The sequence below is a fragment of the Haloarcula marismortui ATCC 43049 genome, from assembly GCF_000011085.1.
Taxonomy (GTDB): domain Archaea; phylum Halobacteriota; class Halobacteria; order Halobacteriales; family Haloarculaceae; genus Haloarcula; species Haloarcula marismortui.
Genome location: NC_006396.1, coordinates 726,966 through 781,688, shown reverse-complemented (window position 1 = coordinate 781,688; position 54,723 = coordinate 726,966). Strand labels below are relative to the sequence as shown.

The 54,723-nt window shown below is 63.4% G+C and carries 60 protein-coding genes and 2 tRNA genes (2 of these 62 running past the window's edge); 25 read left to right on the top strand and 37 right to left on the bottom strand.

All coding sequences use genetic code 11. The features are described from left to right. The 3 genes in view from RR_RS08030 to RR_RS08020 are tightly spaced (at most 55 nt apart) and all read right to left on the bottom strand, a layout consistent with a single transcriptional unit that may run on beyond the window. On the bottom strand, positions 1-118 hold the 5' end (the start) of the coding sequence (locus RR_RS08030; RefSeq protein ID WP_004961311.1) for an ABC transporter permease. It extends 1,505 nt beyond the left edge of the window; only the first 118 of its 1,623 coding nucleotides appear in the window; it begins with the start codon at positions 116-118; its stop codon lies beyond the left edge, outside the window. Between the two features lies 1 nt (position 119). Beyond that, a complete protein-coding gene (locus RR_RS08025; protein WP_049939143.1) occupies positions 120-1,307 on the bottom strand; it encodes an extracellular solute-binding protein in 1,188 nt (395 codons plus the stop codon). 55 nt (positions 1,308-1,362) lie between these two features. Further along, entirely contained in the window at positions 1,363-2,526 is a 1,164-nt protein-coding gene (locus RR_RS08020) for a hypothetical protein (protein WP_011223308.1), read from the bottom strand. A gap of 218 nt (positions 2,527-2,744) precedes the next feature. On the opposite strand from RR_RS08020, the gene RR_RS08015 reads away from it, so the two are divergent. From RR_RS08015 to RR_RS08005, 3 genes are read left to right on the top strand one after another with little or no spacing between them, the layout of a single operon-like run. Continuing rightward, positions 2,745-3,488 carry a beta-ketoacyl-ACP reductase gene (locus tag RR_RS08015; protein WP_004961317.1) on the top strand — a complete coding sequence of 248 codons (744 nt, stop codon included), beginning with the start codon at positions 2,745-2,747 and terminating at the stop codon, positions 3,486-3,488. 1 nt (position 3,489) lies between these two features. Beyond that, entirely contained in the window at positions 3,490-5,073 is a 1,584-nt protein-coding gene (locus tag RR_RS08010) for an acyl-CoA carboxylase subunit beta (RefSeq protein ID WP_011223307.1), read from the top strand. A 1-nt stretch (position 5,074) separates the two neighbouring features. Beyond that, positions 5,075-5,386, top strand: a complete 312-nt coding sequence (locus tag RR_RS08005; protein ID WP_004961320.1) for a hypothetical protein — start codon at positions 5,075-5,077, stop codon at positions 5,384-5,386. On the opposite strand, the gene RR_RS08000 is transcribed toward RR_RS08005, so the two are convergent. Continuing rightward, complete coding sequence (locus tag RR_RS08000; protein ID WP_011223306.1) at positions 5,383-5,568, bottom strand: hypothetical protein; 186 nt, start codon at positions 5,566-5,568, stop codon at positions 5,383-5,385. The two genes, RR_RS08005 and RR_RS08000, sit on opposite strands and share 4 nt — an antisense overlap. Before the next feature lie 143 nt (positions 5,569-5,711). Between RR_RS08000 and RR_RS07995 the strand changes: the two genes are divergently transcribed. The 4 genes from RR_RS07995 (at position 5,712) to RR_RS07980 (ending at position 9,517) form a co-directional block, all read left to right on the top strand. Next, entirely contained in the window at positions 5,712-6,878 is a 1,167-nt protein-coding gene (locus RR_RS07995) for an ABC transporter substrate-binding protein (protein WP_011223305.1), read from the top strand. 218 nt (positions 6,879-7,096) lie between these two features. After that, complete coding sequence (locus RR_RS07990; RefSeq protein ID WP_011223304.1) at positions 7,097-7,924, top strand: DUF7551 domain-containing protein; 828 nt, start codon at positions 7,097-7,099, stop codon at positions 7,922-7,924. A gap of 64 nt (positions 7,925-7,988) precedes the next feature. Next, positions 7,989-9,140 (top strand): thiolase C-terminal domain-containing protein, encoded by a 1,152-nt coding sequence (locus tag RR_RS07985; protein ID WP_049938834.1) that lies wholly within the window; start codon positions 7,989-7,991, stop codon positions 9,138-9,140. After that, on the top strand, positions 9,137-9,517 hold the full coding sequence (locus RR_RS07980; protein ID WP_011223302.1) for a Zn-ribbon domain-containing OB-fold protein: 381 nt from the start codon (positions 9,137-9,139) through the stop codon (positions 9,515-9,517). The genes RR_RS07985 and RR_RS07980 overlap by 4 nt, the downstream gene beginning before the upstream one ends. On the opposite strand, the gene RR_RS07975 is transcribed toward RR_RS07980, so the two are convergent. The 3 genes from RR_RS07975 to RR_RS07965 form a co-directional block, all read right to left on the bottom strand. Continuing rightward, the gene (locus RR_RS07975; RefSeq protein ID WP_004961334.1) at positions 9,518-11,089 is read right to left on the bottom strand and encodes a bifunctional metallophosphatase/5'-nucleotidase; all 1,572 of its coding nucleotides are present in this window, start codon (positions 11,087-11,089) and stop codon (positions 9,518-9,520) included. It lies immediately after the preceding gene. Positions 11,090-11,178: 89 nt separating this feature from the next. After that, complete coding sequence (locus RR_RS07970; protein ID WP_011223301.1) at positions 11,179-11,658, bottom strand: HTH domain-containing protein; 480 nt, start codon at positions 11,656-11,658, stop codon at positions 11,179-11,181. Positions 11,659-11,736: 78 nt separating this feature from the next. After that, positions 11,737-12,321, bottom strand: a complete 585-nt coding sequence (locus tag RR_RS07965; protein ID WP_007190373.1) for a DUF7547 family protein — start codon at positions 12,319-12,321, stop codon at positions 11,737-11,739. A 148-nt stretch (positions 12,322-12,469) separates the two neighbouring features. Here RR_RS07965 and RR_RS22350 point away from each other — a divergent pair, with 148 nt between their 5' ends. Continuing rightward, positions 12,470-12,619 (top strand): hypothetical protein, encoded by a 150-nt coding sequence (locus tag RR_RS22350; RefSeq protein WP_004961340.1) that lies wholly within the window; start codon positions 12,470-12,472, stop codon positions 12,617-12,619. Positions 12,620-12,759: 140 nt separating this feature from the next. Here the strand turns inward: RR_RS22350 and dpsA are convergent, their stop codons facing one another. Together dpsA and RR_RS07955 are read right to left on the bottom strand one after the other, a co-directional pair. Further along, on the bottom strand, positions 12,760-13,293 hold the full coding sequence (gene dpsA, locus RR_RS07960) for a DNA starvation/stationary phase protection protein DpsA (RefSeq protein WP_004961342.1): 534 nt from the start codon (positions 13,291-13,293) through the stop codon (positions 12,760-12,762). A gap of 181 nt (positions 13,294-13,474) precedes the next feature. After that, positions 13,475-13,861, bottom strand: a complete 387-nt coding sequence (locus RR_RS07955; protein WP_011223299.1) for a hypothetical protein — start codon at positions 13,859-13,861, stop codon at positions 13,475-13,477. 132 nt (positions 13,862-13,993) lie between these two features. Here RR_RS07955 and acs point away from each other — a divergent pair, with 132 nt between their 5' ends. Then, positions 13,994-16,099: an acetate--CoA ligase alpha subunit gene (gene acs, locus RR_RS07950; protein WP_011223298.1), complete on the top strand. Its 2,106-nt coding sequence runs from the start codon at positions 13,994-13,996 to the stop codon at positions 16,097-16,099. Further along, on the top strand, positions 16,096-17,172 hold the full coding sequence (locus RR_RS07945; protein ID WP_004961348.1) for a phosphotransacetylase family protein: 1,077 nt from the start codon (positions 16,096-16,098) through the stop codon (positions 17,170-17,172). Before acs ends, RR_RS07945 begins: the two co-directional genes overlap by 4 nt. Before the next feature lie 196 nt (positions 17,173-17,368). Here RR_RS07945 and bioD read toward each other — a convergent pair whose 3' ends face one another. From bioD to bioB, 4 genes are read right to left on the bottom strand one after another with little or no spacing between them, the layout of a single operon-like run. Next, a complete protein-coding gene (bioD, locus tag RR_RS07940) occupies positions 17,369-18,103 on the bottom strand; it encodes a dethiobiotin synthase (RefSeq protein WP_049938833.1) in 735 nt (244 codons plus the stop codon). Further along, complete coding sequence (locus tag RR_RS07935) at positions 18,100-19,302, bottom strand: aminotransferase class I/II-fold pyridoxal phosphate-dependent enzyme (protein ID WP_011223296.1); 1,203 nt, start codon at positions 19,300-19,302, stop codon at positions 18,100-18,102. Before RR_RS07935 ends, bioD begins: the two co-directional genes overlap by 4 nt. Positions 19,303-19,323: 21 nt before the next feature. Beyond that, positions 19,324-20,451 (bottom strand): hypothetical protein, encoded by a 1,128-nt coding sequence (locus tag RR_RS07930; RefSeq protein WP_011223295.1) that lies wholly within the window; start codon positions 20,449-20,451, stop codon positions 19,324-19,326. Positions 20,452-20,453: 2 nt separating this feature from the next. Further along, positions 20,454-21,569, bottom strand: a complete 1,116-nt coding sequence (bioB, locus tag RR_RS07925) for a biotin synthase BioB (protein WP_049938832.1) — start codon at positions 21,567-21,569, stop codon at positions 20,454-20,456. 105 nt (positions 21,570-21,674) lie between these two features. On the opposite strand from bioB, the gene RR_RS07920 reads away from it, so the two are divergent. Continuing rightward, positions 21,675-22,490 carry a cytochrome c oxidase subunit 3 gene (locus RR_RS07920; protein WP_011223293.1) on the top strand — a complete coding sequence of 272 codons (816 nt, stop codon included), beginning with the start codon at positions 21,675-21,677 and terminating at the stop codon, positions 22,488-22,490. Positions 22,491-22,512: 22 nt separating this feature from the next. On the opposite strand, the gene RR_RS07915 is transcribed toward RR_RS07920, so the two are convergent. Together RR_RS07915 and RR_RS07910 are read right to left on the bottom strand one after the other, a co-directional pair. Beyond that, complete coding sequence (locus RR_RS07915; RefSeq protein WP_004961361.1) at positions 22,513-23,037, bottom strand: hypothetical protein; 525 nt, start codon at positions 23,035-23,037, stop codon at positions 22,513-22,515. A gap of 3 nt (positions 23,038-23,040) precedes the next feature. Continuing rightward, positions 23,041-25,323: a DUF6789 family protein gene (locus RR_RS07910; RefSeq protein ID WP_011223292.1), complete on the bottom strand. Its 2,283-nt coding sequence runs from the start codon at positions 25,321-25,323 to the stop codon at positions 23,041-23,043. A gap of 176 nt (positions 25,324-25,499) precedes the next feature. Between RR_RS07910 and coxB the strand changes: the two genes are divergently transcribed. Continuing rightward, the gene (gene coxB / locus RR_RS07905) at positions 25,500-26,222 is read left to right on the top strand and encodes a cytochrome c oxidase subunit II (protein ID WP_011223291.1); all 723 of its coding nucleotides are present in this window, start codon (positions 25,500-25,502) and stop codon (positions 26,220-26,222) included. Positions 26,223-26,244: 22 nt separating this feature from the next. Here coxB and panB read toward each other — a convergent pair whose 3' ends face one another. Further along, positions 26,245-27,054 (bottom strand): 3-methyl-2-oxobutanoate hydroxymethyltransferase, encoded by an 810-nt coding sequence (gene panB / locus RR_RS07900; RefSeq protein WP_049938831.1) that lies wholly within the window; start codon positions 27,052-27,054, stop codon positions 26,245-26,247. 97 nt (positions 27,055-27,151) lie between these two features. Between panB and RR_RS07895 the strand changes: the two genes are divergently transcribed. Further along, the gene (locus tag RR_RS07895; protein WP_004961369.1) at positions 27,152-27,379 is read left to right on the top strand and encodes a DUF5822 domain-containing protein; all 228 of its coding nucleotides are present in this window, start codon (positions 27,152-27,154) and stop codon (positions 27,377-27,379) included. Here the strand turns inward: RR_RS07895 and RR_RS07890 are convergent. From RR_RS07890 to RR_RS07880, 3 genes are read right to left on the bottom strand one after another with little or no spacing between them, the layout of a single operon-like run. After that, positions 27,358-27,900 (bottom strand): HAD family hydrolase, encoded by a 543-nt coding sequence (locus RR_RS07890; protein ID WP_004961371.1) that lies wholly within the window; start codon positions 27,898-27,900, stop codon positions 27,358-27,360. The two genes, RR_RS07895 and RR_RS07890, sit on opposite strands and share 22 nt — an antisense overlap. A gap of 48 nt (positions 27,901-27,948) precedes the next feature. Next, positions 27,949-29,076 (bottom strand): acyl-CoA dehydrogenase family protein, encoded by a 1,128-nt coding sequence (locus tag RR_RS07885; RefSeq protein ID WP_011223287.1) that lies wholly within the window; start codon positions 29,074-29,076, stop codon positions 27,949-27,951. Between the two features lie 37 nt (positions 29,077-29,113). Then, complete coding sequence (locus RR_RS07880) at positions 29,114-29,617, bottom strand: helix-turn-helix domain-containing protein (RefSeq protein WP_004961375.1); 504 nt, start codon at positions 29,615-29,617, stop codon at positions 29,114-29,116. Between the two features lie 131 nt (positions 29,618-29,748). Here RR_RS07880 and RR_RS07875 point away from each other — a divergent pair. Then, positions 29,749-29,833: transfer RNA gene (locus RR_RS07875), tRNA-Leu, on the top strand. 136 nt (positions 29,834-29,969) lie between these two features. Here the strand turns inward: RR_RS07875 and RR_RS07870 are convergent. Both RR_RS07870 and RR_RS07865 read right to left on the bottom strand, forming a co-directional pair. After that, complete coding sequence (locus RR_RS07870) at positions 29,970-30,158, bottom strand: DUF7511 domain-containing protein (protein ID WP_007190383.1); 189 nt, start codon at positions 30,156-30,158, stop codon at positions 29,970-29,972. A gap of 448 nt (positions 30,159-30,606) precedes the next feature. Continuing rightward, positions 30,607-30,691, bottom strand: a tRNA-Leu gene (locus RR_RS07865). Positions 30,692-30,777: 86 nt separating this feature from the next. On the opposite strand from RR_RS07865, the gene RR_RS07860 reads away from it, so the two are divergent. Beyond that, a complete protein-coding gene (locus RR_RS07860; RefSeq protein WP_004961393.1) occupies positions 30,778-31,086 on the top strand; it encodes a cyclin in 309 nt (102 codons plus the stop codon). Here the strand turns inward: RR_RS07860 and RR_RS07855 are convergent, their stop codons facing one another. The 13 genes from RR_RS07855 to RR_RS07795 all read right to left on the bottom strand — a co-directional run bounded on the left by RR_RS07855 (position 31,087) and on the right by RR_RS07795 (position 40,758). After that, positions 31,087-31,575, bottom strand: a complete 489-nt coding sequence (locus RR_RS07855) for a phosphopantetheine adenylyltransferase (RefSeq protein ID WP_004961395.1) — start codon at positions 31,573-31,575, stop codon at positions 31,087-31,089. It abuts the gene before it with no gap. A gap of 70 nt (positions 31,576-31,645) precedes the next feature. Further along, positions 31,646-32,209, bottom strand: a complete 564-nt coding sequence (locus RR_RS07850; RefSeq protein WP_004961397.1) for a winged helix-turn-helix domain-containing protein — start codon at positions 32,207-32,209, stop codon at positions 31,646-31,648. A 111-nt stretch (positions 32,210-32,320) separates the two neighbouring features. Further along, positions 32,321-33,400, bottom strand: a complete 1,080-nt coding sequence (locus RR_RS07845; protein WP_011223286.1) for a glutamate--cysteine ligase — start codon at positions 33,398-33,400, stop codon at positions 32,321-32,323. 107 nt (positions 33,401-33,507) lie between these two features. Continuing rightward, entirely contained in the window at positions 33,508-34,140 is a 633-nt protein-coding gene (locus RR_RS07840) for a fibrillarin-like rRNA/tRNA 2'-O-methyltransferase (protein ID WP_011223285.1), read from the bottom strand. After that, complete coding sequence (locus RR_RS07835; protein ID WP_011223284.1) at positions 34,137-34,979, bottom strand: NOP5/NOP56 family protein; 843 nt, start codon at positions 34,977-34,979, stop codon at positions 34,137-34,139. Before RR_RS07835 ends, RR_RS07840 begins: the two co-directional genes overlap by 4 nt. An 81-nt stretch (positions 34,980-35,060) precedes the next feature. Then, the gene (locus RR_RS07830) at positions 35,061-35,843 is read right to left on the bottom strand and encodes a DUF5803 family protein (RefSeq protein WP_007190386.1); all 783 of its coding nucleotides are present in this window, start codon (positions 35,841-35,843) and stop codon (positions 35,061-35,063) included. Between the two features lie 9 nt (positions 35,844-35,852). Beyond that, a complete protein-coding gene (locus tag RR_RS07825) occupies positions 35,853-36,527 on the bottom strand; it encodes a DUF2110 family protein (RefSeq protein ID WP_011223283.1) in 675 nt (224 codons plus the stop codon). Continuing rightward, positions 36,527-37,057 carry a transcription factor E gene (gene tfe / locus RR_RS07820; RefSeq protein WP_004961418.1) on the bottom strand — a complete coding sequence of 177 codons (531 nt, stop codon included), beginning with the start codon at positions 37,055-37,057 and terminating at the stop codon, positions 36,527-36,529. The genes RR_RS07825 and tfe overlap by 1 nt, the downstream gene beginning before the upstream one ends. Positions 37,058-37,244: 187 nt before the next feature. Further along, positions 37,245-37,517 (bottom strand): hypothetical protein, encoded by a 273-nt coding sequence (locus RR_RS07815; protein ID WP_011223282.1) that lies wholly within the window; start codon positions 37,515-37,517, stop codon positions 37,245-37,247. 71 nt (positions 37,518-37,588) lie between these two features. Further along, positions 37,589-38,146: a dihydrofolate reductase gene (locus RR_RS07810; protein ID WP_011223281.1), complete on the bottom strand. Its 558-nt coding sequence runs from the start codon at positions 38,144-38,146 to the stop codon at positions 37,589-37,591. After that, positions 38,143-39,495 carry a sulfatase gene (locus RR_RS07805; protein WP_011223280.1) on the bottom strand — a complete coding sequence of 451 codons (1,353 nt, stop codon included), beginning with the start codon at positions 39,493-39,495 and terminating at the stop codon, positions 38,143-38,145. The genes RR_RS07810 and RR_RS07805 overlap by 4 nt, the downstream gene beginning before the upstream one ends. A 55-nt stretch (positions 39,496-39,550) precedes the next feature. Further along, on the bottom strand, positions 39,551-40,093 hold the full coding sequence (locus RR_RS07800) for a tRNA (cytidine(56)-2'-O)-methyltransferase (protein WP_011223279.1): 543 nt from the start codon (positions 40,091-40,093) through the stop codon (positions 39,551-39,553). Then, positions 40,090-40,758 (bottom strand): DsbA family protein, encoded by a 669-nt coding sequence (locus tag RR_RS07795; RefSeq protein ID WP_011223278.1) that lies wholly within the window; start codon positions 40,756-40,758, stop codon positions 40,090-40,092. The genes RR_RS07800 and RR_RS07795 overlap by 4 nt, the downstream gene beginning before the upstream one ends. Positions 40,759-40,875: 117 nt before the next feature. On the opposite strand from RR_RS07795, the gene RR_RS07790 reads away from it, so the two are divergent. Beyond that, positions 40,876-41,802: an NAD-dependent epimerase/dehydratase family protein gene (locus tag RR_RS07790; RefSeq protein WP_011223277.1), complete on the top strand. Its 927-nt coding sequence runs from the start codon at positions 40,876-40,878 to the stop codon at positions 41,800-41,802. A gap of 8 nt (positions 41,803-41,810) precedes the next feature. On the opposite strand, the gene RR_RS07785 is transcribed toward RR_RS07790, so the two are convergent. After that, positions 41,811-42,266, bottom strand: coding sequence for a YbhB/YbcL family Raf kinase inhibitor-like protein (locus RR_RS07785; protein WP_004961442.1), 456 nt, complete (start codon positions 42,264-42,266; stop codon positions 41,811-41,813). 48 nt (positions 42,267-42,314) lie between these two features. Between RR_RS07785 and RR_RS07780 the strand changes: the two genes are divergently transcribed. From RR_RS07780 to RR_RS07760, 5 genes are all read left to right on the top strand, one after another. Continuing rightward, entirely contained in the window at positions 42,315-43,097 is a 783-nt protein-coding gene (locus tag RR_RS07780; protein WP_004961444.1) for a DUF2797 domain-containing protein, read from the top strand. A gap of 77 nt (positions 43,098-43,174) precedes the next feature. Next, the gene (locus tag RR_RS07775; protein ID WP_049938830.1) at positions 43,175-44,191 is read left to right on the top strand and encodes a DUF7490 domain-containing protein; all 1,017 of its coding nucleotides are present in this window, start codon (positions 43,175-43,177) and stop codon (positions 44,189-44,191) included. Further along, positions 44,184-44,486, top strand: coding sequence for a hypothetical protein (locus RR_RS07770; protein WP_011223273.1), 303 nt, complete (start codon positions 44,184-44,186; stop codon positions 44,484-44,486). Before RR_RS07775 ends, RR_RS07770 begins: the two co-directional genes overlap by 8 nt. Before the next feature lie 91 nt (positions 44,487-44,577). Further along, on the top strand, positions 44,578-45,627 hold the full coding sequence (locus tag RR_RS07765) for an SMP-30/gluconolactonase/LRE family protein (RefSeq protein ID WP_011223272.1): 1,050 nt from the start codon (positions 44,578-44,580) through the stop codon (positions 45,625-45,627). Between the two features lie 66 nt (positions 45,628-45,693). Further along, positions 45,694-46,128, top strand: a complete 435-nt coding sequence (locus tag RR_RS07760; RefSeq protein ID WP_004961456.1) for a hypothetical protein — start codon at positions 45,694-45,696, stop codon at positions 46,126-46,128. A gap of 184 nt (positions 46,129-46,312) precedes the next feature. Here RR_RS07760 and RR_RS07755 read toward each other — a convergent pair whose 3' ends face one another. Both RR_RS07755 and RR_RS07750 read right to left on the bottom strand, forming a co-directional pair. Next, positions 46,313-48,559, bottom strand: a complete 2,247-nt coding sequence (locus RR_RS07755) for a hybrid sensor histidine kinase/response regulator (protein WP_011223271.1) — start codon at positions 48,557-48,559, stop codon at positions 46,313-46,315. Positions 48,560-48,718: 159 nt separating this feature from the next. Beyond that, entirely contained in the window at positions 48,719-50,338 is a 1,620-nt protein-coding gene (locus tag RR_RS07750) for a long-chain-fatty-acid--CoA ligase (RefSeq protein WP_007190398.1), read from the bottom strand. A gap of 134 nt (positions 50,339-50,472) precedes the next feature. Here RR_RS07750 and RR_RS07745 point away from each other — a divergent pair, with 134 nt between their 5' ends. The 4 genes in view from RR_RS07745 to RR_RS07730 are tightly spaced (at most 54 nt apart) and all read left to right on the top strand, a layout consistent with a single transcriptional unit that may run on beyond the window. Next, a complete protein-coding gene (locus tag RR_RS07745) occupies positions 50,473-51,432 on the top strand; it encodes a 1,4-dihydroxy-2-naphthoate polyprenyltransferase (protein WP_011223270.1) in 960 nt (319 codons plus the stop codon). After that, positions 51,429-52,475 carry a mandelate racemase/muconate lactonizing enzyme family protein gene (locus RR_RS07740; RefSeq protein ID WP_011223269.1) on the top strand — a complete coding sequence of 349 codons (1,047 nt, stop codon included), beginning with the start codon at positions 51,429-51,431 and terminating at the stop codon, positions 52,473-52,475. Before RR_RS07745 ends, RR_RS07740 begins: the two co-directional genes overlap by 4 nt. Then, on the top strand, positions 52,468-53,991 hold the full coding sequence (locus RR_RS07735) for an AMP-binding protein (RefSeq protein ID WP_049938829.1): 1,524 nt from the start codon (positions 52,468-52,470) through the stop codon (positions 53,989-53,991). The genes RR_RS07740 and RR_RS07735 overlap by 8 nt, the downstream gene beginning before the upstream one ends. Before the next feature lie 54 nt (positions 53,992-54,045). Continuing rightward, on the top strand, positions 54,046-54,723 hold the 5' portion of the coding sequence (locus RR_RS07730) for an NRDE family protein (protein WP_004961474.1). It continues 60 nt past the right edge of the window; the window shows 678 of its 738 coding nt (coding positions 1-678); its start codon is at positions 54,046-54,048; its stop codon lies off the right edge, out of view.

The window sequence follows — 54,723 nt, the reverse complement described above, 5'->3', positions numbered from 1 at the left end:
CCAGTAACAGCAGCGAGATCGCGAGTGAGACCACTGCGAGCAGCGTGTGCGGCGACGAGTCTCGTTCCGATGTCGTCGCCTGCTCCCGAAGCCGCTCGTACCGGTCTTTTGTGCCCATATTAGAGGACGCCAGCGTCCCGCAATAAGTCAACGGTTCCGGCCACGTCGGCCAGTTCGGTCAGGTTGATCTCTGGCGGGTTCAGTTCGTCGATGCGTGGGAGGTCGCCGACCGGTGCGACACCCGGAATCATCGGATACGCGAACGTCCGGGTGGCGAAGAACTCCTGTGCCTCCGCCGAGAGGACGTGCCGGACGAAGTTCGACGCCAGGTCCGCGTTGTCGGTTCCATTGATAATTTCGAGGCCCGAAACGTTGACGAGTGCGCCAGCGTCGCCTTCGGTGAACGCGAGGCCGATCGGCGAGTTTTCGCGGGCCGACTGGACCCGAAGCGTGTAGTAGTGGTTAGCGAAGCCGGCGGCCAGTTCCCCGTCAGCACAGGAATTGGAGACGCGGAACTCGTCGTCATAGGTGGTGATGCCGTGGTCCTGCATCGCCTGAAGCCACGACATCGTCTCGTCGTCGCCGCGAATGAGTCGCATTGCGGTGACGAACGACTGGAACGCGCCGTAGCTCGGTGCCCAGCCCATGCTGTTTTCGAGGGCAGCCGCCTCGGGGAACTCCTGAACCGTGGACGGGATATCGGATTCGGATATCTGGTTCGTGTTGTACGGGATCGCCCGAGCGCGACCAGCGATGCCCACCCAGCGCCCCTCGCTGTCTTGGTACGCGTCGGGGACCGTCGAAAGCGCCTCGTCGGGGAGGCTCGCGGTCGCGTCAGCGTTTGCAACAGCACCGAGCGAGCCGGCGTCGATGGACATGAACACGTCAGCAGGACTTGCGCCGGCCTCGTTTTCCTCGATGATGGTGTTTGCGAGGTCGCTGGAGGCTTCGAGCCGGTGGTTCGCCGTGAAGTCCGGATAGCGCTGTTCGAGCAGATTGATGAGGTCGAGATAGAGTCCGCCCTCCCCGCCACCTAGATACAGCGTCAGTTCGCCGCTGAGGTCTGGCAGGTCTTCGATCGAGGTGCCACCGGGAGCCTCCCGCTGTGCGACCAGTGGGCCGGAGCCACGGAAGTCCGACAGGGAAATTTGCTGCCCAGTTGTGGTTCCGGCCTCGCCGTCACTTCCGCCGTCGCCACCGTCATCCCCACTGAGGATGCCGGAACAACCGGTAAGCGCTGTCGCGGCAGTTGCGCTGCCGAGAGCAAGGAAGCGGCGTCGAGACTGCGTCGCGTTACGTCCAGTCATATCGTTAGAATCACTCATTGTTTGATTTAGGGTTGCCTAAACAACTTAGGCCTTTCTAGTCGTCGGCGGTTGCGGGGACCTGTTCCGTCGCGGCGGCGTCTAGCTCGTCGAGACATTCCAGCCAGTCGAGCATGAATTCGCCGCAGTAGTTAAGGAAGGCACCGTTTTCCCAGTCGCTGAAATCGCCGTCGGCCATCGCTGTGGCGATCGCGTCGAACACTTCGGCGTAGGAGTCGGCGTCTGCACCGGCTTCGTCGACGATCTCCCAGACGTGCTCGTTGAGTTCGAGCCCGTGAACCTCGTTGGTCAGGTCCGAAAAGGTCGACCGGGGCGCTTTGTTGTGCTCACACAGCGGGTCGCCGTTGTAGATCTGTTTGCCCAGCACGTCACAGGCCCGCTTGAGGAACACGCCCGACCAGATGTCGTCGAAGCGGCCGACATCCCATTCGTTGTCGTCCATCGGGAGCTGGTAGAACGCCGGGATGACTTCGCGGCGGAATGCGAGGTTCATCGAGCAGACGGTGAGGTACTGCCCCTCGGCGGCGACAAAGTCATCGCCGAAGTCCGCCCCGCTGGTACGGGTCTGCGCCTGCCCCTGCAGGTCGCCATCCATCAGGATGCGAACCGCGTCAAGGTCGGGCACGTTCGTCCAGAGGCCCTGCGAGGCGACTACGTCGTTGACCTGCGTTGCTTCTGTTGCAACCGTCTCATCCATCGCGGCGTAAGGGTAGCCACGCGGGTAGAGGCCGTGCTCGTCTTCGTTCTGGTAGAGAACGTTGACCCACTGTTCGTCGGAACTGACCGTCTCGATTTCGCCCTCGAAGGCCAGATTCGACATGTGGGTGCCGAAGAAGTCCGCGTCCTCGTGTGGTAGCGTGTCGTCGTCGATGAATACGCCGTACTCGTAGTCGTTGGCCCACATATAGAGGAGACCAAACGATGTCTGGGCGTGGCTCGCTTCGGGGATAAGGTGTGAATACTCGCTTGTGCCGTGGTTCTCAAACCACGCCTCGCGGGCGGTACCGTCGTAGACGGCACCGTCGACGCCCTCCTCGTCGAGCATCTGTTCCATCGCGTCGGTGTCACAGAAGTCCTCAGTGATGAGTACGACGAACAGTCGGTCCAGGTCGAACCCGTGGTCTCGGGCGTTCTGGAAGTAGGACCGCATACATTCATGATTTCGAATCGTCGGCACCATCACGCAGATGTCGGCTGTCATGTGCTGCCTCCACGTCTTTAGGCCATCCTAAAAAATATGGCGTTCTCACTTTGTTTCCCTCGTGAGTCTGTTATCCAGCCATCACTTCTCCTGTAACTGGTATATCATTATATTCCAAATCCGGCGTTTAATGTTGTATTAGGAGAACTATTATCTGGCTGTGCTTTGCCAGATTAGGTGATGAGCGTACGAAGCAACAGGGCTCCCATCAATCACAAATGAACCTGGACAATCAAACCTGTGTCGTCACTGGGTCCTCACGCGGTATCGGTCGCGGAATCGCCAAAGACCTCGGTGCTCACGGGGCCAACGTCGTCGTTAACTACCGGTCCTCGGAGGCGGAAGCCCGTGCCGTCGTTGAGGATATCCGCGAACGCGGTGGCACCGCTATCGCGGCGCAGGCCGACGTGGCGAAACTCGATGAGGTCCGGGCGATGCGTGAGAAGGTGGCCGACGAGTTCGGTCCCGCGGACGTGCTCGTCAACAATGCCGGCATCACCATCGACAAAAAGTTCGAGAACATGACCCGCGACGACTGGGAGACGGTGATCGATGTCAACCTCGGCGGCGTGTTCAACGGGACGAAGGCTTTCTATGATGATATTCGTGACGCCGACCACGGCCGACTCATAAACATCTCTAGCGTCGTCGGCCAGCAGGGCAACATCGGGCAGGCCAACTATGCGACGACGAAATCCGGGTTGTTCGGATTTACACGGACGCTTGCGCTCGAACTGGCACACACGGGCTCGACCGCGAACTGCGTCGCGCCGGGCTTTGTCAAGACCGATATGCTAGAGGAGGTGCCCGAACGCGTGCAGGAGAAGATTCTGCGGGAGATTCCGCTTGACCGGTTCGCACGCGTCGAAGACATCGCCGGCATCGTGAGGTTCGTCGCCAGCGAGGAATCGAGCTACATGACAGGACAGGTACTTGGTGTTAACGGCGGGATGGAGTGGTAGGATGAGTCAACAGGAAGAACCAGATGACGAGACTGGGGCGCCTGACGACGCGGTCGAAGAGTTGCGACAGAAACGGGCCGAAGCCGAACTCGGGGGCGGTGAAGCCCGTATCGAATCCCAGCACGAGAAGGGCAAGATGACCGCCCGCGAGCGTATCGATTTCCTCGTCGACGACGGCACGTTCAACGAGGTCGATCCGTTCGTCGAGCACCGGTCGACGAACTTCGGCATGGAGGAGAAGCGCTTCGCCGGCGACGCAGTTGTCACGGGCTACGGTGAGGTCGACGGCCGGAAGGTGTTCCTGTTCGCCCACGACTTCACCGTGCTCGGTGGCTCGGTCGGCGAAGTCGTCGCCGACAAGATCTGCAAGGTGATGGACCGCGCGATCGAAAACGGCGTCCCGGTCATCGGCCTCAACGATTCCGGCGGCGCACGCATTCAGGAAGGCGTTGACTCGCTGGTCGGCTTTGCTAAGATATTCGAGCGCAACACCAAGGCCAGCGGGCTCATCCCCCAGATATCCGCGATTATGGGGCCATGTGCGGGCGGGGCCACCTACAGTCCGGCGCTGACTGACTTCACCTTCATGGTGCAAGACACCAGCCACATGTTCATCACCGGGCCGGACGTCATCGAGACGGTGACCGGCGAACAGGTGTCGAAAGAGGAACTCGGCGGCGCGGGTTCGCACTCTACCAAATCCGGTGTTGCCCACTTCTCGTACCCGTCGGAGGAGGAGGCGCTCGAAAATATCCGGCGGCTCCTGTCGTATCTCCCGGCGAACAACATGGAGGACCCGCCGCGGGTCAAGCCCTGGGACGACCCCGACCGGGAAATTCCCGGCGTGACCGATATTGTCCCGTCAGCACCGCGCAAGCCCTACGACATGACAAAGGTCATCGACGCCATCGTTGACGAGGACTCCTTCTTCGAGGTTCACGGCAACTGGGCGCGAAACGTCGTCGTGGGCTTCTCGCGGATGGACGGCCAGTCGGTCGGCGTCGTCGCCAATCAGCCACGCGTGAGCGCGGGGACACTCGACATCGACGCGGCGGAGAAAGCGGCCCGGTTCGTCCGCTTCTGTGACTCGTTTAATATCCCCATCCTCACGCTCGTCGACGTGCCCGGATTCATGCCCGGCACGGACCAGGAGCACAACGGCATCATCCGGCGGGGCGCGAAGCTCATTTACGCCTACGCCGAGGCGACGGTCCCGCTGCTGTCGGTCGTCGTACGGAAGGCCTACGGCGGCGCGTACATCGTCATGTCCTCGAAGTTCCTGGGCAGCGACGTGAACTACGCCTGGCCCGGTTCGGAGATGGCAGTGCTCGGTCCGCGGGGAGCCGTCAACATTCTCTACCGGAACGAGATCGCGGACGCCGGCGACCCGGATGCCAAGCGTCAGGAACTGATGGACGAGTTCCGCGACGAGTTTGCCAATCCGTACGGGCCGGCGAAACGGGGCTACCTTGACGACGTTATCGAACCGAAAGAGACGCGCAAGCGCCTCATTCAGGACCTCGACCTCCTGCAGCGCAAGCGCGAGGACACGCCGCCGAAAGACCACGGCAACATCCCACTGTAACATGGCGACTCACGATACACCACAGCCGGACACGGAGGCGGCGCTGCCCACTGCCAGCGCGGACCCGGACGACCTGTCGCTGTCGATACCGGCGGACGCATCACAGGCAGAAGCAGCGGCTATCACCGCTGCGATCAGCGCTCACCTGACCGACCGCCAGCGGGCTGCTGTGGCCACAGCACAGCGGCAGACGGTCGAATACGTGGACGAGTGGAGGCTCGCCGGACGGCTGGCGAGCGTGGGCAAACGCCGCCCTCCCAGCAACGTCAAGCGAGGCGATGAGTGGAAGGCAGCGGCGCGAGCGCGGTACTAAGAGTCCGTAAACTCCTGCAGTACTTCCAGATCGCGAGTGGTCCGCATGAACTCCGACAGCGACCGCTCGGCCCCACAGTCGTCACAGACAAACTGTGTCTCCGGGGCCGGGAGGTCGGACACTTGCTCTTCCCAGGCGACTGAACACGCCGGACATTGGAGTTGAAGCCATGCCTCCTGCATATTTCGTGTGTGGATAGCACACACGGATATACTTTGTGTGGATTCTCACTGTCAGGGGCTGTGGTGCTGTTTGGTGATTCAGGGCGTTTTTGGCCTGCCTAAATATGGGAAGATTTAAATGAATTAGGCAAGCCTAAAAAGACATGAACCGACGAGAGTATATCGTTGCGGCCGGTGTTGGGCTGGCAGGTACCGTCGCTGGCTGTTCGGGTCAGTCCGAGGCCGGGAGCGGTAGTGACGGTGGGGCCGATGAGTCGACGGCGTCCGGGACGACGGCTGCGGAGTCAACTCCGACGGCGACCACCGAAGCGACGGGTTCGAGCTACGCAGTCTCGATGGAGCCGGTCGGCGAGGTCACCTTCGAGTCCGTCCCGGAGGTCTGGGTCGCGAACAACGGGAGCTGGGCAGATATGGGGATTGCGCTTGGCCTCGATGCCCCGGAGGGGGTCTGGCTGCCGTCGCGGTATCACACTCAATACTACGACGAAATCCCGGGCGTCAGCGTCGACGGGAGCTCGGTCCAGAAGCTGTGGGGGGACAGCGGTGTCGGCAAGGAGCAGTTCTACGAAATAGATGCCGACATCCACGTCATGGACCCGAACTTCCTGCAGAGCCGCGGGTCCTGGGAGCAGTCTGACATCGACGAAATCGAGTCCCAGACAGCCCCCTTCTTCGGGAACAGTATCTTCTCGACGGGGTACGAGTGGCACGATTACACCTACTACACGCTGTACGAGGCATTCGAGAAACTCTCCCAGGCGTTCCAGCGGACCGACCGGTTCGAGGCGTTCCAGTCCCTCCACGAAGAATTCCAGACGAGCCTGGAAGACCTCGTGCCGGACTCGGAGTCCGAACGGCCCGAGGTAGCTATCGTATGGGCCGGCAGCGACGAGCCCACCAGCTTCTCCCCGTACCTTATCGAGGACGGAACCAGTTTCAAACAGTGGCGGGACCTTCGCGTTCGCGACGCGTTCGCAAAAACTGAGGTCAGGGACTTCCACGCTGACCGAAGCAAGGTCGACTTCGAGACGTTGCTTGACATCGACCCCGAGTACCTCCTCTTGCGGGGGCAGGAGAACAAAACGCGCTCGGAGTTCGAGGACACGGTCGTCAGCTTCCTCAAATCGGACCAGAGCGGAAGCGAACTGACGGCGGTACAGAACGGGAACGTGTATCGCGGTGGCCCGCTGTACCAGGGGCCGATAACGAATCTGGTCCTCACAGAACGGGCCGCGTCGCAGGTGTATGAGGTTGACCGAGAGCTGTTCGACCGCCAGCGCGTCGCCGATATCGTCGCCGGAGACCTGTAAGGACCCATGGCCGGAGCAACCCGACTCACTACCGAGGCTGCAGGGGGGCTGGGAGGATGGAGAGACACGGCTCCGGTCGGGCGGCTCTGTGGCTGTGTCGCCATGGCTGGCATTGAGTACGCAGTAAGCGGAGCCGTCGACGCGTATCGGCGCTCGACTAAACACACCGTCACCGATGTACCGGGTTTCGGACCGACGCCGAGACAGACACTGTAGCAATGGTTGGACGCACACTCGCAGACATCCGTGACAGGCTCTCTGAGCTCAGCGTCGCTATCGGGCCGTATCGCGTCGTCAGCGCCAAAACGGGCACGCCGCCGTTCCCGGTGTCGGGTATGCAGTTCCCGGACCGCGAGACGGCTGCCGAAGCGGCCAGCGTAGCGACTGCCTACCGAAGTGCCCTGCGTCGATACGACCCACGTGTCACCGTTCACGGCCTCATCGTCTGTGAAGCGCCGTGGGGGACCGATGCCGTCAGGACCGCCCCGTCGTCGCTTCCGGAGTACTGTCACACGGTCGCCGGGTCGCTGTTCGAAGTGCTGTCGGGTCGCCATCGCTCCGTCGAGCAGGCAGTTATCGACAGCTATCTCGAAGCGGCCGAGGAAACCGAGAACCGCGAGCGACTCTGTCTGGCGATGCTCGAAAGCATGGCCACGGCGATCGCCGACAATCTCGACCCGGAAGTACAGGCGGACACCCTCCGGGAAGCCGCCGGGCAATTGCCGCGAAAGCCAAGCGGACCCGAGCCGGTCCGGGACGCTGTCGCCGACCTCGAAACAGCGGGGCTGGTCGACCAGACAGCAATCGAACCCGCCGCGGTCGGTCCCGGCCGCTGTGCCAGATATATCACATTACAGAACTATCGCCCGACGCTGTCGGACCTCCGCTGCCCAGTGTTACCGATTGCCGTCGAACTACTGCGCCGGACGAGTATCACGCCACAAATGGCACAAGCGGAGCGAACTGCGGATGGCTGGCGACTGCTCGTCTCACTGGCCGGTGACCAACCCGCCGAGGGGTTATCTGTCGTCACGACGACTGCTTGAACATTCCACTCGTTCTATAGGTCAGACCGTAATACATACACGAGACCCCTGTGACGGCACAGGTATGGGAGTCGCAGTAATCGGCGCGTCAATGACGAAATTCGGGCAACGCGACGTCTGGATCCGTGAGTTGCTCTCGCAGGCGGGCGAGGAGTGTCTCACGGACGCCGGCGTCGCGCCCGACGACGTAGAGCACCTGTACGTCTCGAACATGGCCAGCGGTGAGTTCGAAGGCCAGACGGGAATTATGAACCTGCTGGCCCACGACCTGGGGGTGCTTCCGGCCTACAGCGAACGGGTTGACCAGACCTCTTCCTCGGGTGGGGCCGGCATCTACGAGGCCTGGCAGTCAGTCGCCAGCGGGGCCAGTGAGATGACGCTGCTGGTCGGCGGCGAAAAGATGACCCACAAGACGACGGGCCAGGCGACAGACATCATCGCCTCGATCACCCACCCCGACGAGTACAAACACGGCGTGACGCTCCCGTCCTTTGCCGGGATGACCGCCCGGCACTATCTGGAGCGCTTCGACGCCCCCCGGGAGTCACTCGCCCGGGTCGCGGTCAAGAACCACAGAAACGGCGTGGACAACCCCAAGGCGCAGTTCCAGAAGGAAATCACGATGGAGAAAGCGCTTGAGTCGCCCATCATCGCAGACCCATTGCGGCTGTATGACTTCTGTCCGATTACGGACGGCAGCGCCGCGCTCATGTTCACGACGGAGGAGCGGGCCAAGGAGATAACCGACGAGTACGCGCTGGTTTCCGGTATCGGCGGGGCGACCGACACCCACGTCGTCCACGAGCGCGACGACCCGACAATCATGGGCGGGGTCGTCGAGTCGAGCAAACAGGCCTACGAGATGGCCGGCCTCGGCCCCAACGACCTCGACGTGGCTGAACTGCATGATATGTTCACCATTCTGGAGTTCCTCCAGTTGGAGGGTATCGGTGTCGCCGACCAGGGAACGGCCTGGGAGATGGCGATGGATGGTGTGACGGCCAAGGACGGCGAGTTGCCGATCAACACCTCCGGCGGGCTCAAATCGAAGGGGCATCCGCTGGGGGCAAGCGGCGTCGCGCAAGGCGTCGAAATCTACGAACAGCTCGTCGGCGAGGCCGGGCCGCGACAGGTCGAGGCCGACACCGCACTGGCGTGTAACGTCGGCGGGTTCGGAAACTGTGTCATCACCACCATCATGGAGGCCGCAGAATGACGCTGGAAGCAGGTATGTGTTCGAACGGTCACGTCTCGTACCCCACGCATCCGCTGTGTCCTGAGTGTGGCGAGCCACAGGAAGAGAGCTTCGACCTCTCGGACCGGACTGGCGAAGTCGTCACCTGGACTCACTCGACAGCGACGCCGCCGGGTGTCCGCGAGCCCAACACACTCGCTATCGTGGAGTTCGATGTAACGGACATCGACGACGCGAGCGACGAGTTTGTTCGCGCACTCGGGCAGGTGACCTCCGATGAGGTCGAAACCGGTGACACGGTCGAACCCGTCTACGTCGAGGAACTCCGCGACCCCGACGCGGGTATCAAAGTGCCCGAGAGTCAGGACTGGGACGGCTACCGCTGGGACCCGGTCTGATCAGCTCTCCTCGCTCTGCCTGGTGATGCGGCCCTCCGTGGTCGGCGAAATAGTCCCCTGTTCTTCGATGGTGTTGATGATGAGGTCCGAGAGGAGCGCCCCCTCGTTCGAGGAGACGAGGACGGTCGCATCACTGAGCATATCGTAGCCGTCGCCGCCGCCGGAGACGAAATCGTTCGTCGCAAGCGTGTACGTCGCGTCCGGGTCGATTGGGTCGCCACCGGCGGTCGCGTCGACGATTCGGTCGCCGCTCTCCGCGGTGGGGTCGTACGTGTACGTGATACCGCTCACCTGCGGGAACCGGCCAGCCCCCGCCTCGACGCGGCTCACCCCGTTTTCCAGCGCCGCAAGCAGCGTCTCGCCGGTGACTTCCAGCTCGACTACGTTGTTCGGGAACGGCAGGATGTCGACGACGACACGCCGCGTGATCGCTACCGGATCATCCTCACTTGCGTCTTCGAAATAGAGCCTGTCTGTCCGAATCCCGCCGCCGTTCATTAGCGCTGTGTCCGCTTCGACGTCAGTGCGGATGGTGTCGGCGACGAAGTTCCCCATGTTCGACTCGCGCGCTCGGACGACAGACTGCCGGGTGTCAAGCGGCTGGGTGGTCTCGCCGATGACCACGTCCAGTTGCCGTTCCAGTTGCGTCTCGTAGTGGTCCTGAACGAGACTGACAAACGGGTCCGTTCCGGCCGAAGATTCGCCGACGTTGTGGAGGACGAACTCGTGGTCTGTGACGCCGGACCCGTCGATACCGAGCGCCAACTCCCCGAGGTACTCGTACTCGTCGCCGACGAACGAGAGGACGGTGTCGTTGATGACTTCCGGTTCTTCGAGTAGCGACGCGGCATGGTCCCCGATGATAGCGTCGACGCCATCGACCTCCTCGGCGACAGTTCGAGCGGTTTCACTCGCGAGATGGGAGAGCACGATAACTGCGTCAGCGCCGTCGGCCCGCATCCGTTCTGTTACGTTCTGCAGCGCCGATGCCGGCGCAAGTACGTCGGTGTTCTCTCCGATAGAGGTGACTTCGGGGGCCTCCGGCGTAATGAGGCCAGTAACTCCGAGTGTCACGTCCCCAACATCTGTGAGGACGTACTGCTGGGCGCCTTGCTCGGCGGCGAAAACCGACCCATCTTCGCGGACATTCGCGCTGACCCAGGTGAAGAGACTGTCAGACACGCGCTCGCGGAGGACCTCTGGCCCCATGTCGAAATCGTGGTTGCCGAACGTATCGAAGTCCAGCCCGCCGGCGTTGAACGTCGAGACGACGTGGCGTCCGTCGAACACTGCCGACAGGACTGACGATGCAAGGTCGTCACCGTTGCCGACCCTGAGTGTGGTGTCGGCGTCTTCGGTGATTTCGTTCATCAGCCCGAAGTAGCGGGCGACGCTCAATTCCCCTGCAGAGGCGTTGGCAAACCGTCCGTGGACGTGGGTGTCATGCAGGAACGTGACAGTGGTTCCGTCCGTCTGGAGCGCGCCGCTGGCGGTCGTCGAGCCGATTGCGAGGCTGCCGAGGACAGACGCACCCGTCCCGAGTACATCACGACGTGTCACCTGTTCTGTCATACGAATGTGTAGTACTACGAACAGAACTTTATAATTCGTGTCGCGGCAATGGTGGTAGCCGGCCAGAACAGCAACGGAACGGACGAGAGCTACACGGTCGAGACAGTCGTCGAACCGGTGTCCGGGAGGGTTCCCGTCTCACCGAGTTCCGCGATACATTCCTCGACTGATTCCGTCCGGCCCGCGTCGGCAAAGGGGGCCACCTGCACGAGAGTGTCGTCCTCGTAGACCGCGAGACAGACGGCCGGCATGACGAGCTCTCGGCGTTTCTCGCCTGTCGTCGAACTGTAACAGAGCCGGGTGTCGAAAAACGGCGCGAGACAGACACCGGACTCGCGGGCCCAGTCCGCGAACTCGTTGTACAGGTCCCGTTCGATCCCGTTACCGGGGCCCTGCAGCGGAACACGTTTCTCCCATTCCACCGTTTCGATGTCGTCGAGGACGCCGCGGCACACCAGCTCTTGTAGCTCACATTTGATAGCGGTACAACGTTTCTGTGATGGCGCAGGGAGGTCAGACCGGACGAACAGGGTCGCCCGACGACCGCACGGAGCGGTAGAGCTGGACATCGGTACTCATACCTGTACCTGTGCAATAATAAATCATTATGTTTGTAGAAGTATATTTTTACACCACACTAGAACTCGTTACTCCTCGCCGTTTCCGTCTCCGTTTTCGGTACCGGTGTCGTCCCTGTCTGGGCCCTCGATATCGTCCTTTATCGACCGCAGTTCGGCATCTACGTCAACAGGAACGTCAGTAACTTCATCAGGGTCGACCGCCTCACTCACTTCAGATTCAGCGGCTAACCTTTCCCGGATCTGACCGCGTAATTGTTGGGCTTCCTGAATAAGTTCGCGGGCTTCCTCATCTTCCGGCGTCCCCTCCACAGCCTGCTGAAGGTCTGTCAACGCACCGTCGAGGCGGGAGAGCGTGGCCCGGCTCAGGTCACTCGCACGCTGTCGCACCTCTCCCGAGGCGGAGCCCGTCGATGTCGGCCGCCCCTCGGCCATCCGGAGGGCTCGCCGGAGTAGCTTCAGTGCCTCGATGTTGCTCTTCAACACGAGAATGACCGCGGGGATAGTTACATCGCTGGTGAACCGGAGGAGTTCGCCCGGTGTCGGCGGCCGCGGAAGACCACTGTCGGTCGTGGGCTCGACCTCCGTCTCCAGGTCCTGTAGCGTCGTAACGAGATCCGTAATCAGGGCGGTAAGGTCGTCGTCCGAGCTCATACCTCTCTCTTGTCGCCTCAGGTACTAAAGGCCGCGCTGTGTCGGCGATCGGTTCCGGACCATTTCTGCCCTCGATGCAGGGGCTGGCGTCCGCAGATGATTAGGCCAACCAAAATCCTTTTAGCTTTAGGGGTGCCTAACTCTGATAATGCCATCACAGACGGACGATGTCGAGACCTCCGAGGACCGCCCGGACGTTGCAGCACTGGACAGCGGTGCTGACAGAACCGTGTTTACTGAAGACGGGAACCGAGACGGCTGGATTTCGACTGACGTAACCGTTGACCTCAGACGGTAGTTCGTCCGCCCCCGCATTGCGTTTCTCTTTCCTCCGAGTCTGCACTGTTTTCTGCTGGAACGGTTCACACCACGCTATACACCTGAGCTAGGTAGTGACTAGCCGGCGAAAGAAGCTGAGAGAGAAAGCCTTGTGCCGAGTTAGTCCAGCACGAGCGTGTCGTCTTCGAGGTAGTGCTCGATGTGGTGGGCGTCTTCCTCGGTCTGGACGATGATTTCTCGGAGGATCTGGGCCGTGGCGTGGTCACCGAGGTTTTCAGCGAGGTCGATGTGGTCACGGAGCGACTCGATGATGTCGCCGTACATCTCGAGGTCGTTTTCGAGCGACGTTCGGATGTCGTACACGTCCTGTCCTTCCGGCTCTACCGACGCGTGCTCTTCCTGTGCCTTGCCGCTAGAGATGGGCGTGCCACCGAGGGCCTGCGCGCGCTCTGCAAGCTCGTCGGCTGCCTCTTCGGCGTTTTCGGCCGCTTCACCGAGGAACAGGTGGAGGTCGCGGAACTCGGCACCCTCGACGTTCCAGTGGTGCTTCTTGACCTGATGATACAGCGTGTATGTGTCCGCCAGGTCCTGATTCAGCGCGTTGATTACCTGCTCGGACTTCTCCTTGTCGAGGCGGAGTTCGTTCTCTTCGACATTCCCGAACTCGCGTCGGACGTGCTCTTGTGTTGCCATAGTCATCTTATTGTACAGGTGGAAGCCACTTAAAGATTGTTTTGTGAAAATATGTTTTCGGGAACCCAAAAATTATATTCTCAGATGGAAGGGCTGGTTACCTGAACTGAAATATTATCCGCTGATCACAACTGTCGCTTTATCCCGGGCGCTGCACTTGAGATAACCGGGAATATATCTACTATGACGACGGCCGGGAAACAACGAGCGCAACGGCGTTTTCGTCGATAGTGCTGCTGTCAACCGCTGTTTCGCGGAGGACTTGCTCCTGATGGACTGCGACGACCGCGGCAAGCAGGTAGTCATCGAGTCCGAGATGCGCGCCGTACTCCTCCCAGACGGTCTCCCTGACAGCCATGAAGAACGTCTCGGGCGTGCGGTGTAGCACCGCATCGTCGAATCGCTTTCGCCACTCGTAAACGAGGTCCTCGACGCCCGGATTCTCACGCATCGTTCGCTGGTGGTCGGCGAGCGCGGATCGCAACTGTTCTTCGTCGACGCTGTTCGTCCCCGCAACGCCACGGACCACTTCGTCGTCAAACGGTGCTAGGAGTGCAGTGTCATTCATCGGACGCCGGTACGGGGGTGACAAACAAAAACACCGTCACACCGAAATCGCGGTAATGAATCGTCTAGATTCCCGCTCGCCGGGAGTTCCCCACACATATATTCGGGCCCACCGTAACCACCGAGTAGAGGCATGGGACGATTATCGACGTTGTTTGCGCCGGAACGTGTCGCAGTGGTCGGGGCGACCGATTCGGAGGGATCCGTCGGTCACGCGGTCACCACGAACCTGCTCGATTCGTTTACAGGGGAGGTCGTGGCCGTGAACCCGAACAAAGAGACAGTACTTGGATTGCCGTGTTACGACAACCTCGCCCGCCTGGACGACCCCGGGTCGGTCGACGTTGCCGTCGTCGTCGTGCCGCCGACGGTGGCGGTCGAGGTCATCGAGAACGCTGGGGAAGCGGGTATCGAAAACGTCGTCGTCATCACCGCTGGCTTCGGTGAGACTGGCAGTGATGGGGCCGAACGTGAAAAGCGGCTCCGGGAAGCGGCCAGTGAATACGACCTGAATCTGGTCGGCCCGAACAGCCTCGGCGTGATGTCGACCCCCGTCGGGCTCAACGCCACTTTCGGCAATGAGATGGCCAGCGACGGCGACATCTCCTTTATGAGCCAGTCGGGCGCGTTCATCACCGCCGTGCTGGACTGGGCCGCCGAGCGCGATGTCGGCTTCAAGGACATCGTCTCGCTCGGGAACAAAGCAGTACTCGACGAGAGTGATTTCGTCGCTGAGTGGGGTGACGACCCTGATACTGATGTCATTCTGGGCTATCTTGAGGACATCAATGATGGGTCCTCGTTCGTACAGACGGCTCGTGAGGTGACACAGGAGACGCCGATTGTGCTTGTCAAGTCCGGCCGCACGGACGCGGGTGCGAGCGCGGCCGCCTCCCACACCGGTGCGATGGCCGGGTCGGAGCGGGCCTACGAGGCAGGCCTCGATAAGGCCGGAACGCTCCGCGTTGAATCTGTGCAGGAACTGTTCGATTACGCGCAGATTCTCGCCGGCCAGCCGCTCCCGGATGGAGACGAAATCGCCATCGTCACAAACGCCGGCGGTCCCGGCGTGATGACGACCGACGCCGTCGGCGACTCGGACCTGCAACTCGCGCAGTTCGGTGACAAGACGTTCTCCCGACTCCGCGAAGAGATGCCTGATGAGGCCAACATCTACAACCCGGTCGACATTATCGGCGATGCTCCCGCCGAGCGCTTCGAGACAGCCCTCGAAACAGTCCTTGCGGACGACAACGTTTCGATGGCCGTCGTCGTCGCCTGTCCGACCGCAGTGCTTTCCTTCGAGGAACTCTCGGAACGCATCGTCGAACAGCAAGAGCAGTTCGGGAAACCGGTCGCGGCGACGCTGATGGGCGGGAAGTCGGTTGACGCTGGTGCGAACGTCCTGAGCGAAGCGGGCGTGCCGAACTACTTCGACCCGGCCCGCGCGGTCGGCAGTCTGGGCGCGCTCAAGCGCTACCGAGAAATCAAAGCGACGGAGTACGAGGAACCGACGACGTTCGACGTGGACCGCGAGCGGGCCCGCGAGATACTCGAATCCGGCGCCCGGCGCGGGTCGAACCGGCTCGGCGTGGAAGCGATGGAACTGCTTGACGCGTACGGGATTCCGACACCACAGGGTGATGTCGTCTCCTCGCCCGTCGAAGCGGAGGCTGTCGCCGAGGAAATCGGCGACGACGTGGTGATGAAAATCGTCAGTCCGGATATCCTGCATAAGTCCGACATCGGCGGCGTCGAGGTCGCTGTCCCCGTCGAGGAAGTTCGCGACACCTACGAGGACCTCGTCGTCAGGGCACGCAACTATCAGGAAGACGCGACGATTCTTGGCGTTCAGGTACAGGAGATGGTCGACCTCGACAACGGCGTCGAGACGATTCTCGGGATGAACCGCGACCCGCAGTTCGGACCGTTGCTGTTGTTCGGTCTCGGCGGAATTTTCGTCGAGGTGCTCGAAGACAACACTGTCAGTGTCGCTCCTGTCAGCGAGACCGAGGCGAAAGGGATGCTCGATGACATCGACTCTGCGCCGCTGTTACGCGGTGCTCGGGGCCGCGACCCCGTCGACGAGGCCACGCTCGTCGAGACAATCCAGCGGCTCTCGCAACTCGTCACTGACTTCCCCGCGATCGTGGAACTGGACATCAACCCCCTCGTCGCGACGCCCGACGGGGTGCAGGCGGTCGACCTGCGACTCACCCTCGACCAGGAGAAACTATGACCGACACGAACACGCTACTCGTCACATCACTGGAGGAAGGTATCGGCAAGACGGCAATCACGCTCGCGCTAGCGACACGAGCCCACGACGCGGGCTACGATGTCGGCTACATGAAGCCCAAGGGGACGCGTCTGCGGAGTGCGGTCGGCAAGACGCGGGACGAGGACCCGATGCTCGCCCGCGAGCTACTCGATCTGGAGACCGACCTCCACGACATGGAGCCCATCGTCTACTCGCCGACGTTCATTCAGGAAGCCATCCGCGGGCGTGAGGACCCGGATGACCTCCGTGAGCGACTGCAAGAGGGCATCGAGACGTGTTCGGACGGAACCGATATGCTCCTCGTCGAGGGGAGCAGTGACCTGGCGACTGGCAGTATCGTCGACCTCACAGACATCGATATCGCGGAGTTGCTCGACGCCCGTGTGCTGTTAGTCACCGGCTACGACACGCCCAGTGACACGGACGAAATTCTGTCGGCGGCCGAAGCGATCGGTGATCGACTGGACGGGGTCCTGTTCAACGGCGTCACCGACGCGACGGTCGACGAACTCGCCGACGACGTGGTCCCGTTCCTCGAAGGCGAGGGCATCCCGGTCCACGGCATTCTGCCGCGTGACCGTTCGCTCGCAGGTGTCACGGTTGCTGACCTCGCCCGGAACCTCGGCGCGGACATCCTCACTGGTGATGCCAACACCGACGTCCACGTCGAGCGGTTCAGCGTCGGCGCAATGAGCGGGAGCAGCGCGCTCGAACGCTTCCGGCGGACACGCGATGCCGTCGTCGTCACCGGCGGCGACCGCTCGGAGGTCCAGACGGCGGCCCTCGAAGCGTCTGGTATCAACGCATTACTCCTCACTGGTGGGTTCCAGCCTGCCAGTGCGGTCATCGGACAGGCGGCTGAGAAAAACGTCCCAGTGCTGTCAGTCCAGTCAGACACGCGGACGACGATAGACAGAGTCGAGGAAGTGCTCCGAACCGGGCAGACTCGGAACGAGGCAACAGTCGACCGTATGCGGACGCTACTGGACGACGGCGTCGACGTCGAGTCGCTGCTGTCAGTTGACCTCTAGCACCGTCGTTTCGGCTGGGCGTTAGCCCGTTCCTAACGGAACATGGCCCGGTGCTGAGGGGAAATCTCCAGATGAAACGTGCCTTACTATTTTAGTGATCGGTAGTCAATCAACAGATGGAGCCTTACTGGCTCCGTAGTGTCACACGACGGGGGTTTGCCCCCGTTCTATCCCCTTTGTGCTGACACACCGACAGCTACTGCTCGATAGCTGGCCGCAGAACCGATTGTTGGAGATGCGCTCTGAGTCCGTCAATTACGCTCTCAGGTGACTCGATGTCAAGGGGTGGCACCGGCCAGACAGTGCAGTCGGTCATCCGTTCGATACCGTCCGGATTCGTACGCTCAGCGGTCGTTTCGCCTTCGTACTCGTTGAGAACGACACCGACGACCGGCACGCCTCGTTGCCGGAGCGCCTGAACCGTCAGCGCCGTGTGATTGAGCGTTCCGAGGCCCGAACGGGCGACGACCAGCGCAGGAAGCCCGATATCCGCAACGAGGTCGATGACCTCTCGGTCGTCCGCGAGCGGGACGCGCAGGCCGCCGATACCCTCGACAATAGCTGTCTCGCTTCCCGCCACGACATCGGCGACCCCGTCGCGGATCGACTCGTAGGAAAGCGTGACATCGTCGTCTGCTTCCCGTGCGGCCACTTCTGGAGCCAACGGTGGCGATAACCGCTGCAGACAGACTGCGGCGTCCGCCGTGCCACAGACGGACTCGACAAACGCCGCGTCGTCGTCCGGCGGGTATCCGGTCTGGCAGGGCTTAACGGCGACAGCCTCGGTTCCTGTCTCCCGCAGCCAGCCCGTCAGCCCGGCGGTCACGACCGTCTTGCCGACGCCGGTGTCGGTCCCGACAACGAAGACGCCGTCCTCGGCGATGCGACCGGTCCCACGCCCAGGTCTCGAATCATTGCTCGTCTCGCTCACAGCACGCCCACCTCTGTGCCGGCAGTTCGGAAGGCGTCGAGACACTGCGCGATGTCGTCGGCGGTGTGTGTCGCCATCGGTGCAACCCGGATGCGGGACGTTCCTTCTGGCACTGTTGGCGGTCGAATCGCAGGCGCGACGATACCGTGGTCGCGCAGGCGGTCGGCCAGTTCGAGGGCGTCACCACGGTCACCGACGATGACCGGGAGAATATGTGTCTCGCCAAGCACCTCGTAGCCCATTGTCTCCAGCCCGTCCCGAAGCGTTGCCACGGTATCCCAGAGTTCCGCCGCGCGGTCGGTCTTGCGAGCGATTCGCAATGCCTCGCAGGCTGCGGCGGCGTTCGGTGGGGATAGCCCGGTCGAGAAGACGAACGACCGCGCGGCGTTCAGCAGATACTCGATGAGCACCTCGTCACCGGCGATGTAGCCGCCCTGGCTCGCCAGCGCTTTCGAGAGCGTCCCCAGTTGGATGTCGACACGGTGACTCAGCCCCTCACGTTGCACGACGCCACCGCCGCTATCACCGAACAACCCTGTCGCGTGCGCCTCGTCGACCATCAGCCACGCGCCGTACTCGTCGACGGCGTCACAGATGGCCGATAGCGGCGCGATGTCTCCGTCCATCGAGAACACGGAGTCGGTGACCACGAGCCACTGTTCGTCCTCATCGACATCGGCTGCTCGCGTGGCCAGTTTCGCTCGCAAGTCGTCCGGGTCACAGTGGTCGTAGACGACTGTCTCGCTGGCCCCGACGCGACAGCCGTCGATAATTGAGGCGTGGTTCAGCTCGTCCGAAAAGACGACATCCGGGGCCAGCGCGTCGATAGTCCCGATGTTGGCCGCGTAGCCCGACGAGAACACCAGAGCCCGCTCGGTCCCTTTCGAGGCCGCGAGGTCGCGCTCCAGCGCTCGGTGGACCTTCGTGTCACCTGTGACCAGCCGCGAGGCCCCCGCGCCGCTCCCAACGGTTCGTGCGCCCAGTTCGGCCGCTCGTTGGACTCGGCTGTCATCGGCGAGTCCGAGGTAGTTGTTCGCGGCGAAAACGACTTCCTCGTCGCCGAACTCCGGTGGGTCTCCTTTAGGGTCATCGGCAAAGCGGGTCCGCGCCGAAACGGATTCGGCGACTTCCAGATGGCGCCGGAGGTTCTGTGCGTCGCGCTGTTCGAGTCGCTCGTTCAAATCGAAGCCGTGAGTCATGAAGCGTAGAGTCAGGCAGTCTCAGAAACCAGGCATCAGGTCGGCGGGGCCGAACACGCCGTAGTGCCCGGCGCGGTTGTTCCGGACACCGGCTTTCAGATAGCCCAGTGCTGGCCCGTTGACGTTGGCCTCCATACTCGTCGCGTCATCGAGTTCGAAGGTGTTCGTTCCCGTCTCGCCGTCGAATGTCGTGCCCGTTACGCTGACCGTCGTCGTGGTCGGTTTCTCGTCCGAGCGCACGTCGAGGACGCCGCCGACGTGGACGTCCTCGGCATCGCAGATGCCCGCACGCTCCAGCAACACGTCGTCGGCGTGTTCCATGTCGTGGAACTCCAGCACGCCGTCGTGCTCGTCGATGAGCGCCTCGATTTCGGCTTCGCTCATCTCGCGGGCTGTCTCAATGTCGTAGCCGTCGAGGTGCGCGATGTCTTCCCGGACCGTCCCGCGGTTGTCTTCGTAACCGGACTTGAGGCCGACGCCCCACCAGATTTCGACTTCCTCGACCTCAACGAATGACTGGGCGGCCAGCGCCGCCGCCCCCGTCAGGAAGCCGGGGGTCGCGCCAGCCCCACAGACGAACGTGATGCCGGACTCTTTCAGCAGGTCTTCGCGGTCATCGAGCATGCCGATGACACGGGAGCGTTTGAGCACGTCAATCATGACGCCCTCGTAGTCAGCCTCGGCGAAGCGCTCGGCCACACGCGGGATGAAGTCGTGTTCTAGGTTCGGCAGCGCCAGCAGAACGGCGTTGATGGCGTCGCTCTCGGCGATAATGTCGTCGATGGGCGTTTCCGTCGGCTCGCCCTGCGAACTGGCGACGATGCCGGCCTGCTCGCCGTGCTGTTTGACGCCGTCGGCTGTTTCCGCCGTGGCTGTGCCGCCGTCGGCGGCCATATCCGGGTCGTCCTCCGGCCCGCTGTCTCGCGGTTCATCACCGCTCGACTGTTCCGGGCCGCTTTGCGGCCCGCTCGCGATGTTGCCTTCCGTCGCCTCCAGCAGTTCGTCTACGTCGAGGCCATCGTGGTCGAGAGCCACGCCGTTGCGGTCACAGGCCGCGACGGCGGTGAGGCCGTCCTTGTGCTGTGAGACTTCGAGCGTCCGCCGTCCGATTCCACCGGTTCCAAGCACTGCAAAGCGTATGTCGTCCATTGTCAGTCGTCGGATTTGAGTTCTGATTTCGTCTGTGCTGTCCCTGCCGCCGTCTCGGTTTCTGTCTCGTCAGCCGCGCGTTCTTTGACCGCCTCGGGGTCGAACTCGTTGGCCTCGGTGTTCGGCTCGAGTCCGGCCTCCTCCATGATTTCGAGGTCGTCGGCTGCCGTCTGTCCCTCTGTTGTGAGGTAATCGCCAGTGAGGATGCCGTCCGCACCGGCCTCCAGCGCGGCCACCTGTCCGTCCGTGTCGAGATTGACCTCGCGCCCGCCGGTCAGGCGCACGCGGGACTCTGGATGGAGCAGGCGGTACACCGCGATGGTCTTGACGACTTCCTCGGTCGTGATGTCGGGCAGCCCCTGTTCGGCCATGGGGGTGCCAGCGACCGGATTCAGGATGTTCACCGGAAGCGAGGAGATGCCGATGTCCTGCAGGGCCATTGCCGCGTCGACCCTGTCGGTCGGTGATTCGCCCATCCCAAGGATGACGCCGGCACAGAGGTCCATGCCGGCGTCCTTGGCGACCCGGAGCGTCTCGACCCGCTTCTGGAAGGTATGGGTCTGGACGACCTCCGGGAAGTACCGGGGAGAGGTCTCGATATTGTGATTGTAGTGGTTGAGTCCCTCGTCGGCCAGAATCGCGGCCTCCTCCTCCGTGAGGATGCCGAGACTGGCGTCGACCTCCACGTCCGTCTCGTCGCGGACGAGACGGATGGCTTCGAGGACCTCCGCCCACTCCTCAGGTCGATTCTCCTTCGAGACGCCTTTCTCGGCGACGACGATACCGAACCGCTGTGCGCCGTCGCGTTCGGCGCGCTTTGCGGCTTCGAGTATCTTCTCCGGGCCGAGAAAGCCGTAGTTGTCGATGCCGGTGTCGAAGTGGACTGACTGGGCACAGAAGCCACAGTCCTCCGCGCAGTTCCCGGCTTTGGCGTTTACGATCGAACACGCGTCGACGGTGTCGTCACCCAGTTGCGTGCGCACGTAGTCGGCCCCGGCCGCCAGGTCGTCGACCGGCTGTGCGATGAGAGCCAGTCCGTCCCGTCGGTCGAGGCGTTCGCCGTCCAGCACGCGTGCGACAGCGTCGTCTACCGTTTGGTTGCCCGTCTCGTAAACCACATTCTCGCTGTCGGTTGACGGTTTGATAAAGATTCGGGTGGGTCCCGCAACCGACACACAGATCGCGGGGGTACCGTTTTACCGGACCCACTGCTACGCATTCACATGGCTGGATCGACGGAGGCGGGAACCGAACGCGTCGCCGAAGACGGCCACGAACACCGAAGTCGGTGGCCGCTGCTAGCTGCAGTCGGCGCTGCGTCGCTGTACCTGAGTATCGGGCTGGTCTTTGTCGGGCTCGATCTGGTCCCGTCTGTGGTCCCGATTGTCCTCGGTGGTGCTGGTGCGATTGGCTTGCTGACCGGACTCGCCGGGTGGGCTAACGAGGCCTTCATCGCCGATTACCTACGGAACCGCAGCGGTGGCGATTCCGATCTGTACGCCACAACGATGATTCTGTTTCTCGTCTCCGACGTGGCGACCTTCTCCGCCGGTTTCGTCTACTATGCCTTCATTCGGGCCGGGTCGTGGCCGCCAGCCCACCTCCCGCCGCTGCTCGGCTCGCTCGTGGTCATCAACACGGCGCTGCTGCTTGCTAGCAGCGTGACGCTCCATTACGGGCACGAGGCGCTCGAAGACGGGAACCGGGACCGGTTCCTCGGCCTGCTCGGGGTGACGCTCGCGCTCGGCGTCGTCTTCCTCGCCGGACAGGTGTACGAGTACTACGAGTTCGTTGCCGTGGAGGGGTTCGGCATCGGTTCGGGCGCGTTCGGGAGCGCGTTCTACGGCCTGACCGGTCTCCACGGTCTGCACGTCGCGCTCGGCGTCCTGCTGCTCGCTATCGCCTTCGGGCGCGCGCTCCGTGGCCATTACGCGCCCGAACGGGACACGGCTATCCGGACCACGTCGCTGTACTGGCACTTCGTCGACCTCGTGTGGGTGTTCCTCGTCGTCGTGCTGTACGTCGGCGCTGCGCTCTGACCATGCTCTGAGTGCGAGACCGCTACTCTGACCGGCCGGCCCGCTGTTCCAGTCGCACCAGCCGCCGGTACAGTGGCGGGGCCAGAACGCCGAGGAATCCGAGTGCAATGGCGAACACTCCAAGCGGGAACTGTAGTGGTGCGGCCGCGAAGCAGGTGTTCTCCGCGACGAGGGTCACGTAGTACTGTTCACCCTCGTAGGTAACGATGGCCCCGCGCCGGAAGGCGTCGGCGTTGGGCACGCTACCGACGACCTGCTGCTCACCAACTGGGTCGTCCACAGCCGTCAGAAACGCCGTCTGCTCGGCCGAAGAGAGGTCCTCGAAGGCTACCTGTGGGAGCCGCGGTCCCGGTTCGGCTCCGCTGAACCGCTCGGCCGTCCGCTCCGGCCCTTCGACGCCGATAGTCGGGTTTCCGCAGTTCTCCAGGTCCGGCTCAATGAGCGCGTAGCCGCCGGGCACGGCTCCGGCGATACCGACCGCGACGAGCAGGACGCCAACGAAGGGCGCGAGATACTGGAAGACGAACGAGTCAGCACCATCGCTCATCCGTTAGCTTCCTCCTCCGCCGCGGCTGCGGAGCGTCTCGTCCGATTTGAGGTACTGGAAGGTCACGGTTAGCCCAATGCCGTACGCCCAGTGAGAGACAAGCACGAACGTGAGGTACCCGATGAACGTAAGCCCGCTCTGGCCGGTGTAAAACGCGATGGCGAACCCGCTAGATATCAGTGTCGCAAACACCAGCCCGGTCTCGAACAGGAGGCGACCGGGGAGATAGTCCGAAAAGGCAAGGAACAGGAGCGGCCAGGTGACGGTCCCGCCAACGAGGAACAGGACCGCGCCGATTGCCGGATTCGCGGGCAGCCCGACCAGTTCGGCGATTTCACCGAACGAAACCGGGACGAGGACGCCAATGAGTATCGCCGTGATGAGTCCGCCGCTCATCAGGACCGTGCCGACGAACCCGCCGACTGCGGCCATCCAGGCGTTCCGAGAGACCGTCTGGGCGACGGTGCCGACGCCGCCGGCCAGCCCGGTCGGTTCGGCTTCGGGGGCGTAGGAGCGCCGTGTCGTCTCGGGCTCCGTCGGCTCCATGTCGTATTTGTCCATCATATGCTGTTCGAACCACTGCCACTCGCGGGTGAACTGGCTCGTCGCCTTCAGGCCCCACGGGTCTGTCGTCGTCACGGGCGTCCCCCGCCAGTACGAGACAAGCATGTTATACAGCCATAACAAGGCGCTCAGGCCGATGATGTAGCCGCCCACAGTCGCAATCTGTTGGGCAAGCTGATACTCCGGCGGGTAGATCGTCTGCCGTCGCGGGAGCCCCAGCCCACCGATGACCAGCAACGTCATGAACGTCACGAACGAGCCAAAGACGATCAACAGCGCCTGAAACCGTGCCATCCGCGTGTCGTACCACCGGCCAGTGATGAGCGGATACCAGTAGTAGCTCGCGGCGATCATCAGGAACGGGATGATGCCGACGACGATGAGATGGAAGTGGCCGACGACGTAGTACGTCCCGTGATAGAGGATATCAACCGGGATGACGGCGAGGAACACGCCGGTGACGCCACCGATTATGAACGTCCCGATGCCGCCGGCACAGAGCATAAATGGCGCAGTCAGGCGGATATTCCCCTCCCACATCGTCGTGATCCAGTTGAACACCTTGATCGCGCTCGGAACGGCGATGGCGATGGAAACCGCCATGAACGACAGTTTGACCCGCGGGTCCGCACTCGTCGTGAACATATGATGCGCCCAGACGCCAAAGGAGAGCACGCCAAGCCCCAGTGTCGAGTAGACGATGAACTGGTAGCCAAAGAGCTTTCGCCCGACGAACTTCGGTAAAATAAGACTCATCAGCCCCGTCGCCGGAAGGAAGAGGATGTACACCTCCGGGTGGCCCCAGAACCAGAACAGGTGTTGCCAGAGGATGGCACCGCCACCCTCCGTGGCGAAAAAGGCCGTTCCGAGGTTCCGGTCTAGCAGGAGCATCACGAGCGCGCTCCCCAGCAGCGGAAAGGCGAACAGTGCAATCCCGCTCGTGACGAGCATATTCCACGAGAAGATGTCGAGGTTCGCCCAACTGACACCCTCACCGCGCTCGTAGACGATTGTGGTGATGAAGTTGATGGCCCCGACTGTCGTGGCGATGCCGCTCAGGTGTAACCCGAGCAACAGCAGGTCTATCTGTGGATTGGGCTGTTGCACAGACAGTGGCGCATACAGCGTCCAGCCGACGCTCACCTCGCGCATCGTGAGAAAAAACCGGATAGCGTCCGCCGGGAGCACCAGATTCAGCACCTGTCCGAGCACCTGCATCATCAGTCCCATTCGGACCAGAATCAGCGCCGGCAGCAGGAGCCAGAAGCCAATAGCGTTGACGCGGGGGAACGCCATGTCGTCGGCCCCGATGAGCAACGGCAAGACGTAGTTCCCGATGCCGAAAAACACGGGCAGGACAAAGAATATCAGCATCGTCAGCCCGTGCGTGGTAAATAGCGCGTTGTACGTCTCCGGCGTCCAGATGTCCGCCGGCGGCGTCAGCAGTTCCGTCCGGAGCATCATCGCGTCGACACCGCCCCATAGGCCGGCGGCGGTGCCGAAAAAGATGTACAGCAAGCCGATGTCCCGGTGATCCGTCGTCGTCAGCCAGCGGGACAGTTCAGACTGGATTCGACCGATTTCGAATTCGACCTCCTCCCGCGTCGTGTAGCCGCCATCGCTCTCCGGTCGCGCCTGCCGTTGCTCCCGGACCCACAGGAAAAGCACTGCCAGGGCCAGCACAGCGAGAGCGGTTCCCTCAACGATAGCCCTGTTTAGCATCTGTGTGTGACGTGCCGTGCCGGAACGGTTGCTCGTGTCGCCATGCTATACGTTACCAATTTCTGACACGCCCACGCTCATAAAACCACACGGAGACCCGGATCTTGCGGCGATCGCCCCTCAGTTAACGCAACGTTGGGCAAGTTATTTGACATGGCGATTGGTACAGTGTGACAATGCGTCTCCGAAGGCGCGTGCTTCAGGCGGGCCTTGTCGTGGTCGGGCTCTCGCTACTTGCTGCTCCGGTCACAGCGCAGTCGGTCAACAGGGCTGCTATCGACGACCTCAACGAACAACTCCTGTACGTCGCCCTGCCACTGACGCTATTCGTGGAACTCACGCTTGTGTACGTGATCTACCGGTTCCGAAACAACGACGACCCGAAGCCGACTGTTGACGACCCGGCGCTAGAGGTGACCTGGACGGCCGCGACGGGCGCGATACTCGTCTTCGTCGGTGTTTCGGCGTTCGTGGTGATGGCCAACCCCTACATCACGCCCGCAGCAGCCGAGGCATCCGCCGGCGGGGGCGACGCCTTCGCGGAGGATACGCAGATAGATGTCCTTGCCTACCAGTGGGGGTGGGAGTTCTCCTACGGCGAGGCCAGCGTTACGACAGAGGAACGGCTCGTTCTTCCGGCCGACAAGAACGTCACGTTCAGGCTGCGGACAACAGATGTGATTCACGCCATCTACATTCCACAACTGGGCGTCAAACAGGACATCTTCCCCGGCCGGACGATGACAGCCCGGACCCACGCCACCGAACCCGGCGAGTACCGACTGTACTGCGCCGAGATGTGCGGGGCCGGACACAGTAAGATGGACGCCACCGTCGTCGTCAAGAACCAGTCCGGGTACGACGCCTGGATGGAAAATCAGACGACCGCAGCCGGGTAGGTCGACATACCGATGTGACCGCTCAGTACAGGTCGTCGAGTTCGTCTTCGGTGTGGCTGTGTGACTCGCGCGGGAACTCGCCGGACTCAACGGCGTCGATGTACTCGTCGACAGCGTCGGCCACCTCACCGCGAACGTCGCCGAACTGCTCGGCGAACGGCGGGCTGGACTCCGAGAGGCCGACCACGTCGGTGAAAACGAGCACCTGACCGTCGCAGTCACCGCCGGCCCCAATACCGATTGTTGGGATATCAACGGCCTCGGTGACCTTGGCCGCGAGGTTGGCCGGGATGTGTTCGAGCACCAGCGCGAACGCGCCGGCGGCCTCGTGCTCTCGCGCGAGGTCGAGGATTTCCTCGGCCTCCTCACGGCCCGTCGCCTGTCTCGTGTAGCCGGTCTGGTTCACGCTCTGTGGCGTGAGCCCGAGGTGGGCCATTGTTGGGATTCCGAGCTCGGTCAGCCGCTCGGTCAGTTCGACTGTATGTGGTCCAGATTCGAGCTTGATCGCGTTTGCGCCCTCTTCTTTCAGCATTCGCCCACAGTTCTGGATGCTCTCGCTTTCGTGCGCGCCGAAGGAGAGAAACGGCATATCGGCGACGACCAGCGCGTCGTCCGCGCCGCGTGCGACCGCGCCGACCCGGGAGGCCATCTCATCGAGCGTGACCGGGAGCGTGTCGTCGTGGCCGAGCACGGCGTTCCCCATGCTGTCGCCGACAAGAATGACGTCCACGCCGGTGTCGTCAACGATGCTCGCGGTAACGGCGTCGTACGCTGTCAGCATCGTGATCGGCTCCTCACCAGCCATCGCCTGCAGGTCCCGGACAGTTGGCATATCCGAGCGGGGGCGCGCCTGGGCCTTACCTGTTCGGGTTGCGCACTTCGCCCGGGAAACCGCAAGGCGCTTGCCGCACCTGGCTGTACCATCAGACGTGCCAACAGTCGAGAAAACGGACCCCGACGGCGTGGACTTCGGGTGGGTGATGCAGGTCACGTTCGTGACGACGATTCTGGTCGGCTCGCCGCTCGTCGTGCTCGCGTCGACCGCGGTCACGCTCCAGACTTGGACCGCGCGAGCGCTGTTCGCGGTCCGCGTCGGCGCGCTCATCTGGTTCCTGACGGCCGTCTGCGTCTATCTTTACGCGCGGTACCGGGCCTGATCGAACTCGCTTGCCCACTCGAACGTCATCCCGGCCCGCTGTGCAGCCGTCGCATCGCTCTCCGAATCGCCGACGAACACCGTCGCTTCGGGATCAACGCCGATTTCATCGGTAATCGCTAGTAGTCCCTCCGGGTCTGGTTTCGGTGACTCGACGGTGTCACGGCCGACAACCGGACCGACGTAGCTGTCGAGGTCATGCACATCCAGCGCCGCCCGACACGCCTCCTCTGCGTTGAGCGAGCACACGCCGACGGGGACGCTGTGTGGGAGCCCCTCGGCGAGGGCCAGTCGGTCTGACTCATGCGCACCGGTCCGCTCGTGGTCGGTGATCGCCGCTTCGACGGCGTCACGGTGGCCAGTCTCCGAAGACAGCGTCAGCATCTCCCAGAGGTCACGGCTCTCGGGCTCGACGTTTCGTTCGCGCAGGACCGTCGCCACGTCGCTGGTCACTGTGTCCCAGTCGACAGCCAGCCTGACGAGCGTCCCGTCAAGGTCGTAAATCACAGCGTCGTGTGTCACACCAAGCGGTAGGGCCGACACCCGCAAAACCGCTTCGCCCCGGCCCACTCACTCCAGCAAGTCCTGCGCGATAATGTTCTGCTGGATTTCGCTGGTCCCCTCGTAGATAGTCGTCACCTTCGCGTCGCGGTAGAACCGCTCGACGGGGTAGTCAGTCGTGTAGCCGTAGCCGCCGTGGATCTGGATCGCCTCGTTAGCCACCTCGACCGCCGTCTCGCTCGCGAAGTACTTCGCCATGCTCGCTGCCGCTCTCGCATCCTCGCCGCGTTCCAGTTGCTGTGCGGCGTTCCACGTCAGCAGCCGCGCCGCCTGTACGTTCGTCGCCATGTCCGCGAGTTTGTGCTGAATCGTCTGGAACTCGCTGATCGGCTGGTCGAACTGCTCGCGTTCCTTGGCGTAGTCGAGGGCCTCGTCGAGGGCTGACTGTGCGAGTCCGACAGCCTGTGCAGCGATAGCGACCCGACCGGTGGTCAGAATCGACAGGGCTGCGGCCAGCCCTTTACCTTCCTCTGTCAGCTGGTACCGCTCGGGAACCCGGACGCCGTCGAACTGGAGCGGTGTCGTGTCGCTCGCGCGGAGCCCGAGTTTGTCCTCTTTCTCACCGACGGTGAGTCCCTCTGTGTCTTTCGGCACCAGGAACTGCGTTATCGAATCCGGGTCGTCGGGGTCGGCCTTCGCGAAGACGATGACGACGCCAGACCGTTTGCCGTTGGTGATCCACTGCTTCTCGCCGTTGATGACGTACTCATCGCCATCGCGCCGGGCAGTGGTCGACATCTCCCGCGGGTTCGACCCGGCCTGTGGCTCCGAGAGCGCGAACGCGCCGACTGGGCGGCCGTCGACCATCTCCGGGAGCCAGTCGTCCTGCACTGCTTTGGAGCCGAACTGTGCGATACACGAGGTCGCGAGACAGTGGACCGACAGCGCCGTCGCGACCGCGAGCGACCCGTACGCGAGTTCCTCGTTGACCAGTGCGTACGTCGGTTTGTCGGCGTCGAAGCCGCCGTATTCCGCCGGTGTTGTCAGTCCGGTGATGTCGATATCCGCGAGCCCGTCCCAGCATTCCTCGGGAAACGATTGTTCTCGGTCGGCATCAGCGGCTTTCGGGCGGATGTCCTCGACGGCAAACTCTCGAACGGTGTCACGGATGGCTCGCTGCGCAGCGGAGAGATCCATACCGGCCGTTACACCGGAGTCGGCAAAATATCCGGGGTCAGTTGGACTCGACGAGGTCGATGTCGAGGTACTGCTCAAGCGCCTTGATTGTCGAGCCGCCGACGTTCGCTTGCGTCGCGCGCCCCTGCTCGACAGCGAGGATGTCTGCGTCGTCAAGATCGAGTTCCTCGGCCAGCTCACTCGTCTGGAGTCCCTCGTCCTGTCGCGCCTCCGTTACGCGCTCGCCGTACTTACTGACCAGATACGGGAGCTGGTCATCGTCGTAGTCAGCGCCGTCCTCCCAGTGCGACGTATCGGCTCGTTGCGCGTCCTGCAGCTTCGCCGCGTTCTGTGCGGCTTTGCGTTTCCGGTTCTGTTCGTCGCGCGAGCTGTCATTGCCTGTCGTTCGCTCGTTTTCCCCGTGGTCACGCGCACAGCTGTCACACACTTGGAGGGTCGCACCAGCGACGTTCGCGGTCTGGAGGTCGCCGCCGTCGCTACCGCAGAGCTCACAGCTCCCGCCGGCGCTATCGCCACCACTGCCGGTCGAGTATTTGGCCATGCCCCCCGTAGCGGTTTCGTGATATTTCAAACGTCCGGTTCGACCGAGTGTCACACCCTCCCGGGGCGGGTCCAAACGAAAGCGCTTTTATTTACCCACCGGGAACAGTTGAATGCACTCAGACAGAGCGCGCGTGGGTAGCCAAGCCAGGCCAACGGCGCAGCGTTGAGGGCGCTGTCCCGTAGGGGTCCGCCGGTTCGAATCCGGTCCCACGCACTCTCGGAGTGCAGGTGCATTCCCTTGGGACTGCACCCACGCAAACTTACTTCGGACACAACGCTTCCAGAGCGTTCGCTGTCCATTCTGTCGTCAAGAAATCGACAGACGCGACCTGAGCGAGCCCACCCCTCGCTCACCGCATCTCATCGAGCGCGACGGCGTGTTCGATGTCGACCGAAATCCAGTGGGTTGGGAGCTCATCGTCCTGTTCGCTGAAGACGGTGAGCTCGGTCGGATTGTCCGCGTCGTCAACCGCATAGTCGAACCGAGTCGATCCTGCGGGGCGAGCAGACGAGTCACGGAGTGGGTCGTACACTGACATCGTCAGTCCCTCATTTTGAGACAACGCCAACACTCATTATAAGCGGCAGCTGTGATTCCTGCGGTGTGAGAATCTGGCCGGCGTCTCTCGCCCGCGTTTGTAACAAGACCGTGTGGGACCGCATTCGAACCAGAGCAAGAAATGCTCGCTCACAGCAGTTCGCTGTGCGTTCCTTGCAGGGCTCGAATTCGCTCCAGCCGCTATTCGTCCTCACTATTATTCGGACAGAATATGCGCGGGACCGGATTCGAACCGGAGGAAGACTCGTTTCACTCGTCTTCCAGGGTTCGGAATCCGCTGACGATTCTGCTGCTCGCGTGTTGCTCGCAGCAAGAATGCGCGGGACCGGATTCGAACCGCCTGAACGTCGCTCACTCCGTTCGCTCGTTCCGTGCTTCGAATCCTCATTCCGCATTCACGACTCTCACGCGTTGTTCGAGTCGAGAAGTGCGCGGGACCGGATTCGAACCGGCGGACCCCTACGGGATAGCGTCCTAAGCGCTACGCCTTTGGCCTGGCTCGGCAACCCGCGCGCATCAGTCGCTATCCGTGTTGGAATAAAGAACCCTTCGCTTGCGGGCGACGAAGGTTTAGATAGGATGGGGACCAACGACTTGGTATGTACCGCGCCAGCGACCGAATCGAGCACGATGAGTGGCTCTCCGACATCGAAGCGGCGTCGGACAGGCTCGACCTCGGGACGGCGGCGCGGTCCCACGCAGTTGACCTGTTCCTCTCGACAGTTCCGGAGGAGGACCGGTCCAAACAGGCGACAATGGCGGCCAGTGTGTACGTTGGTGCGCTGGTCGCCGGTGAGGAGCGGTCACAGTCGGCCGTCGCGGAGGCGACAGACGTCTCTCGGTTAACGATTCAACAGCGCTGGAAGGACCTGCTGGAGACAGCCGGGCTGGAAGCGCCGGGCTGGTAACTACGAAATGTTCTGGCGGCCGGTGCGGTTCGGCGTGAGATTACCGTGTTCGTCGATTTCGCCCTCAACGATCCGGGTCGAAGAGATGATGTCGCCGTCCGCGGCGCGGACGTGCGGAACGACTTCGATTTCGAGCGGGTCGTGGCCTCGCTCCTCGCGGATTTCGTTGATGCGGCGGCCGCCGGTCTCCGTCTCTGGCGAGACGACGAGCGTGTCGAACTGCGGCTCCGTGGCGATACCGGTCGGCTCGGTGAGCTCCCGGACCTCCCATTCGCGCTCCAGATCGGTGGCGAGCGCCGCGAGTTCGTCGGCGAGTGCGGATTGCCGTTCGCTGAACGGGCGAACGTGGCGCTGGTCGTGGCGTGTCTTCGGCGCGAGGTCGTCGCTGGTGAGGCCAACTGTCACGTCCCCGAGTTCGAATGCGCGTTCGAACAGCGCGCGGTGTCCGTCGTGAATCGGGTCGAACGTTCCCCCCAGCGCGACATTCATATCCCGGGCAACGGCACGGGTAGGTTTAGTAATATCGACTTGTGAAACAGCCTGTTGGAGCCGAGTTTGATTACACGTCGGCGTCGTCGTTGCCGTCTTCGGACTCGTCTCCGTCGTCACCAGTGGCCTCGCTCGCGTCGGCGTCGGTCGCGTCATCGTTCGCATCTTCGACGGAAATCGTCACTGGCTCGTTGTCGGGTTCCAGTGTCGTCTCGCCGCCGATGTGGTCGTCAAGGTTGAACACCGTGTTCAGTTCCGACTGGATGTCACCGACGATAGTGTTGACGAGGTCGCTCGGCGAAATGGCGCTGTACTCGTAGGGATTGTTGCCTGCGCCGTCGCTCTCACGCTTCTGGCGGGTCACGATCTCCTCCTCGGTGAGCGCGGCCAGGGCCTCGCGGACAGTGCTCGGATACAGGCCGGTCCCTTCGGCTATCTCCTCGCTGGTGCTTTCGGGCTGCTGTCGCAGGTGGACGTAGATCCGCGCCCGCGTCTCCGTGTCGAGGACCCACGCCAGCAAGTCGACAATTCCTTCGTCGAACTGCTCGACCGCGCGGTCTGCCTCCTGCTCGATTCGGTCCCGGACATCGTCTGTGTCCTCAAGCTCGTCGTGGTCGTTGTCGTCTGCAGACATGCGTTGTCTCTGTGAGGACAAAAGCTACAGCTGGATAAAAACCCTTGCCCCGGCTCTCCAGTCCCTGTCTAGAAACGACCAATCCGTTCCGGCCCCAGGCGACACCCTTCGTCAGGACAGTCGCAGTGAGTCTGCAAGCGCCATGACCCCCTCTTCCGACCGAAGCCGGCGCTGTCGCTCGGCGCCGCTTTCGCGGTGGTACAGCTCCCACAGCCCATCGACCCCCAGACGGTCGCTCTCGATTTCGACCAGTTCCTCCACCGAGCGCGTCGTTGAGAGGTCACGCGACAGCAGCTCCGCGGACTGGCCGTGGCGAATCGCGCGCCACTTGTTCTCGTCGAGGAACTCCCGGCGGAGCCGTCGACCGGACTCACCATCCTCGTAGCGCTCAGCGAGGTCGACAACGAGTTCGTGGACGTACTCAACGAAGGCCAGTACCCGGTCCGGGTCGGCCTGCCCGTCCGGGGCCCGTACCTCGACAGTGCCGTGGCCGGAGTGGGGCCGCACGTCGAACCAGAGCTCGCCGCGGTCGTCGATGCTCCCGGTTTCGAGCATCCGCTGTTCGTAGGTCTCGAAGGCGTCGTAATCGTCGAAGGTTGTCGGCATTCCGGTGTTGGGCAGGGCCTCGAATATCTTCCCGCGGGCGGACTGCAGCCCGGTGTCGAAGCCGTTCCAGTACGGGGAGTTGGCCGACAACGCGAGCATCAGTGGGAGATGCCAGCGAAGCTCGTTTGCCACCCAGACGGCCTTGTCGGCGTCGTCAACGCCGACGTGGACGTGCAGCCCCGCGGTCGTGTTGCGGTGCTGTGGGTACTGAATACGGTCCAGCTGTGACTTGTAGCGCGGTTTCTCGGCGTGTTCGAGTTCGCGCCACTTCGCCAGCGGGTGCAGGCCCGCTGCGGCGATACCGAACCCGTTCGCTTCGGCGTGGTCGACCAGCGCGTCCCGGACTGACCGGAGGTGGTCACCGGCGTTCGCCGGGTCGTCGATACGCGGCGTCTGCGTCTCGATAACGCACTTGAACAGTTCGTGGTCGAGCCGCCCGTCAAGAACCGCTGGTGGCTCCGTCTCGTAGACGAGTTCGTCCGTGCCAGACGTTGGGCGACCGAACTCGTCGACGACGTAGAACTCTTCTTCGATGCCGAGCGTCCCCATCCGGGTAAAATGCTCGGCAGAACCCGTCGCGTCCATTAATCAGCACATCGGAATCGACCCGCTAAAGCCTTCCGTCCCCGCCCGCTCAGCCCGCACAACTGGATTCCATCCTGACGTGACTCGCGTGAACAAGAGGTCCCGCGTCAGTCCTTGCGGGGCCGAGCGACGATACCGAGATGGTCCTCGTGATACGGGTCCAGTCGCGCCGTCTCCAGCAGTTCGTACTCGGCGCTGAGTTCCGCACGCACGCTGTCGAACACGGCGTCGGGGTCGGCAGTCACGTCCTCGCTCCGGGCTTTGATAGCCGCGAGCAGCCGACCGTCGTCGGTCAGGAACTGTTTGTTGAGTGTCGCCACCCGGGCCTGCCCTCTGGTTGCCACATCCTGTACAACCACGTCGACCGGTTCGACGACGTGGGCGTAGCTCTCAGGCTTGCGTGCGTCCTTGAGCAGCGGAAAGAGGTTTCGCCGGCTCTCCGCGGCGTCCAGCAGTTCCCGCACCGGTCGGGGCGCGAACTCGACGGCGTAAGTCGGCCCGCCGAAATCAGCGACGTGGCTCACGGTCGTCCCGGCTGCCGCACCGAGGTACAGCACTGTCTCGCCGCCGCCGAGGCCGGTGTCCATTCCGTGCGCAAGCATCGCACCGAGCTTCGAGCGGTGGGGGTCCCACCGCCGCCAGTCACCGTCCGTCCGCTCGCCGTACACCGGCTGTCCCTGTGTGGCGAGACTCGTCTCACCGCCGAAGTCGTGGCGCTCAACGCCGGATGGAAGGGTCATTCGTCGTCCCCCTCCTCGGCTCGTGCCTGAATCCGTTCGATGCGCTCGTCAAGTTCCACCTGCAGGTCTGGCCGGCGGTCGCCGCTGTAGTGGTCGATGCGGGCGGCAATCGAGAGCTTCCCCGCAAATGCCCGCGCAGCCGACCCGCGGTCCTCCCGGCGGGTCCCGCGCACGTACTCGTGGGTGAAGATGACGCCGTGTTTCGGTGACGGGGCCGACCCTTTGAGGTGGGCAAAGAGCGCGTCTTCCGCACCGAGAACCTGCACTGTCCCGCTCGGTTTCTTCGCCAGCGCTTCGAGCCCGCCGGCCAGTGAAATAAGTCGGGCTGCAAGCACGGGTCCGGCCAGCATCGAGAGATTCGGCGCGACGGCGGGCGCGGTCCGCTCGATGTACGCCCGGATTGAGTCCGCCTCGTCGGCCAGCGCGGCCGTCTGCTCGGCGAGCGACCGGAGCGCGCGGTCCCCTTCGTCCTCATCTTCTCGGTCGGCCAGCGAGCGGGCATACTCGACGCCGCTCCCGCTGTCACCGTGTCGGCTCCCGCCCCATTCAGCGACCCGTTCGGCGAGTTCGTTCGCCGTCCGCTCGCAGTCAGCCATCGCCCGCACTGCGTGGACGAGTTGCTGGTCGTCAGCGCCCTCCTGTTCGGCGACCGCCGCGCTGGTGGCCGCCATCGTCACCTCGTGCAGACGGTCGTAGTAGGCCGCCTCGTCGTCGGCGAACCCTGCCTCGACGGCCTGCTGTGGCCAGTCCTCCGGCGTGTCGGCTCGCCCGGCCTCTATCTGTTCGACAGCGGCCGCGTCGTCGTCCGGGTCCAGCCCGGCGAACCACCCGTTGCTCATAGCCGTTTGTGCACGCCCGATGCGAAAAAGTGACCCGGTTAGCGTCTGCGAAAGGCGTCCAATTGCGCTTTCGGTCCGACCTCAGCGCATCCCCGGCGGTGGCCCGCGGTCCCGCGGGTCGTCGTCACCGTCGTCCTCTTCGAGGTCGATGCCCGCTTCCTGGCGTCGGCGAATCACCGCCTGTAGCTGTCGGTAGTAGTACAGCGTCCCCACAACGCCGATAGCGATGGCGATGGCCGACAGGCCGCCGAACAGCCACAGGTCGCGGTCAAGGTAGTACCGGACGACAATCTGGTCGGAGGTCACCTCGTCCCAGCGGATGACCTGCTGGCCGTCGACGGTCTCCGACTCGTAGCCTCCCGGGCTGATTCGCGAGAGGAACGGAATCCCGGCTCCGGTGTTGGGCGGGAGTACGACCGTGTACGAGCCGTCTTCGACGAGTGTCGGGGAGGCGAAGCGCTTGCCGGTCCGCGCGACCGAGTAGCCCACCTTTCCGGAGACGTTCCCGGAGAGATTGACAGTCGTTCGCTGGCGGCTCTCTGAAGCGCTCAGCGAGGAGTTGGCAGCGCTAACGACAGTCCCGTTCTCGTACCGGAACCGAAGCGCACTGATAGGGACACTCCGCTCGCGCCCGAGGCCGTCGACGGTGTACACATCGAACGTCGTCTCGTTTTCGACGGCGTAGACGGCGGTGTATTTGGACTCCTCAATGACGATGGTCCCGTCAGCTGAGGTGTTCCAGTCGTAGCTCGCGTTCTCGTTCAGCCGCTCCGGGTCGACCTCTTCGGAGCCGAAGAAGCCGGTACAGCCCGAAAGGGCGACCAGTGCGAGAACGGCAACCAACAGGAGGTGGCGGCGTTTCATAGCTCGAAATCAGGGCACGATTGCCAGCAGCTCCGACGGCATATACTGCCCGATGTCGGCGAGCAGCCCCGGCGGGTCGGTGTCCGGGTTGCAGATGATGCTCTGTTCTAACAGGCCGATACGTTCGACAGTGACGATATCCTGTGCGTGGCCGGCGCGGTTGACCGTCGCACGCGCTTCCGAGCGTGTCACGCTGTTCGCGTTGATGCGACCGTTGTTGCCACGGCTCCACTCGTACAGGCGGTCCTGCTCAACCTCTGCAAGGCTTGCAGGGTCGCCGGGGACGAACCGGAGCGGAAGGTGCTGGACCAGTCCGAACCGTTTCCGGATCTGTGACGGCGTCCCCTGCCCGAGACCGAGCTCATCGGCCGGAATCCGGACCGTCTGGCCGAAGCCGACATCGAGGACGAAGCCGTCCTCGTCCCAGCTATCGAGCGTTCCGACGTACGTCTCGCCGTCCTCGTGGTCGGCGACCAGCTCGCCGAACTCCTCGCGCAGCAGGTTCTTCGCGACCGTCTCGTCGGGGCCGTCGAGGGTCACCGTCGGGAAGTCGTCGTCACGGAGGCCGATGTCGTACGCCACGTCGAGGTCGCCGAGTTCGTTGCCGACCATCGAGCGCAGGCCGTCGAGCGTACGGTCCCGGGCGTCGCCGGCGACGTACACTTTTGTACCGAGAACGACCATCAGGCTTCCACGTCCACGTCAGCGTTCAGTTCGTCTCTAAGCTCCTCGAGGCGATTCTCCATCGCGGTGACGAGACGGGTGTTCTCCATCGTCTCGACTTGATTGCCACATTCGGGGCACTCGAAGCCGAACTCCATTGCCTCGCCGAACTCGAAGCGGATACCGCAGTGCTCACAGAGGTAGAACTCGTTTTCCCGCTCGTACTCGCGGCGCTCTTCGAGGCCGTCGAGCAGGCGGTGCATCTCCTCTTGCAGTTGTTCGGGGATCTTCTCGTACTGGAACGTCCAGAGGTACGTGAGCCACCCGGAGTCCTCGTCGCGGAGCCGACGATAGGTCGCGAGGTCGTTCTCGTAGAGAATAAATAGCGCTCGGCGAACGTCGTTCAGTTCGAGTCCGAGCTCCTCGGCCAGTTCTTCGTCGGTCACTTCGCCGTCCGGCGGCGCGGCGGCGACCGGCATCCCTTTCGGTCCGACCAGCTCGTGGAGGTATTTCTGTATGACGGGGTCCTCCAAGAGTTCCTCAAAAGCCATTACCCGCACATCCGGGAGTCATGTGGTTAAAACCATCGGGTCGTCCTCTCTTGAACGCTGACACAGAGGCCGGGACCATGCTACTGGTGGGAAGCACTCGTTGTGCCCGCAGGCAGCCAGCAACAGCGACGGACAGCAGTCCTTTTTCGGGCACCACCGTCACCGTAATCCGTCGCCACGACCCCCGCTATTCGATTTGCTCGACTGGAGTCCGACAGGAGGAGCAGGTCTCTTTGTCGATAGCGACGAAGACGGAGTCACAGGACGAACACTCGTAGAGATTCGACTCAGGTTCGTCGGCCGCGCCGTCACCGCCGGCGGAGCTAGCCTGAACACGGTTGTTCGTCACTGCACCGGCCTCTGGTCCGTTGTCTGACTGCCCCTTCCCACCCGAGAGTACATCCGAGACGGATTTTTTGATTTTGTCTAGCATCACGAGTTGCTGCAGGATAGTAGTCATTTGAATTACTTTAACAGCTGTGGTTTTCAGGCCACCGACAGTTTCAGGCGGCTTTGTTGACTGGCGAACAGTCAGAGGTCGTCGAGCGGTCGCGGCGATGCCTGTTCGTATTCGATGACATCGAACCCGTCGTGGGGCTCCCGGGACAGTTCTGTCCACTCCGCGCCCAGATCTGGGAAATACCGGTCGCCCTCGTTGTGCTCGTGGATACGGCTGAGGAAAACCCGGCCGGCGAACGGGAGGAACAGGTCGTACACCGCCTCGCCGCCGATGACGTAGGTGACTGGTGGTGAGCTGTCTGCGCCAGCGCTGTCGCCAGCGAACGCCCCGCTCGCGCCGGCGCGAGCGGCTGCTTCGACAGCGATCTGCGGCGTTGTGGCGTACTCAACTGTCTCCGAATCGGCGCTCCGCCTGTCGTCGCTCGTCAGGACGACGGTGTAGCAGTCCGGGATGGGCTTCATCGATTCGAACGTTCGCCGCCCGAGGATGATCGGGTGGCCGGCGATGCGGTTCTTGTACTGGCGCACGTCCTCTGGGTAGTGCCAGGGAACGCCGCCATCTAGGCCGATGACGTTGTTTTCGTCGGCTGCGACCACGAGTACCAGTTCGGTGTCGGGTATCATCGTCATTTGTATCCAAGCGCCTCCAGTCGGTCGTCAAGGTCTCCGGCAAACTGCGTGTCAGACGCATCCTCGAACTCGGTGTAGCCGTCGAGCGGCGTCGCGATAGCCACGTCGGCGTACCGGTCGCTGTCGAAGTGGTTCCGGACGACGGCGGCATCAATATCGCGGTCCTCGACCGTGCCGCCACAGCCTTTGATGACGGATTCGTGGGCACTGTCGCCCCACGCCGCCCGTTTTCGGACCTCGTCGCCGGGCCGGTCGTGGTAGACCAGGCGAGCATGTTTTGCGAACGGGACAGCGTCGCCACAGACCCGTTCGGCCTCCTCGCGCATTGCCGGGCCGATGGGGGCCTGTGACGCGACGACAGTCCCGTTCGGCGAGGCAAACGCCGGGCCGTCCGCGTTGCCGTCGCCGAGCGCCATCGCGCGGACGGCGTCGGGGAACCGGCTGAGTGTCGCCAGGTCGGTGATGCGGTGTCCCTCCCGCTGGCCGGGAGCACGGACGACGAGCGGGACGTGATACATACTGTCGTGGGTTCCGATACGGTGGCTGACGGCTGGTGGTTCCTCGGGAATCGCTGTCGGTTCGCCGAAGCCCTCGCCGTGGTCGCCGACGAAGACGACCAGCGTGTCCTCAAGCACGCCCTGCTCGTCCAACCCCCGGATCAGCGTCTCGAAGATAGCGTCGGCCTGCCGGACCGCGCCGTCGTATATCTGTTCGAGAATGCTGGCAAAGCCAAGCGAGAGGTTCCCCGAGAGGAACTCCCAGTGCCACTTGAACCCCATCGACTCCTGGAGTTCGCGGGAGCGCTCGTCGCTCCATTCGTCGTACTCGGCGAGCGGTTCGTACGGGCGGTGGGTATCCATCAGGTTGATGCAGGCGGCCCACTCGCTCTCCCGGTCGTCGACCCACTCCAGCGTTCGGTCGGCGTACCAGAAGCCGTTGGGCCAATCGCCCAGCGAGCCGTTCGTCTCGTAGGCCGAGTCATACTGCTCGGGCGAGCCGACCGCCGTCTGGAACACGTCGTCGAGCCCCGATTCGTGGTCGGTCAGGAACGGATTGTCGGAGAACAACCCCGTGTCATAGCCCGCTTCAGCCAGTTCTTCGAAGATTGTGTGGCCGGCGTCGAGTCTAGCGGTGTGGTCGACACCGTGTTCGTGGGTCTCGTGGCCCGTGAACATGCTGACGTGGCTGGGGACGGTCCAGTTGCTCGGGCTGCGAGCCTGCGTGTACACCGTCGCCTCCTCGGCAAAGGCGTCAAGAAAGGGCGTCGTCTCCCGGCGATAGCCCAGTACGGAGGTGCTCCGGGCGCGGAGACTGTCAGCGACGACGAGCAACACGTTGTGACGCGACATCTGAGCGTGAGTTAGCGTCGAGCGATAAAAGGCCCGCGGCACAACTGCGTGGGTATCACTCCTCGTCGGGGTCGACGACTCGCTTGCCGGTTTCCTGCGGGACGACCACCCGGTCGGGGTTCTCCCACTCGCGGTCCAGTTCCCGGCCCTCGAACAGGCGGTCGAGGAAGACGGCCAGTGAAGCAACCTCGGAGTGTGGCTGGTTGGTGACGCCGACGTTCCAGTCGGCGTGTTCGTACACCTCGAAGGGGACTTTCTCCGCGCCGACGACGACCAGCAGCGGTTCCGCTGTGTTGGCCTCTCGAACGTCGGCCTCGACCTCCTGGACTGGCTCGCCGTACATCGTCAGGTGGACGACGCGCCCCTCGAAATCGCGGATGAGCCGCTTTGGCTCCTCCGTCGAAGCCACGTCGAAGGGGCCACCGAACCGGTCGGTGATATCGATGACGGTGTCGGCCTGGTTGCGCGCGGCGTTGGCCAGCACGACCTTGTCGGCCCCGAGCGCGCGTGCGGTCAGCCCAACGTGGGTCGTCATCCGCTCGTCCCGGCCGGGCCGGTGGCCCAGTCGGAGCACCGTCACCTGTGGGGAATCCTTCATCCGTCGCTCCGTGCGGCTTCAATGGCGGCCCGGACCGGTTCGTAGGAGACCTCGCTCCATTCGACCCGCTCGTTGTTGACGTACACGGCTGGCGTTCCCTGAACGCCACGGTCAATGCCGGCTTCGCGGTCACCGGAAACTGTCGGGCGGTACAGTTCTCCCGTCGCGGCCGCTCGAACAGTCTCGCCGTCGATGTCGATACCCTCCGTCAGGTCGGCGTAGGTGTCCGGCCCCAGCTGGTTCTGGTTCGCGAACAGGCGCTCGGAGTAGGTGAAGAAGGCCCCGTCGCCAACGTTGTCCTGTACGGCACGCGCAGCGCTTGCGGCCTGCCACGAGGCGTCCTCATCGACCGGAATCGGGAAGTCGTGGAACTCATAGCGGATGGCTCCATCAGTGAGGTAGTCCTCCCGAACCTGCGGGTAGACGGATTCCGAGTAGGTTGCACAGTGTGGACAGGCGTAGTCTTCGTACACCGCAACCGTAACGTCGGCCTCTGGGTCGCCCGCGACGGGCGTCGAGAGCGGCTGGCCCGGTGCGGGCGTCGGCGTCGCCGTCTCCGTTTCCCCGGCTGATTCCGACTCCGAGCTACCGCCGGCACAGCCGGCCATCGCGCCGACAGCGCCGACGGTGGCCGCCAGCAGCCCGCGGCGAGTGAATCGAGTCATAGCCGACTCTCACAGGGGAAGCTATAAAACGACGTTGTCATCCGTTACTTGCCTACCGACTCCGCCGGAATCGGCCGCGACCACAACGTTTTTTCTCGCCTAGGAAGCATCGCACCTATGGACGTATCAGAGAAGCGAATAGTCGTTACCGGCGGGGCAGGCTTTATCGGGTCGCATCTGGTCGAGCGCCTCGTTCCGGACAACGACGTCGTCGTCGTCGACAACGAAGCGAACGGACAATCCGAGTGGGTCCATGAGGACGCGACCTATCTGGATGGTGACCTCACCGACCCCGGCGCCGTCGCCGAGGCTATCACCAGCGATGTCGACCTCGTCGTCCATCTAGCGGCGTCGAAACTGGTCGACACGGACACGCCCCGCCGGCAGTTCGAGGACAACAGCGACATCACGTACAACATTCTCGAACAGATGCAGGAAGCCGGCGTCGAAAACCTCGTGTTTACGTCGTCATCTACAGTATACGGCGAAGCGCCGCGACCGACTCCAGAGGATTACGCGCCGCTTGAGCCAATCAGTGTCTACGGCGCGACGAAACTCGCAGAGGAGTCGCTCGTCTCGACGTACGCCCACAGCCACGACATCCAGTCCTGGGTGTTCCGGTTTGCGAACATCGTCGGCCCGCGCCTTCGCGGGGCGGTCATCCCCGACTTCATCGAGAAGCTCACCGAAGACTCGTCGACGCTGACGATTCTCGGTGACGGCCGTCAAGAGAAGTCCTATATGCACATCTCCGAGTGCATCGACGCGATGCTGTTCGCCGTCGAACACGCCGACAAGGACCACAACGTGTTCAATCTCGGGACGCGGACGACCACATCGGTCGACCGCATCGCCACTATCGTCGCTGACGAGATGGATATCGACCCCGAGTACGAGTACACCGGCGGTGACCGCGGCTGGACGGGTGACGTGCCGCGAATGCGCCTCTCCGTCGACAAGCTCTCAGCACTGGGCTGGGAGCCCGAACAGTCGAGCGACGACGCGGTGCGACAGTCGACCCGCGAACTGCTCGAAGAACTCTGAGCGCGGATTCAGGCCGGGTACGTACCGTTCAGTTGTGCTTTTTCCACGACGTGGCCGCTGGCCGCGTCGTACACGTCGTCTTTATCGGCTGCCGGGGAGCGGTCAAGCGTCGTATCTAGCGCGTACAGGAGGAACCGATACGTGTGCTCCCGGTCCGGCGGATTCGGACCGCCCCAGCCAACCTCACCGAAGTCGTTCTGTCCTTCTGTGGCCTCATCGGGCTCCCACCCCGCCGGTATCCGACCAATATCCGGCGGGATGTTCCAGACGAGCCAGTGGTCCCACACCTTTCCGGCCGGCTCCTCGGCGTCCGGGTCGTCGACGATGAGGAGGAGCGACGACGCGTCCGACGGAACGTTTTCGATTTCTAGCGGTGGGTTCGTGTTTGCCGCCGAGTAGCCGTGTTCCTCGGGGATACGGTCCCCGTCGTCGAAAGCCGGACTTCGGAGCTGTAGGTCTGCCATGTCAGGAGATATGACAGACAAACACAAAAACGTCGTCCCGGCAGCCATTTGCGGCTCCGCGCCGAACCGCCGGACGTGCAGGTCGTGGGCTACCGCACGCGGGTCGACGAACACGCCGCGCTCCTGTTGGCCGAGGACGGGAGCGTGACTACTGAGCGACTGGACCCGAACACGGACCTTTCCTACACGCTCGGTGAGCGCCACTGCGCCGGCGCGGTCGACGGCGACCGACATTTTCACTGCGACAATGACTCTGCGCCGTACTGCCCGGAACACACCGACATCTGGCCGTGTGCCCGCTGTACCGGTGACTGCAACAAGCCCCTCGACACCTGCGACGAGGAACACGCGGTGTATCTGGCGGCGTTCGCGCCGGATGTCATCAAGGTCGGCGTCACCCGCTCCTGGCGGCTGGAAACACGGCTCCGTGAGCAGGGGGCTGACAGGGCCGCCCACCTCCGGACCGTCGCCGACGGCCGTATCGCCCGACAGGTCGAGGCCGACATCGCCGTTGAGTTGGGCGACCGGGTCAGAGTTCCCACGAAGATATCGGGATTCGACCAGTCCGTCGACACGGACTGGTGGGCGTCGCTCTGTGAGCGCTATGACCCGCTGGCGACCTACGACTTCGAGTACGACCTGCCCCTCTCGGACCGTCCGATGGCCGAAACCCTGGCGACGGGGACCGTCCGGGGGACGAAGGGACGAGTCGCCGTGCTTGAGAACAACGGCAGTGTCTATGCTGTCGACCTCCGACAGCTCGTCGGCTACGAACTTACCGACGGCGGGACCGACCGCGACCTCCAGTCGAGCCTCGGTGCGTTCGGGTAACACTGGAGACTGGCGTCGCTGTAATCCACACTTGACAGTGCAGAAGACATTTAAACGCGGCTGTTGCCCTTCCTCGTGTGCGACGTGAAACCCTCCTGACCGGTGGCGTGGTCGTGGTCGTCCTGACCATGCTCATCGGTGCAACAGCGGTCCCCGGCGCGCTCTCCGAACCCGAGGACAACGTTCGTGAGAGCTATCTCGACCTCCGCGAGACGACCATCGAACCGGCCGCCGTCGACGGCCAGACAGTGACGCTCGCCATCGACGCCCGACTCTCTCACCGCGGTGGTCCCGCCGAGAACGTCACCGTCGAGACGCGAGCTATCGACGCGGACACCGGCCTCGTCGCAACGACGACGCGACAGTCGGTCGGCACAGTCGAAGGGGAACGAGAGGTATCGGTGCGGTCAAACATCACAGTCGAGCGGGCGGGCGGCTATCGGATAGACACGATCGTCTACGAGGACGGGAACCGGGTCGAAACCGGCCAGCAGTCGGTCCAGAACGTCGACGCGCTCACACCGGCGTACGCCCGCAGTACCGTGACGTTCCAGCGCTTCGAGAACGCTGGCGTGCCGCTCGATTCCATCACCTACCGGATCGACGGCGTCTCGGACAATCAGACGACGCTGAACGTGTCGGTGTACGTCACAAATGCTGGCAACACCCCGTCCGATGACCTCTCGCTTCGCCTCCGGGCGCGGCAGGCTGACTCGAACGTCATCGCCGACGAGTCGACCGTGCGGGTCGGCCAGATTCGCCCCGGCCGAACGGAGATCGTCAGAACCCAGCTAACGGTGCCTGACGACTACAACTACTGGCTCGACGGGATGTTGCTCTCCGACGGCGTCATCGTCGGGACCGAAAGTTCCCCGGCGAACCTCCATCCGACGGAGCGCCTGCAGGAGAACGAAACCCGGCAGGAAGTCGGCTTCCAGTCCAGTGACTTCGAGCAGGACCGCCCCGAAGAACGAGGGATGGACGAACCACAGCAGACTGCGGCCGGAGAAGGTCCCGGCTTCACGGCGCTGGTCGGCCTGATTGCCGTCCTCGCAAGCGCGCTCCTCATCGCACGGAGACAGACCAATGAGTGATACCTCCAACACCGACACAGTGGCACAGGATATTGACGCGGATACCGACGACGCTGTCGGCGAGACCGATGAGGACTCGGGGCCGGCGATCGCCCTCTACGCGCAGTGGGCAGTGTTTGCTATCCTCACGCTCGTCGCGCTCATCGCGACACTCCAGTTCTACTTTTCCGCGTCGTCGGCGATTGATACGTTCGTCACCGACAGATATCGACCGCTGTTCAACGCGGCGTTCAACCTCGCCGTGGTGCTCGGCTGCGGACTGGGGCTCTCGGTGCTGGTCCGACGACTCGCCTGAGCCCGTCCCCAGCCATATCAGGTACCCACAGTCGGCGTTTCAGTAATCCGAGGTTTCAGGCACCTGTCAGCCATACGTCGAGAGGGATATCATGACCCAACGACGCGCGACGCGGCGACGATTCCTGATGGGCTGCAGCGCCATCGCCAGTGTGGGGCTGGCCGGCTGTACCGGCGGCGATGAGTCGACTGCCACTGACTCGACGCCGTCACCCACTGACGATGGTGATGCCGAACCCACGACGACAACCGACGAGCCGCCGGCAACCGACACCGCGACAGCGACGCCGGACCAGGAAGCCGTCGAGACGCTCGTCTCGGTCGGCGGCGACCGCGTACCGGAGAACATGGCCCTCGGTCCTGACGGCGGCCTGTACTTCGGTATCACGGCCGGCGAGGTTCGGCGCGTCCCTGCGGCAGAGACCGGCGCGACCGGCCTTTCCCTCGAAGATACCGAACAGATTGCGACGCTGCCCGGCGCGATTGGCGTCGAAGCAGCGCCCGATGGAACGGTATACGTCGCCGTCGCCACACAGGACGATCAGGCTGGCGTCTGGGAAATCCCGCTCGACGGCGACGCGGCGCAACTCGTGGAGATGGGCGGGTTCCCGAACGACATCCACTACGATGCTGACCAGGAGCGCCTGCTGGTGACCGAATCGCAAAACGGCGTGGTCTACGCGGTCACGACCGACGGCGAGCGGTCGACCTGGCTGGATGACGACCGGCTGGAAACGGAGAGTTTCGGCGCGAACGGAATCACCCGCGACGCCGACGGCGACATCTTCGTCGCAGTGACGCGAGCCCCCGAAGAAACTGGCCGCTTGCTCCGCGTTCCGGTTGAGTCGGACGGCGCTGCCGGCGAGCCCTCGATGTTCTTCGAGGGTGGGGCGATATTTGGAGCCGACGGGATTACCAGCCGGGACGGCGACATCTACGTCGCGGCCAACAGCCAGAACCGCGTCGTCAGAGTGACTGCGGACGGGACCACGGACGTCGTCGCAACGGCGGACAACGGGCTGGTGTTCCCTTCCGATGTGCTCTTCCGGACCGGCGACCAGCAGGAGTCGCTGTTCATCTGTAACTTTGCGAACCAGTCACCCGAAGACGGCGCAATTCTCCGGACCAGCGTCCCTCGCTGACCGACCGTTTATGAAGTCTGTCTTCGGACGGCAACCCTTTTCAGCGGCCCAACCAAATCCGAGCGTATGGCAGACGATGAACCTGAAGACGCTGGCGAATCGGCGGATGCGACCGAGGAAGGCGGCGAGGAGAAGTCCTTCCGCGAGCGAGTCGAGGAGATCCGACAGCAGCGCGCCGAGGAGCGCGAAGAAGGCGAGGGCGACGGCGAAGAGATGAGCCGCGAAGAGCGCATGGAAGAGATGATGGGCGGTGGCGGCGGCCCCGGCGGCATGGGCGGCGGCAACCCCTTCGCACAGATGATGGGCGGCATGATGGGCGGCGGTCCCGGCGGTCCCGGTCCGGGCGGCCCCGGCGGCATGGGCGGCGGCCCGCCAGGGCAGCGCGAGGAATCGGGCGGGAGCGACAACGAGGAACTTACGCGAGAGATGCGAAAGCTCCGGGACGAAGTCCACGATATGCGACGCTCGCTCGACCGCATCGCTGACGCGCTCGAAGACTAACGGAACTCGGTTCGCCGACGTTTTTGCAGATAAACGAGGCAGCGATATCTCACTCCGACAGATAGCGTCTGCTCGTTATCGAACAGCGGTCGGGCAACGACCATTTCTCAACAGAACAGCGGTGGAGTGACGAGGGTCACTGAACGAGTGCCAGCAAGCCCCCAGACGGACGCCGTGCCAGTCGCTACGAATCACAAAACGAGACGCCGGTAATCTCGAAGCGTGTGCCACCATCAGCACTATCCCGAACGCTGATCTCCCAATCGTGTGCCGCTGCAACTTTCCGGGCGATACTGAGCCCGAACCCGGTCCCCTCCGTACTCGTTGAGTAGCCGGCTTCGAACACTGTCTCTCGCTCGTCTTCGGGGATGCCGGGGCCGTCGTCCGCGACGTAGAACCCGTCGTCTAACGCTCCGACCGTTACGGTCACGTCTGCCCCGGCATGCTCGACCGCGTTCCGGACGAGGTTTTCGAATAACTGCTTCAGGCGGCTCTCGTTTGCCAGGACAGTCCGGTCGATATCGGTGACGAGTGTCGCATCGGCCGTCTCGACGGTCGTCCAGCAATTTTCTGCGAGCGACGCGAGCGCGACCGATTCGCGGTCGGTGACGGTCTCACCGTCCTGTGCCAGCGTGAGCAGGTCGGTTATCAGCGTGTCCATTCGCTCATGTGCCTGTTCGACAGCGGCCAGATGCTCACTCTCGTACTGTTCGCGTGCCAGTTGCAGTCGTCCCTGTGCAACGTTCAGCGGATTCCGTAGATCGTGTGAGACGACGCTCGTGAACGCTTCGAGCCGGTCGTTGTGCTGTTCGAGGTCCCGTTCGCGGTCGCGTAACTGTTCGGTCCCTTCGACCTGCTTGAGCGCGCTGATGATGTGTCCGGCCAGAATCTCTCCGAGAATGACGTCTCGCTGGTCGAACGCCGCGTTTGTCCCCGAACCGGCCAGCAGGATTCCATGCCTGCCGAGCGGGAGATATAGTTCGCTTTTGATTGGCGTGTCCGGGTTGTAGATGTCCGGGTCAGCGTGGACATCATCGACTGCGAGTGCGTCGCCGGACTCGTAGACGCGCCACGCGATGCTATCTCCGGGCGTGAAGGTCGGCAAATCCTCTAGCAGGTCATATATCCCGTCAGAGGCGGCGACCGGTTCGAGCGTCCGTTCGGCCTCGTTGTAGAGGTGGATCGTGTTGGCTTCGAGTCCCAGTACCGTGCGGGCCGTCTCGACACCGATTTCGGCCACTTCCTCGCGCGTGTCTGCCTGGAGCAGGTCCTGCACCGACTCGCTGAGAGCTTTGAGGCGGCGTTCGTGTTCTTTCCGTTCGGTAATGTCCCGTTGGAACCCAACGTAGTTGACGACCGTTCCGTCGTTGTCGCGGACTGGGGCGATAGACACCTGATTCCAGAACATGGTTCCGTCTTTCCGGTAGTTCCGGAGTTCGACCGATACGGGTTCGTCCGCGTCGATGGCCGCCCGCATCGCGTCGACCGGCTCTGCCTCGGTCTCCTCGCCCTGGAGGAACCGGCAGTTCCGGCCGCGGACCTCAGACTCCGTGTAGCCGGTCAGTTCCAGAAACTGCCTGTTCGCGTAGCTGATCGGAGTGTCCTCCTGTTTGGGGCCGGTGATCGTGATTCCGACCGGGGCCTCGTCCATGGCACGTTTGATCCGGGAGAGCTCCTGTTCGCCGTCTCGCTGGTCGGAGATATCCCGGACAGTGCAGACCAACTCACCGCGGTCGGTCCGCGCGAGTACGTGGTCTTCGGTGAACGTACTCCCGTCGGCACGGAGCCCCGTCGTCGTCCCGGTCCAGTAGCCGCTTGCCTCGACAGTCGGGAGGATGTCGTCGTAGATACGCGGGATGTCCTCGTCCCGGTACAGCAGCTCCCAGTGTCGCCCCCGCATCTCCTCCGGTTCGTAGCCGTAGAGGTCCGCGTAGGCTTCGTTGACGAAGATGAACTCCCCATCTTCGTCAAGGATACTGATGCCCTCCTGTGCGGTCTCGATGGCATCGAGTTGGCGGTTCCGCTCTCGCTTGACACGCTGAGACTCCACTGCGTTGGTGATTCGGTTCGCGAGCACCGCGTACTGGTCGGTGCCGCTCTCTTTCTGCAGATAATCGGTGACTCCGGCCGAGATAGCGTCGCTTGCGATCTCCTCGGAGCCTTTGCCAGTGTACAGAATAAATGGAAGCGACCCGTATTCCTCGCGGACGGCTTCGAGGAACTGGATGCCGTTCCGCTCGGGCATATCGTAGTCGGAGACGACACAGTCGATGTCGTTGTCAGCTAGGATTTCTAGCCCCGCTGTGGCGGACGTCGCAGTCTGCACGTCTACCCGGTCGTCCTCGCGTTCCAGAAACGTCGCTGCCATGTCGGCAAATCCCGGTTCATCATCGACGTGGAGAATGCAAATTGTCTCAGCGATAGCAGTCATATCTTTGGGTAGTAGTCACACATTATAGGAAGCTGAATTAAAAGACCATCTCTGAAACCGGAAGCTAACATATGCCCGTCATTGACGGGCTACGTGTTCCATCTTTCGGCCCCGCTTAATTATAAATAATTTACACTTCTGTGAGGTTCTTGCGGGTCGCTATCCCTGGCCGACCATCTCGTCTTCGTCTTCCCACTCCTGTTCGCGGAGCTCGTACTTCTGGACCTTCCCAGTTGCTGTCGTGGGCAGTTCCTCGACGAACTCCACGCGGCGAACGACTTTGTAGGTCGCCAGCTGTTCGCGGGTGAACGTCCGGAGGTCCTCGGCTGTCACGCCCGGGTTGTCGGGATCGCCCGAATTCGGGACGACGAAGGCCTTCGGCGTCTCGCCCCACTCGTCGCTCGGGGCGGGGATAACTGCGACATCGCTGACGGCGTCGTGTTCGTAGAGCGTGTCCTCTAGTTCGATGCTGGAGATGTTCTCGCCGCCGGAGATGATGATGTCCTTCTTGCGGTCGCGGATGGCAACCATGCCGTCCTCGTCGACCGTCGCCAAGTCGCCCATGTGGTAGTAGCCCTCGACGCGGTCGGAGAAGGCCTCTTCCGTCTGTTCGGGTTTGTTCCAGTAGCGGTCCATCACCTGATTGCCGCGGACGACGACCTCCCCAAGCGTCTCGTCGTCGTGTGGCACGTCGTTGCCGTCCTCGTCGACGACCCGGACATCGGTCCCGAGGTAGCCGATACCTTGGCGCTTCTTGACGCTGAAGCGGGCGTTGCTCCCGTCCTCGAAGAAGCGCCGGGCGTCCGAGGTCGTGACGAGCGGGCCGGTTTCGGTCGCGCCGTAAACGTGTTTCAGGTACCAGCCGAAGTCGTCCTCGACGGTTCGGATGACGGCCTCCGGCGGTGCGCTGCCGGCCGTCGCGATGCGCACGTCGTTCGCACCGGTCGTCTCGATTTCCCCGTCGTGGGCCGCATAGCGATCCGCAAGGATGTTCAACACCGTCGGCGCGCCACAGAGATAGGACACGTCCTCAGTCCTGACGGCGTCGAAGATGCCTTCGGCATCAACACCGCGGGTGCAGACGTGTTTCGCGCCCATCCCGGTGACCGAGAAGATGTGGCCCCAGCCGTTGACGTGGAACATCGGGAGCGTCCAGAGGTAGACATCGTCGTCCGAGATTTCCTGATGGAGCGCAACGATGTAGGCGTGGAGTGTCTCGGTCCGGTGGGTCCGACAGACACCCTTCGGGTCGCCGGTGGTTCCCGAGGTGTAGTTGATGGTGATAAGGTCGTCCTCGTCCATCTCTGGCCGCTCGTAGTCGGTTCCCGCCTCCTCGATGATTTCGTCGAAGGACTCCCAGTCGCCGTCGACGGCATCCGTGTCGTTAGTCACGAAGATGTCGGTGGGCACCTCGTCACGGATCGGCTCGATCTTGTCCGCGTACTCGTAGTCCGCGTAAACGGCGTCGACTTCGGCGTCCGAGAGGATATATTCGAAATCGTCCGGCACGAGCCGGTAGTTCAGCGGCGTGTGGACCGCGCCCAGCTGCATGGTTCCGTAGGCCGCTTCGAGCTGGTAGTGCGTGTTCGGGTCCAAGACGGCCACCCGGTCCCCCTTCTCGATGCCACGGGCAGCCATCGCCGCCGAGAACCCGTCGGCTCGTTCCCCGAACTCGTCGTACGTGAAGCGCTCACCGGTCGTGGCGACGATAGCCTCTTTGTCCCCGTAGTATTCCCGCGCACGGTCGAGAAAATCCGTGGTAAGCAGTGGCTTATGCATCTCAGGCTATCGTATGGTTAATCATGATAAAGTGGTTGTGATACTCCCCTGATTTTGCTGTCTCGGCACCGGTTATATTTAGGGTGCCTGTCGAACCACAGTCGCTTTGAGGATAGCGTCCCCAGTTTTGAGCAATGAGTACAGCGACGGCAGACGTTTCGAAGCGGCAGGCGTGGGTGATGGCCGCGCGGCCACAGACACTGCCTGCCGGGGCCGCGCCGGTCATCGTTGGGATGGGCCTGGCAGTCCACGCCGGTGTCTTCGCTCTGTTGCCGGCAGTCGCGGCGCTGGTAGGTGCGCTGCTTATCCAGATTGGAACGAACTTTGCGAACGACTACTACGACGCGGTAAAGGGGGCCGACACCGACGAGCGTGAGGGATTCACCCGTGTGACCGCTGGCGGCCTCATCGACGCCGAGGAGGTCAAACGGGCGATGATAGCGACCTACGGCCTCGCTGTCGTCATCGGCGTCTATCTCGTCGCCGTCGGCGGTCTCCCCATCGTCGTGGTTGGCCTCTCGGGCATCGCCGCCGGGGTTCTCTACACCGGCGGTCCGTTCCCCTACGGCTACCGCGGTCTCGGCGACTTGTTCGTGTTCGTTTACTTCGGTCTCGTCGCTGTGACCGGCACATATTACGTGCAGGCCGTGGCGAGCGCAAGCGGCGTCGGTACGTTCCCGATGACGCTCCCGCCGGGGTCGGTCACTGCTGCTGCCATCACGGCAAGCCTCCCAGCGGCCGGGCTGTCGACGGCGATTCTCGTCGTCAACAACATCCGAGACCGCGAGACGGACCGCGCCGCTGGCAAGAAGACGTTGGCCGTCTATCTGGGCTACGGCTGGAGCCGCGTCGAATTTCTCCTGATGGTCGGGATGGCCTACGTCGTCCCGGTCGTGTTCGCCCTCGATAGCCAGTACGGACTGGCGGCACTGGCCCCGCTGCTGACGCTGCCACTGGCGGCGACTATCTCGAAAACAGTCCTCACACAGACCGGCGGCGACGCACTGAACCCGACGCTCGAACGGGTCGGCCAGACGCTGTTCGCCCACTCCGTCCTGTTCGCGGCAGGTCTCGCCGCCACACAGCTACTATGAAGGTCGATTCGTTCTCCCTCCCGCTGTCGAGTCCGCTCGCGACCGCCCGCGAGACAATTAGCCAGCGTTCGGGGTTCGTCGTCCGCTATGACCACCGCGGCGAAACCGGCGTCGGCGAAGCCACGCCGCTCCCGGGCTGGACGGAGTCGCTCGACGACTGCCAGCGCGGGCTCAACGACGCTGCCACGGTCGCAGCCGGCGGTGGGCACACAGATGTCTTGCTGTCGCTGGACGCCGCATCGGTTCCTGCCGCCCGACACGGCTTTGCGACCGCGCTACTGGACGCCGACGCCAGAGCCGACGGCGTGCCGCTGTACCAGTGGTTCGACTCCGAGAGGCACTGCAATCGCGTCCCGGTCAACGCGACAGTCGGCGACGGGTCTCCAGCCGAGACCGCCGACGCCGTCGAGCGAGCGGTTGAGGCCGGCTACGATTGCTGTAAGCTCAAGGTCGGGAAGCGAACCGTCGACGAAGACGTGGCGCGCGTTCGGACCGTCCGCGAGCGGGTGGGCGACGACGTGACCCTGCGGGCCGACGCCAACGGCGCGTGGTCCCGTGACCGAGCGCAAGAGGCCTTCGACCGCCTCGCGCCGCTGGACGTGGCCTACGTCGAACAGCCACTCCCGGCCGATGACCTCACGGGACATGCCGGGCTTCGAGGCAACGGGGTCGGCGTTGCGCTCGACGAGTCCCTCGTTGACCGCCGGGTCGACAGCGTCCTCGATGCCGACGCAGCCGACGTGCTGATACTGAAGCCGATGGTGCTGGGCGGCCCCGGCAACGCCCACACGCTGGCACTCCGGGCACGCGAACAGGGTGTCGAGCCGGTCGTCACGACGACCATCGACGCCGTCGTTGCCCGCCTCGCGGCACTGCACGTCGCCGCCGCGATTCCCGACGTGGCCGCGTGCGGTCTGGCGACCGGCGACCGACTGGCGGCCGACCTCGCGCCGGACCCGACGACAGTAACGGATGGTGCGATGTCGGTCCCCCAGTCGACCGGTCTGGGAATCGATCCGACAGAGGTGGGGACCGATGCGTGACCCCCTCAATTGGCCGACACAGGACCTCGTAACGCACCGCGCCGACACGACACCCGACCGGACGGCGATGGTCGCGGCGGCCTCCGGGAACGCGGTCACCTACCGGAAACTCGATGCTGCCGTCGATGCGGTGGCTGCCGAACTCGACCGGCGGGTCGACGCCCCGGACGCCACCGTCGCGACACTCCTGCCGACGCGGCCGGCGGTCGGGACGCTCCTGTTTGCGGCGATGCGACTGGGGGCGACACTCGCGCCGCTGAACGTCGAACTCGACGCGGCGACGCTCCAAAGCCAGCTCTCGACAGTTGACGCGGACCTGCTGGTCTGTGGAGACAGCACCGCGTCGCTGGCGGCCGACATCGACGGCTGTCCCACCGTTTCGGTCGACAGGGAACTGTCAGCGGCTGCCGTCGCCGACGAGACAGCAGCGGCGGGTTCGGCTGATGAAACAGCCACCGACGTGACCCCGGCACCCCTCTCCCGCACGGACACCCAGCTGGTCATCTTCACCTCGGGGACGACCAGCGAGCCGAAAGGCGTCCGACTGACCGTCGGCAACCTCGTCGCTAGCGCCGTCGCGTCGTCGTACCGCCTCGGCGTGCTTCCGGATGACCGCTGGCTGGTCTGCTTACCGACCTACCACATGGGCGGACTGGCTCCGTTCATCCGGAGCGCGCTATACGGCACTGCGGCCGTCGTCCAGCGGTCGTTCGACGCCGACGCGACACAGCAGGTGCTCGCGGAACACGGGGTGACGGGCGTCTCGCTGGTGCCGACGATGCTCTCGCGGCTGCTGGACGCTGGCTGGGAACCACCGGCCTCGCTCCGCTTCGTCCTGCTCGGTGGCGGGCCGGCCAGCGAGACGCTCATCGAACGGTGTCGGGAGCGGGACGTACCGGTCTATCCCACCTACGGGATGACCGAGACGGCGTCACAGATAGCGACGGCGCGGCCCGAGACAGCCTTCGAACACGCCGGCACCGTCGGCCAGCCGCTCGTGTTCACCGACGTGACGGTCGTCGCTGACGGGGCCGCCTGTGACCCCGGCGAACGTGGCGAGATAGTCGTCGACGGCCCCACGGTGACGCCGGGCTATCTGAACGGCGACGATGACGCGTTCAGCGACCACGGCTTTCGGACCAGCGACATCGGCTACCGGGACGCGGACGGCCACCTCTGGGTCGAAGGCCGTGTCGACGACCAGATCGTGACCGGCGGAGAGAACGTCGACGCGTCGACGGTTGCTGACACCATTCGCGAACACCCGGCAGTCGAGGACGCGGCCGTCGTGGGCCTTCCGGATGAAGAGTGGGGGCAGCGGGTCGCCGCGCTGGTCGTCGGAGACGTATCGCCTACGGCGGTTCGCGACCACTGTGCTGAGCGACTCGCGCCGTACGAGGTTCCGAAGACAGTTCGAATCGCCGACGCGCTCCCACGGACGGCCTCAGGGACCGTAGACCGGGCCGCCGTCCGGTCGCATTTCGGGACTGCCAGCGAGTCGAACGAATCGGCATAGCGGATTGGGGCTCGCGGCCAAGCGGTTTTCTACGTCGATAGCGTATGCAGTTCCGTGTGTACAATCGTCCTCGCGTGGCAGGTCTTCGACGGCACGCCGGTCGCGGTCGCAGCGAACCGCGACGAGCGACTCGATAGGCCGTCACAGCCGCCACAACAGCGCCACTGGGGCAGTCGCGTCGTCGCACCGGCTGACGAGGAAGCCGACGGGACGTGGATCGGCTACAACGAGCACGGCCTGCTAGCGGCGGTGACGAACCGCTGGGTCGACGCCGACCTTGCCGGCGACCGCTCGCGCGGCCTGCTCGTCCGGGACGCGCTGAGTCACGAGAGCGCGGAGTCAGCCGCCCGCGCCGTCGAGCAAGCGACCAGAGACGCCGAATACTCGGGATTCAACCTTTTGCTGGCAGACGAGAACGCCGCCGTCCTGCTGGAATGGGACGGCCAGCTCGCGGTCCAGAACTTCCAGCCCGGCGTTCACGTCGTCGTCAACGTTGGCGCGGACGGCGACTACCGGATTCCAGCCCATCGGCCCGATGCCGGCGAGGAGCAAGCGAACAACGCGACGCGGTTGCGCGAGGCGCTGGTTCCGGAGCCCGGCGAAGCCGCCGACGAATGGATTGATCGGGCAGGCGAAACCATCAGCGACCACGAGTACGGCGTCTGCGTCCACGGTGACGGATTCGGGACGCGGTCGTCGTCGCTCATCACACTGGGTGCTGCCCACGAGTAT

Excerpts from the sequence above, each read along its gene's own strand:
- RR_RS07770 (WP_011223273.1), top strand. The coding sequence starts at position 44,184 with ATGAGTGATACCTCCAACACCGACACAGTGGCACAGGATATTGACGCG.
- RR_RS07855 (WP_004961395.1), bottom strand. The coding sequence starts at position 31,575 with ATGAATGTCGCGCTGGGGGGAACGTTCGACCCGATTCACGACGGACAC.
- RR_RS07935 (WP_011223296.1), bottom strand. The coding sequence starts at position 19,302 with ATGACTCACGGCTTCGATTTGAACGAGCGACTCGAACAGCGCGACGCA.
- RR_RS07880 (WP_004961375.1), bottom strand. The coding sequence starts at position 29,617 with ATGGCCAAATACTCGACCGGCAGTGGTGGCGATAGCGCCGGCGGGAGC.
- RR_RS07815 (WP_011223282.1), bottom strand. The coding sequence starts at position 37,517 with ATGACTACTATCCTGCAGCAACTCGTGATGCTAGACAAAATCAAAAAA.
- RR_RS07945 (WP_004961348.1), top strand. The coding sequence starts at position 16,096 with ATGACCGACACGAACACGCTACTCGTCACATCACTGGAGGAAGGTATC.
- RR_RS07995 (WP_011223305.1), top strand. The coding sequence starts at position 5,712 with ATGAACCGACGAGAGTATATCGTTGCGGCCGGTGTTGGGCTGGCAGGT.
- RR_RS07740 (WP_011223269.1), top strand. The coding sequence starts at position 51,429 with ATGAAGGTCGATTCGTTCTCCCTCCCGCTGTCGAGTCCGCTCGCGACC.
- RR_RS07870 (WP_007190383.1), bottom strand. The coding sequence starts at position 30,158 with ATGTCAGTGTACGACCCACTCCGTGACTCGTCTGCTCGCCCCGCAGGA.
- RR_RS08005 (WP_004961320.1), top strand. The coding sequence starts at position 5,075 with ATGGCGACTCACGATACACCACAGCCGGACACGGAGGCGGCGCTGCCC.
- RR_RS07835 (WP_011223284.1), bottom strand. The coding sequence starts at position 34,979 with ATGAGCAACGGGTGGTTCGCCGGGCTGGACCCGGACGACGACGCGGCC.
- RR_RS07795 (WP_011223278.1), bottom strand. The coding sequence starts at position 40,758 with ATGACTCGATTCACTCGCCGCGGGCTGCTGGCGGCCACCGTCGGCGCT.
- RR_RS07980 (WP_011223302.1), top strand. The coding sequence starts at position 9,137 with ATGACGCTGGAAGCAGGTATGTGTTCGAACGGTCACGTCTCGTACCCC.
- RR_RS07765 (WP_011223272.1), top strand. The coding sequence starts at position 44,578 with ATGACCCAACGACGCGCGACGCGGCGACGATTCCTGATGGGCTGCAGC.
- RR_RS07970 (WP_011223301.1), bottom strand. The coding sequence starts at position 11,658 with ATGTCCAGCTCTACCGCTCCGTGCGGTCGTCGGGCGACCCTGTTCGTC.
- RR_RS07910 (WP_011223292.1), bottom strand. The coding sequence starts at position 25,323 with ATGCTAAACAGGGCTATCGTTGAGGGAACCGCTCTCGCTGTGCTGGCC.
- RR_RS07805 (WP_011223280.1), bottom strand. The coding sequence starts at position 39,495 with ATGTCGCGTCACAACGTGTTGCTCGTCGTCGCTGACAGTCTCCGCGCC.
- acs (WP_011223298.1), top strand. The coding sequence starts at position 13,994 with ATGGGACGATTATCGACGTTGTTTGCGCCGGAACGTGTCGCAGTGGTC.
- RR_RS08010 (WP_011223307.1), top strand. The coding sequence starts at position 3,490 with ATGAGTCAACAGGAAGAACCAGATGACGAGACTGGGGCGCCTGACGAC.
- RR_RS07790 (WP_011223277.1), top strand. The coding sequence starts at position 40,876 with ATGGACGTATCAGAGAAGCGAATAGTCGTTACCGGCGGGGCAGGCTTT.
- RR_RS07885 (WP_011223287.1), bottom strand. The coding sequence starts at position 29,076 with ATGGATCTCTCCGCTGCGCAGCGAGCCATCCGTGACACCGTTCGAGAG.
- RR_RS07825 (WP_011223283.1), bottom strand. The coding sequence starts at position 36,527 with ATGGTCGTTCTCGGTACAAAAGTGTACGTCGCCGGCGACGCCCGGGAC.
- RR_RS07845 (WP_011223286.1), bottom strand. The coding sequence starts at position 33,400 with ATGGACGCGACGGGTTCTGCCGAGCATTTTACCCGGATGGGGACGCTC.
- RR_RS07985 (WP_049938834.1), top strand. The coding sequence starts at position 7,989 with ATGGGAGTCGCAGTAATCGGCGCGTCAATGACGAAATTCGGGCAACGC.
- coxB (WP_011223291.1), top strand. The coding sequence starts at position 25,500 with ATGCGTCTCCGAAGGCGCGTGCTTCAGGCGGGCCTTGTCGTGGTCGGG.
- RR_RS07800 (WP_011223279.1), bottom strand. The coding sequence starts at position 40,093 with ATGAAGGATTCCCCACAGGTGACGGTGCTCCGACTGGGCCACCGGCCC.
- RR_RS07920 (WP_011223293.1), top strand. The coding sequence starts at position 21,675 with ATGGCTGGATCGACGGAGGCGGGAACCGAACGCGTCGCCGAAGACGGC.
- RR_RS07975 (WP_004961334.1), bottom strand. The coding sequence starts at position 11,089 with ATGACAGAACAGGTGACACGTCGTGATGTACTCGGGACGGGTGCGTCT.
- RR_RS22350 (WP_004961340.1), top strand. The coding sequence starts at position 12,470 with ATGCCATCACAGACGGACGATGTCGAGACCTCCGAGGACCGCCCGGAC.
- dpsA (WP_004961342.1), bottom strand. The coding sequence starts at position 13,293 with ATGGCAACACAAGAGCACGTCCGACGCGAGTTCGGGAATGTCGAAGAG.
- RR_RS07785 (WP_004961442.1), bottom strand. The coding sequence starts at position 42,266 with ATGGCAGACCTACAGCTCCGAAGTCCGGCTTTCGACGACGGGGACCGT.
- RR_RS07750 (WP_007190398.1), bottom strand. The coding sequence starts at position 50,338 with ATGCATAAGCCACTGCTTACCACGGATTTTCTCGACCGTGCGCGGGAA.
- RR_RS07830 (WP_007190386.1), bottom strand. The coding sequence starts at position 35,843 with ATGAAACGCCGCCACCTCCTGTTGGTTGCCGTTCTCGCACTGGTCGCC.
- RR_RS07745 (WP_011223270.1), top strand. The coding sequence starts at position 50,473 with ATGAGTACAGCGACGGCAGACGTTTCGAAGCGGCAGGCGTGGGTGATG.
- RR_RS07810 (WP_011223281.1), bottom strand. The coding sequence starts at position 38,146 with ATGACGATGATACCCGACACCGAACTGGTACTCGTGGTCGCAGCCGAC.
- RR_RS07840 (WP_011223285.1), bottom strand. The coding sequence starts at position 34,140 with ATGACCCTTCCATCCGGCGTTGAGCGCCACGACTTCGGCGGTGAGACG.
- RR_RS08025 (WP_049939143.1), bottom strand. The coding sequence starts at position 1,307 with ATGACTGGACGTAACGCGACGCAGTCTCGACGCCGCTTCCTTGCTCTC.
- RR_RS07860 (WP_004961393.1), top strand. The coding sequence starts at position 30,778 with ATGTACCGCGCCAGCGACCGAATCGAGCACGATGAGTGGCTCTCCGAC.
- RR_RS07930 (WP_011223295.1), bottom strand. The coding sequence starts at position 20,451 with ATGGACGACATACGCTTTGCAGTGCTTGGAACCGGTGGAATCGGACGG.
- RR_RS07755 (WP_011223271.1), bottom strand. The coding sequence starts at position 48,559 with ATGACTGCTATCGCTGAGACAATTTGCATTCTCCACGTCGATGATGAA.
- RR_RS08020 (WP_011223308.1), bottom strand. The coding sequence starts at position 2,526 with ATGACAGCCGACATCTGCGTGATGGTGCCGACGATTCGAAATCATGAA.
- panB (WP_049938831.1), bottom strand. The coding sequence starts at position 27,054 with ATGCCAACTGTCCGGGACCTGCAGGCGATGGCTGGTGAGGAGCCGATC.
- RR_RS08015 (WP_004961317.1), top strand. The coding sequence starts at position 2,745 with ATGAACCTGGACAATCAAACCTGTGTCGTCACTGGGTCCTCACGCGGT.
- RR_RS08000 (WP_011223306.1), bottom strand. The coding sequence starts at position 5,568 with ATGCAGGAGGCATGGCTTCAACTCCAATGTCCGGCGTGTTCAGTCGCC.
- RR_RS07955 (WP_011223299.1), bottom strand. The coding sequence starts at position 13,861 with ATGAATGACACTGCACTCCTAGCACCGTTTGACGACGAAGTGGTCCGT.
- RR_RS07965 (WP_007190373.1), bottom strand. The coding sequence starts at position 12,321 with ATGAGCTCGGACGACGACCTTACCGCCCTGATTACGGATCTCGTTACG.
- RR_RS07915 (WP_004961361.1), bottom strand. The coding sequence starts at position 23,037 with ATGAGCGATGGTGCTGACTCGTTCGTCTTCCAGTATCTCGCGCCCTTC.
- RR_RS07990 (WP_011223304.1), top strand. The coding sequence starts at position 7,097 with ATGGTTGGACGCACACTCGCAGACATCCGTGACAGGCTCTCTGAGCTC.
- RR_RS07850 (WP_004961397.1), bottom strand. The coding sequence starts at position 32,209 with ATGTCTGCAGACGACAACGACCACGACGAGCTTGAGGACACAGACGAT.
- RR_RS07735 (WP_049938829.1), top strand. The coding sequence starts at position 52,468 with ATGCGTGACCCCCTCAATTGGCCGACACAGGACCTCGTAACGCACCGC.
- RR_RS07760 (WP_004961456.1), top strand. The coding sequence starts at position 45,694 with ATGGCAGACGATGAACCTGAAGACGCTGGCGAATCGGCGGATGCGACC.
- tfe (WP_004961418.1), bottom strand. The coding sequence starts at position 37,057 with ATGGCTTTTGAGGAACTCTTGGAGGACCCCGTCATACAGAAATACCTC.